This is a genomic window from Weissella paramesenteroides, from assembly GCF_051903945.1.
GTDB lineage: Bacteria > Bacillota > Bacilli > Lactobacillales > Lactobacillaceae > Weissella > Weissella paramesenteroides_A.
The window spans coordinates 1-41,992 of the sequence record NZ_CP192269.1 but is presented as its reverse complement, the minus strand read 5'-3'; the positions used below and the strand labels follow the sequence as shown (position 1 = coordinate 41,992).

The following is a 41,992-nucleotide window of genomic DNA, read 5'->3' as shown; positions in this document are numbered from 1 at the left end:
TATAATACCTCCTAATATGAAGATATTATACAAAAATATTGAAACAAAAAATGCCATAAACAGTCTAAAAGATGTCGTTTATACGACATGCCTTTTGACCCATTTATGACATTTTACGATGGCCCTTTACATCTGTAAGTGAGGGATTCAAGATTGGTTCTGGGAGTAATGATTTTGAAAAAAAGTTTCCAATTTCTTAACCTATAAATTTTAACTAGAGGGCATCAACTTAAAGACAGTAAGAGATTATATTAAATTTAACTTTCGTTATAATGTAATATGCATTAAAGCACGACATAACTTAACAGTTGTGTCGCCTTTTTTTGTGCCTTATAATTAAAGGTGTTAGAATGCGTCATAACTTACCGCCATAAATACATACCCTTTTTTACTGCAAAAGTATCAAATTTGCTATATAAATCAGATTGGAGACATAAGATGAAATACGGTTACGCCAGAGTAAGTACCACGGATCAAAAATTAGAAAATCAGATTGAGAGTTTAAAAAATTCAGGCGCTGAAATAATCTATCAAGAAAAGTTTACTGGTACAACGACTGAACGCCCTGAATTTAATAAATTGCTGAATGAACTAAAAGCAAATGATACATTGATTGTGACAAAATTAGATCGCTTCGCACGAAATACTAGAGAAGCCCTTGATATAATTCAAGACCTATTTAAACGTAACATCAAAGTTAATATTCTGAACATGGGACTAATTGATAACACGCCCACAGGGCAATTAATTTTTACTATTTTTAGTGCTTTTGCCCAATTTGAACGAGACATGATTGTGACACGAACCCAAGAGGGTAAAATATACGCTAAAACACATGACCCCTATTTTCATGAGGGACGCCCACAAACCTACACAGATGAACAAATACGTTTAGCTTATGAGTTGCGCCAACAAGGCATGACTTACAAAATGATTGCTAGAAAGACAGGCATTAGCGAACGTACACAACAAAGGCGATTCAAAGATATTTATCCCTTATAATTATACGTATAAATATAAATTATGCGTATTAATTGTAAACATCATTATGCTATGCTATTATACTTATAAGGGTAAATATTAAGCATACTTAATACGTATGAGGAGGATTAATAATGAAGATTATTACGTTTTCAGCCATAAAGGGTGGCGTTGGCAAAACAACACTTACCTTTAATTATGGTGAGTGGTTAGCTTCCCACAACAATAACGTCCTGTTTGTCGACTTAGATCATCAAAGTAATTTAACTCAAACCTATGGAATTTATGATAGTGCAGAAACTGTCGGAAATATCTTTTTAGGAAGAGGCAAAGTGAAAATACATGAAATCAAAGACAATATTAGTTTAATTGCCGGAGATATGCACTTAGATGATATTGAAAGAGATCTGGAAAATAAAACAAATAAAAATATGTTGCTATACATGTGGTTATCAGATAACTATGATCGTTTGAATTTAGAACGCTTTGATTATATTATTTTGGATAGTCACCCTGATTTTTCTACGGCAACCAAAAATGCAGTGATTATTAGTAACGCTATACTTAGCCCAATTACACCTAGTGAACATGGCTACAATGCAAAATTTAATTTAGAAGAACGCATAAACGAATTACAAAAAGAAGCAATAGATTATTCTAGTAGACAATCTTATGTAACTGCTAAGTTATTTTTTATTGCTAACATGATTAAACATAATACTAAATCTTCCCACGAACTGCTAGAAGCATTAAAAGATGACCCTAACGTCCTTGCAACAGTTCCAGAAAAAGAATTATTTAATCGTTCTACACTTGATAAAACGTCGTTATCAACAATGGCTCTAGATCATAAGACATATATTAATCAACGTGAATTTTTTGATAATATTGATAAAACATTCCAAGAAATTACTAACAGATTATAGACAATAGATATATTTATTAATCATATGTATACTTAGTACGTATGCATATTAAGTATAAAGGAGAATTGGATATGGCATTTAACCCAGAGAATAAACAGATAAAACAAGCTCTACAAAAAACAGAGCAATTTGAACCCAAAGATAAATTAGTAATTCCTGTATTTAATGATGCAGATGAAGATGAACGAACAAAAAATTATACATTTTCACTTCAACCAAGTGTCAGAAAGAGACTTGACGCTTTAGCAAAAGAACATAATTTTAAATCTGCTTCTAAGTTTCTTAATGAACTAATCAAAAACATGTGATAGAAAGGAGGCAGATAAAATGGACCAATTAAAGGATAGTATGAACAGTAACCCAGTAATAAATGAAACCCCTGCACCTAGAATTTCAAACTCTTACACTTTAAAACAAAACATTGCTAATAAACTAGCTAGACGTGCTAAAGAAAAAGAGCTAACAGCTTCTAGATATTTAGAACAACTATTAAAAAAAGAATTTAACTTGAACGGCTAAAAAGAAAGGAAGCCATGAGTGTTGCGGGTGTTCCCATTAAAGATGTTTAGTTGGAAGAGAGATAGGCACTATGTGATGACCCAAACTGGGGCCTCAATGTTGACAATGGAAAAGCAAATTAACAAAGTAGTGGCTGCCGAAGATCCCTTAGTTACTAGCGATTTACACCAGGGAATAGGTGAGGTCAATTTAGGACGCGCATATTTTTTGAACCGCCAATGGTTGACTTACAGGAACTTTGGGAATACTCTTCACATAACCATGACCCTGCTAAACGTAAGTTGTATGACGCTTTGTGGGAGTACGTAATAGGTAAATACCAAAACGATATAATTAGCGAGCATTATTTTACTATCTAATTAAAACGGCTGAAACCCTTGATATGAGCGGAAGTGAAAATTATGAATATTAAACTCCTGATTAATTATTTACTAGCTGAAAAAGCCCATGAATATAATTTCAAAAGAAATTCCCAGCAATTATGTGATACAATGCCTCTTTATGTTGGCAATCATGGAGGCTTTATGTTATGGATGTATTTTGTTACAATTAATTAGTATCGAATGTATAGTATTAAGTAGATAAGGAGGTTACTATGACTAAAGATAGTACAAAAAAAGATAAGAGTGAAGAAGAATCTACTTCATTAAGCCCTCAGAAAGAAGTTAAGGGTAGGCCAGCACCAGCGGACTATAAAAAGGCAGAGTGATTTTTTTACTCGTTAACTAATACTAAAGGCTATTCAAGCGACTGAATTTTTCATAAATTTGGTTGCTTTTTGTTTATAATTTTACAAATAGGGACCTTCTTGAAAAGAAATTAAAATACGTAAACAAAATAGTTCAAAATTGTGAAATGAATATGCTATCCGTTTGATAGCTTTTATCTTATTGTTGGTCATTTCTACGGATCTGTTTGAGAATGTGTAAATAAAGCTATTTTAAATTTCTGATATGTGGTGTTTTAACATTTGGCGCGATTTTTTCATAGTTTCAGGTAATCGTTGGAAACGTGGATCTTGATAATCAGTTTTGGTAGTTTCCCATAATTGGTTGGAGTCCTAATAACGAGCAGTGTACAGCACATCTTGATAAAAATTGTAAGCAGATCGTAGTTCTAGAGACAAAGCCAATAGATAATCAATAACCTCTTGATCTGTTAGATAAGCATAACGATAACCACGACGCTTACGAAAATCAATGTAATTTAGTGCGGTTCCATCTTTCAAAATAAATTTCCAATAATTATCTAATTGCCTATAAGTCCGTGTTCCTGTAATATGAATCTTTCATTGTTTGAATACGAATTGTGTTCAATGAACGATAGACTTATGTCACGACATGAAATCGATCGGTAATGATTTGGCCATGTAGAAATAAATCATGAATCATCTGGCGATAAGGGATAAATAAATCCATAATAATCGTTTTAACAGCAGTTCAAATATGGTAAGAATACTGTTTAAAGTAGTAACACAGACTATTGCTATAACGAATTATGCATGATATCAAATACGCGGTATGACTTTAATTCCAATCAAAATCTCGATATACTTCCCCACGTTATAGGTCATTTCTAGAGGGATCTTGTGTGACAGACTAATTACAGCTGATCTGTTTTTTGTGCTTGCCATAAATTATATACAAGTATAACAAAAAGGTACCGAGGACTAATCTTACAGATTAGTCCTCGGTACCAAATATTGTAGAACATTTATTTAAAATATCTTGTTAAATAAAAAATTTATATATATTAATGTCTATCATAGTATTAATTCACAAAGTAGTTAAATCTGAGTGTCTTTATGAAGTATGATCTTTTAGATAGTATTATAATAAGATGATACTAAATAAATATAATTTTTTACAAAATTATTTATCTATGATAGTATCTACGCGTAGTTATTCTCAATTGTAGAAAGGAATCATTTTATGGATATTACAAAATTATGGCAGTCATTTCAAAATATGTTGCCTACTCTGATTAAAGGGCTAATATTAATACTAGTTGCATGGCTTTTGGCTATACTTATTAAGTATCTAATTACTAAGGGCTTCAAAAAAACTCATCTAGACCGATATTTTGTTAAATGGAATATTTTTACTAATATGGAACAGGCAGATGCTTTGATAACTGCACTTGGTAAGATATTCTATTATTTGGTTTGGCTACTTTTTTTGCCAGGAATTTTTACAACTTTTGGCTTGGATTCAATCGCATCGCCAATCACAGACATGATGAATTACATTTTAAGCTACTTACCTAATATTTTATTGGCAGCTGTCTTACTAACGATTGGGTTCCTCGTTGCCAAGCTTGTTAAGAACTTAGTCTACAATTTAGCAGCTACCCTAAAAGTTGATCATTACATTGATAAATTTGTTGGTACGTCGCCTAACAAAGATACGAAAGACTCAATTGCCAATGTTTTGGCGATGGTCTGCTACTTACTTGTCTTGATTCCAATTGCGATCGTTGCTTTAGAAGCGCTTAAGATCTCAACGATCACAAAGCCACTTGTTACCGTTTTGAATAGTATCTTAGCTGCTATTCCAGACATTTTGGTTGCTGTAATCTTACTGGCAGTCGGTATCGTGATTGCAAAGGTTGCTGGTAATCTTGTTACGAGTTTGTTGGCCAATACTGGTATCGATAAAATGGCGGCAGAAGCCTACCCTAAAGAAAAAGCTCCAACAACTGCTCTTTCCAAAATTTTAGGTCAGGTTGTTGCAGCCATTGTAGGCCTCTTCTTCGTTGTTGAAGCTTTACACGCCCTTAAGCTCGAAGTGCTAGACACGGTAGGAAAGGCAATCATTAGCTACTTACCGAACTTATTATTTGCTGTGATAATTCTAGGGCTTGGTTTCTTTGGTGGTCAGTTTGTCGGGAAAGTCCTTACGAACGCTACTAAAAATAAATGGCTCGGTATGATTACCCAAGTAGTCTTTGGAATTTTCGCCGTCTTTATGGCCTTAGACCAACTAGACTTTGCCAATAGTATCGTTAACACCGCATTCCTGTTTATCGTCGGTGGCCTTGCAGTGGCCTTCGCCCTCGCCTTTGGTTTGGGCGGGCGAGATTTTGCTCATAACCAATTAGAAAAATTGGACCATAAATTAAGTGATCAAACAAATGAGAATGACAATGGGAATAAATAATTCTTGGCAACTAGCTATACAGGTACTCATTTACTAAAGATAATTAGCCAAAGACGATACTGACTGCCAATACGAGGCTGTTAGTATCGTTTTTAATTTACTTAAAATTAGTTCTAAGTGGGTTTTGCCGTCTTATATTTAAACCCCGATAGCAGCCACTATACCAAATTTCAGCTCTCTGTTAGTGATTGGACTAACTCAGGGTATAAACTCATAGTGGTCATGATTGTGGAAACTCACCTCATACCTACCTTAGCTCTGGGTAAAATAGTAGCCTGGCTGACCTATTTAAAGACGTTGCTTAGCAGCTGGCCAAATGACGTTGTCGGCTTGCCAAGTATCGATAACTCCTAAGGAAAATAACAGGAAGCGTTATATTTTCACGCCACTATAGGCATGTTAGTATGTGCATAATCGTTAAGGAAATTATTTCTAAAAGCATAAGTTAACCTAAGGAGGTTCACTGTATGGCTAAAGATAGAGATGACTAGAAAATGACGAGAGAATAAGCGGGGCAAAAGGGCGGTGAAAAAACTGCTGACACCCACGACAAAGATTTCTACAAGAAGATTGGTAGAAAAGGTGGTAAAGCTATAATATATAGGGTTACTATACCGTCACATTACATTCTTACCGCTTTCCTTAACGAGGTAAATAATAAAAGTAAAGAGACTATCAGGTTGATAGCCTCTTTTTTCTTAAATGCAACTTAGGTGATTTTTACCTGTGCCGCAATCCAAAAATTAACAAATTTCTGAGGAGGTAGTTAACATGCCACATGAACATGGGCCTAAGAGCCAAGGACCAAAAAGGGTTATTTGCAAAAAGATGAAGACGCTTATTTAAGCGAACAACCGAAATTGGAAGCATATGGTTATGCGCCAGGCCAGTCATTGAAGGACAAAGTCGCTGTAATTACTGGTGGTGACAGTGGTATTGGTGCCGCCACGGCTATCTTATTCGCCAAAGAAGGAGCACAAGTTGTGCTCGTGTATTATGAATCTGACGCCGATGCTGATAGAACAGCGAAGAGAATTAGTGAAGTTGGTAAAGAGCCATTGGCTTTTGCCACTGATATTGGTAGTGAAGATGCAGTGGTTGAACTAGCGGATAAAATCACAGAAAAATTCCCCAAGGTTGATATCCTGGTCAATAATGCAGGAGAGCAACATGTACATGAACACTTGTAGGATATTACTGCTGCTGAGTTTACAAGAACATTTCAAACAAATGTTTTGGGAATGTTTATGCTAACTAAGCATTATTCATGTTACTTAGCCAACATGATGCGATCATTAATACAGCTTCGATTACTGCATATGCAGGTGCACCAACTTTGATCGACTATTCAGCTAGCAAGGGAGCCATTGTATCATTCACACGTTCTCTGTCACAAAATAAAGATATGTTAGAAAAGGGTATACCCTATGCATAATTTAAGAAGAAAAAAACTATCATTTTTGTTTACATTTAAATCGGTCATAAGTCTAATAAAGATAGCTTTTATTAGGTAAATTTTAGTTATTAAAAATAACAAAACCAATAATCCTTATTCTGAACTAAAACCCAAATAAAAACGAGGATCACAGAAATTAATCTGTCATCCTCGCTTTCCGTAAACAAAGCCCAAAGTAAGCTGTTTGCTAAGTTAGGCTTGCTCAATCACGATTTGATCATCCTTCAAATCAGCCTTCAAGTTTTTGATATCTAAGTGGTCAAGGTAGAAATCCGTTACCTTATCACGAATTTGTTGTTCAATCACCCTTCTTAATGGACGAGCTCCCATTGCTTCGTCATATCCTTGTTCCATCAACCAATCCTTAGCTGCATCGGTTACTTTCAAAGTCAAATCCTTTTTCGCTAGTGTTTTTTGAACATCGGAAATCATTAAATCAACAATCTGACTTAAATCTTGCTTAGTTAGATGTGAGAATTCAACGATTCCATTGAACCGGTTTAGGAATTCTGGACGGAAGAATGGAGCCAACTTATCCATTAAAGTTTGGTCTCTGTCTGCATCGCCAGTTAACTTTTCATTACCAAATCCAGCATTGGATGTAGCAATAATAATGGTATTCTTGAAGTTAATTACATTACCCTGTCCATCCGTCAAACGACCGTCATCCATTACCTGAAGCAAAAGCGTCAATACTTGTGGATCTGCTTTTTCAATTTCATCTAGTAATACAATTGAATAAGGATTTCGACGTACTCGTTCCGTTAAGGTATTAGAGTTATCATCATAGCCTACATAACCAGCTGATGTACCAATTAATTTTGAAACAGCAGTCCGATCTGAATACTCACTCATATCCAATCGAATGATTGCATCCTTATCACCAAACATGTCTAATGCTAATTGTTTAGCTAATTCAGTTTTACCAACCCCGGTTGGACCAACAAATAGGAAACTACCGATAGGCTGTTCACCTTCTGAGAAGCCAGCTCGATTCCGACGAATAGCTCTAGCAACCATTGCTACCGCTTCATCTTGACCGATAACTTTACTCTTTAAGCGACTATCCAAATCTTTTAACCGTTCAATATCATTAGCACCCATATCTGAGACTGGAATTCCCGTTAACCGTTCTACTGATTGAGCAACATCATCAACGGTAGCCACTACTTCTTCCTTTTTACCTACATTATCAATTTGCTTATTAGCAGCCTCGATTTGTTGCTTCAAATCCGCGGCCCGCTTAAAGTCTTCTTTTTCCACCGCTTGATCTTTTTCTTTTTGCAATTGATTGAGCTTTTCCTTTAAAGCTGTTTCATCATTTTCAGGCTGATGTGCTGCCAAATGAGCCGCTGTCATATCAATCAAATCAATTGCTTTATCTGGTAGCGTTCTTTGTGGAATATATTGGATGGAGTAATCCACCGCTGCCTTCAAAACATCATCTGGCAATTTTACATGATGATGTTCTTCATACAAGTTTTTGATACCCTTCAGAATTTTAAGAGTGTCTTCAGCATTAGGTTCATTGACTACAACATCATTGAATCGACGAGCCAAAGCTGCATTTTTCAAAATTGTATTGCGATATTCATCTTGGGTAGTGGCACCAATAACGGTTAGTTCGCCGCGAGACAATGCTGGCTTAATAATATCAGCTAAGCCTTTACCACCGTCTTCACCACCTGTTGAACCAGTACCAATTATCTGGTGGATTTCATCAAAGAATAGAATAATATTGCCAACAGCCTTAACTTCCTTGACTAAGTCTTTGATGTTCTCTTCAAAAGAACCGCGATACTGAGTTCCAGCTTCTAAGGAGGACAAGTCAATAGAGTAAATTTCTTTGTCCCGAATTGCTTCTGGAACTTTACCATTTACAATCGCTTGCGCCAGTCCCTCAACTATGGCTGTTTTACCAACCCCCGCATCGCCAACTAAAATTGGATTGTTTTTGGTTCGACGGCTTAAAATTTCCGCTGTTTCTTGAATTTCATTTTCACGTCCAATAACTGAATCTAGCAATCCATCACGTGCTTGTTCTGTTAAGTTGGTTCCTAGTTTTTCTAAAATACCACCCTTTTTAAGAGCTTGTTGTCCATCTTTAGATACTTCAATTGTTTTTGCTTGTTCTGGTAATTTACCAGTTGCTCGATATTGAGTAAACTCGTCTGGAGTTAACGATTGACCATTAACCAAGTAGCGAGCAGAATCTGAGTTAGGATTCCCCATACGTTTAAATACTTGGTTAAAAATATCATCCATATCATTATTGAAAAAAGGATCATTTCCGTAGGAATTTGCCATATTACAATGCCTCCATAAAAACTTATATGTGTAACTTAGTGACCATAATACCCTTTCGAACTACGGCTAATTGTATCACGACTTTTATGTATCACTAAGTAAAATGCTTATCAGTATATTAAACGAGATAATTTGAAATACCATTACAATAAAACCTTTCAGGACAAATTGCCGTTAATTAGTATATCAAAATATAATATGTAACTACATAATATATTTTTTGCGATCAATCTAGCTTAGATTGCCCTGTTCGGGCAGAACTTTCCATGAAATGGTCTGCTGGAAGAGCTCCTGCTTAGAGCATGCGTCAAGTGCGAAATTTGTCTTGATGAAATCATGCTTATTATGCAAAATAATTCGGCAGACAGCCCCCGTCGGGTAGACGCCATTTGCGGATTTATTCCGCAAATGGCATACGCAAACTCATGGAAAAATGACTAGCATATTGAGGCGTACCCAAAAAGTTAAAGTAAAATATTTTAGCTGATTAAGCGGCCATTTGTCGGTATTCTACCGGTGAGTGGCCGTTTAATTTTACTTGAATTCGTGTGTTGTTGTAATACAGTATCCAATTGTTAATTGCGTCAATCAACTCTTTTGCCGATGAATAATTGTTCAATGGGCCAATTTCGACCTTCAATTTATTAAAGAAACTTTCCATAACCGCATTGTCTAGAGCGGTCGCGCGACGCGACATGCTTTGGATGATGCGGTTTTTCTTCAGCGTCTTACGCCATGATCTGTGCCGATATTGCCAACCTTGATCAGTGTGAATGGTTGTTCGATAAGAAAGTTCTGGCATTCGCTCTACGAGCTGATTAAGCGGTTGTAGGGTAAATTCGAGATTCGGACGGGTGCTAATTGAATGTGTAAGAATCTCGTTGTTGTACATATCTAGGATTGGTTCTAAATATACTTTTTCTCCAGTGGCCGGAACTTTAAACTCCGTGACGTCACTAGATAGTTTTTGTAATGGTCGATCAGTCTTGAAACGACGGTGAATCTTGTTCTTCACTCGTTTCCCTTCAGGACCCTTAGATGAATCATACTTACGCGATTGCTTGTTATACCCAACGCCTTTTAACCCCATCTCATGCATGTGTCGTTGGATCTTCTTGTGATTTACCTTTGCGAACTCAGGTTGCTTTCGCAACTCTAAATAAACTCGACGCACACCATAGTGATTATCCGCTTCCCAAATCGTCCTGATAGCCACGCGAAGTGGCTCATCGGGGTCTTCCTTTTTAAACTTTCGTTTCCAGTAGTGTACTGTACTTTCTGCAATCGGAAGAACCTTTAGAATATCTACTAGTTTAAATTGCGCCTCGAGTCGGCAAGCTACTTCTGAGATTTGTCGGTTCGTTGCTGAATCGAGGCTAATAATTTTAACGCTTCATTTTCAATCTTCAATCGAAGAACTTCGTCTTCGAGTTGAGCGAGTTGATTTTCTTGATCCGTCAACGGTTTATCTGACTTAGGCTTCTTGTTAGGCATTTTAGGTTTTCGTCCTTTTTGTATAGACAATAACCCATTTGGCCCAAGTTTGGAATATATCTCTTTCCACTTTACTATTTGAGCGGTGCCTACATAGCCAAATTTAGCTGCAACTTCAGTATTCGAAGCGTTATTTCTGATTGCCCACGAAGCTAATTCAACTCGAAATTTTCCAGTTGGTTTTGGAGGATTAAATAACACGTCAGATCCGTGTGTTTTATACGCCTCTAACAGCATCTTGAAACTCGTATAGTGTATGCCATAACGTTTAGCAACTTCTTGTTTACTTTTGTTCCCTGAAAAATATTCCAGGATTGCCTCAAGTTTTGTTTGTTTTGATATCTTAGTCATAAAGAAAAACCCCGAAAGTTACTTTAACTTTCGGGGTACGCCTCATATAGCTAGTCATTTTTCCATGAGTTTGCGTAGCTAGGGGGTCAAGGGGCGAGCGCTAGCGTCCCCTTTGCAAGCACCAAATCAGTCACTTAAGTGGCTAGCATGTGGGTTGCTTGCCAAACCCCACGAATTGATTTATTATGTGAGTAGAAACCCTAAGGGTTTCACGAGCTTAATCAATCAATTCACTTGCCTGAAAGGCAAAACAAAGGGGGGTGGGGTTTGTGAGCGAACAACACAATATGGCTAGCTCTCTATCCGATAAACAACCCAATCGGAAAGACAGTCGGCAAATCAATTTTAGAGTGAGCGAGCAGGACTATTTAAAGCTTTCGCAATCTGCAAAAACTTTAAATATGTCCGTGCCTGCTTTTGTCAAAAAGAAGGCACAAGGGGCACGGATCGTTGCCCCTAAGATTGGCGCAAAAGAAGCCCAAGAATTGACCCGTCAATTAGCAAAAATCGGGGGCAATCTTAATCAATTAACCAAACATGCCAATCAAGGGGGCAATGTCCCTGCCCAAGCATTGCAGGAACTGCAAAGTGAGGTGGCACACATATGGCAACAACTCACATAAAACGGTCTGCCAGCGCGTCACGCCTTGTCAATTACGCTGAAAAACGGGCAGTTTTAAAAGACGGACTAAACCTTGATGTTGACTACGCAAAAAGTCAATTTAAACAAGTCCGTGAAGTGTATGGTAATCAAGGCAAAACACAAGCGTATGCTAGTCGTATCTCGTTTAGTCCCAAAGAATTTGACCCGACAAACGAAAACGACCAACAAAAAGCGCTCGATATTGCCAAAGAAGTGTATCAACAAACCTACCCTAATCAACAAGTGGCACTATATGAGCATGCTAATACGGACGCCTTACATATTCACGCTGTCATTGGGGCAATCGACTTGGAAACCGGCAAGAAAATGCACGGAAATTGGCAAGAATATCGTGAAAAGCTCGTTCATAACACCGATGAAATCGTACAAAAACATGGACTAGAAGTAACGCACCCTGATCCTGAACGCTATGAAAAACGTTCTATGGCAGAAATTAAAATGCATGATCGTGGGCAACCCACATGGAAAGACCAAATCAGGCAGGCTGTTGATAGCACGATGTCTAATCAACTTATTTCCGATTTTCAAGCGTTTAAAGACGATTTAAAACAAAAAGCAATAGATGTATGGGAACGAGGTAAAGACCTTACCTATCAGCTAACTGGGACGAATTATAAAGCTCGTGGCAATAAACTTGGCACAGCTTACGAAAAGGAGGCAATTTACAATGAGTTGGAAAGACGTACCAGAGACCCAAGATGCAACCAAACAGATACCAGAAACCCAGATACAAACAGATTTAACAGCGCTCAATCAGACCCTGAAAGAAATCAGGAACTATCAGGGCACACAAATTCAACTACAAAGCAAACAACAAATCGAACTGACCGAACAGCTGACACAAATCGACCAAGCCAGCCAAAAGGTCAATCAAGCCTTTCAAGAGACCTTGAACAATTTAGAGAACAGCAAAGAAACCAGCAGAGAACGATTAGTCGCTCTGCTCAAAGACGCTCAAAATCAGTTCAACGAACAAACAAAGACGGTCAATCGCAAAACAATCGACGAATTGCAACAGATAAACAGTCTGCAAAAGAGCAACAACGCCACGTTGAAAGCCCTAAACGACAGCCTAAACCAGACCGTTCAAAGGACTATGGACCAAGTCGCTAATCGGTTATCGACTGAAATTAATCAAACTCATAAAAAAATGAGCTGGTTTGAAATAAAAAATTATTTGTATGCTATTGTACCAACAGGATTGCTCTCAGGGTTCGTATTTTGGTTTCTTACATATTTTTTCGCATAACTAATATTTTTTTATGTATACTGACCTGTTTTTTAACAGCACCCAACTCTCTCAATGCCTCACAACAAAACGACTAATTCAAATCCTATCGTTATAACCAGCTCGCAAAGCTCTCTCTCGACATTTCACCAACAATCCCCTAAGTGGGGCAATTGGTGAGCTTCATTATGTGCATCTCATAACGACTGACTTTCGTCACAGTAGATTACGCGCAAGCTATCCCTTACAACCCATTCGGTTGTGTTTTGACGTTGTTTATATATTGTTAACATATGAAGATATTGACAACTAAAAAACGTCTCTAATGATGGTTTAGAGACGTTTTTTCATATAGGTAACTGTTTAACCCTTTACACAATCCGGGGACTACCGACTTCGATTCATTACTGAACCAGCTTCTCCGCAGGCTTTATGTCTTCATCACGGCGCAACCCGTGACCGAATCCTAATTAGCTATCCAAACGTGGACTAATTAGCATTTCCTCTCCATTTCTTTGTTTACACTGTCCATGGAGCGCACAGCAAGGACCTTCACTTAACGTCCTAGTGTCCACCTAGGCTTCTTTTTAGCTGCGTGAGTTATACGCTTGTTTGATATCGGTTAACACTACTCCCCGGCAAAAGAAAAAGGCTTTGTGGTTCTCTCATCAAGATCCACAAAGTCCGTTGTTATCGTCTTTGCCAGGAATTTTCCTGTCTTTTTTTCTAACCATATCTTGTCTAAAAACTTTACACCGCTACCAGATATGTTATACTTAAAAGTAAATCTTGATGTGGTTGTGCACATCAAGTCATACCAAGTGGGACGCCAATCCCGACAAGGTACTTCTTATAAAAAGCAATCTCCAAGAACACCAATTCTTGGGGCTTTTTTTTTGCATTTGTATTTAATTGATGCTTTCAGTTTACCACAGCAAACCCTTTCATGAAACAGGTAATTCATATCTACATAATTAAAAAATCATAGAAAGTCATCTAAGTTGTGTTTAATTATTTGCAGTGCGTGGTAAAAATTTCTGAAAAGATACCTCATTAAATGCTATATACAACACATAGCGAATAGAGAGTCATATGGGTGAAACGGTAACTGACTAACTCTTTTCTACTTGTATTTTCATATTACTTGTTTTTCTTGTATGTATATTTTATTGGCGTAGTCAAATATGGTAATTTTTTTATTTTAGTTATTGCCCCTTGGTTAATTTAGTTGTACCAGTCGGTAAGTTCTTTTAATAGCTAGAATGTACATTCTAAGCAACTTTAAATTTTTGTTTATATCAATATATATTTAAAATTACCTATGACGATGTAATAGGCAGTTTTAAACTTACTGGATCTTCAATAAAGGTCCTCCGATAAAATGCGCTGAGCTTGTTTATCAATCATAGTGATATGAATAAACTCTTTTGAAATAATTTTTTAAAGGTGAAGAAGGCATAGCCTATTATAAGTTTATCTTATATATTTTAATCTTTTGTTCTTTTGCGTGGTTATAAATCCAGTAATGACAAGGGTTTATAACCTAATAGGTCTACAAAAAACTATGCATAGGTCTACAAAAAACTATGCATAGGTCTACAAAAAACTATGTATAGGTCTACAAAAAAACTTTAAATGTAGTTACTTCGGTGTACAATAAAAGCATAAAGAAAATCCTGGCTAAAAGTTTTTCTTTATGCTTCTAATAACACGCACAAAGGAGCGTATTTGTATGGCTATTATAACAGAATTGAATTCAAGGAAAGAACAGACAGCGCCTGATTTGGCGAAACGTAAAGTGGTCGAACATAATAGTTTAATCACGTCCATTGCCAAAATGGATAAGACGCCACTCAAAATGTTTGAGCTAGCTGTGTCTTTAATTGATACGGATCATCCACCCAAAGATCAAACAGTGTATTTATCGAAACGGGAGTTGTTTGCGTTTTTTAAAGTTGATGACAACAACAAACATAGTCGATTTAAAGAAGCTGTTGAAAAAATGCAAAAGCAAGCCTTTTTTCAGATTAAAAAAGAACAAGACAAAGGTTTTGATTTTGAGAGTATTGTACCGATTCCTTATGTTAAATGGGCTGATTATCATGATGAAGTCACTATCGAGTTCAGTGACCGAATTATGCCATATTTAATTAATCTGAAAAATAATTTTACGCAACATGCTTTGTCAGACCTTGCGGAATTAAATAGCAAATATGCTATTATTTTATATCGATGGTTATCGATGAATTACAATCAGTATGAGCATTATCACGTTAAAGGTGGACGCCGAGAGGCACAAGTTGAAGGTTATCGTAATCCCATAATAAGGATGCATGAGTTACGAGAAATGACTGATACTGTTAATGAATATAAAAAATTTGCAAACTTTGAAACTAGGGTATTGAAAGAACCTTTAGCAGAAATTACAGATCGTACTAGCTTTAATGTAGCGTACGATAAGGTAAAAAAAGGACGGAGTATTGACAGTATTATCTTTCATATCACGAAAAAACAGGCGGCAGACGATACTAGTTACAAACAAGATGACCCAGCCTATATTGACGGTAAGATGAGGCAAGAAGAGAATGAAGAAAAGCTTGTTTATCAAGCTATGAAAAGTCAATATACAAAGTTATTGATGGAACATTTTTTATTGTCATATCTTGATTTAACGGACACGGATATTTTGGCAGGGCTACAAAAAAATGTTTATCCATTATATGATGAGTTAAAAAAGTTACGTGGTTTAAATGGTGTGAAAGAACACTTGGCCTATATCAGAGACAAGCAAGATGACTATTCGAAAAAGAATATTGCTAAGTATCTTAAAAAATCGATTGAACAGTATCTACCAATCGTTAAAAGGCAGGATATAGATCATGAGTGAAAATTTAAAAACAATCCGAGAACTTGCTGATGAGTTGGGAGTATCTAAAAAGAAAATACATTACCAAGTGTCTAAATTAGATAGCAATTTGATACGAAGATTGGACGGCACTATATATCTTGGTAAATCTGCAATATCAAAGATAAAATCAAATATGGGTTACTCCGAAATGTCTATTTCAGATACTTTAGATATCCAAAATAGACACGTATTAGATAGTGGATTAGACACTGAAAAAAATAAACTAATTAATGAAAAGTCTGAACAAATTAGTTATTTGAAAGAGCAACTGAATAAAAGAGATGGTCAGTTAGCTATCAAAGATGAACAGATAAAAAGTCTAGTTGAAATTCAGAATCAGACACAAAACTTACTAGATCAACAACAACGATTAGCATTACAGGATAAAAAACTGCTAGAAGAATACAAGTCAGAAATACAAAGCCTCAAAGCATTAACAACAGAAGATAATAAAGCTCATGCAGAAGAACAGTCTGAAGATGCTAATATTAGTGTAAAAGATAAATCAAAGCGCTGGTGGCGTTTTGGAAAGTAGAAAACATTTTTAGAGAAAGACTGCTGGGATAATATGAAGAATTTTGATAATGTGAATGAACGAGTAATAGACGATTTGAGGCGAGAAATTAAGTCTCATAGCAAAATAAAAATCGCAGTTGCATCTTTTTCAATCTATGCGTATGAGGCACTTAAAACCGAATTAGAAAAAACAGATGCTGTTCAATTTTTGTTTACGAGTGATTTATTTAGGGAATAATGTCAATACTTTGGAGTGGTTTTTAGATAGCCCCGCGAGGGGCCGGAGCTACCCCGAAAGTTTAATCAAAAAGAATAAACGAGGTCCAGGCAATCATCGCCCGGACCTCGTTTGTTTTCTATAATTTATTTTCGGATTCAATCATGTGAGAATCATAGTTATCAATTTTCCACTGTAAATAATCACGGGCATCAACAATTTCTTTTACCTTTTCGTTAAGCGTATTAATTGCTTCGCCTAGAATGTCTTTACGGGCTGGAATGGTAGTCGGGTTGTCTTCGAACACGGCGCTGATGTCAAGATTATGGACAGGCTTTTTTGGCACCGAGAGGTACCGCACTCCGAAAATTTTTCAAAACCCGGATTTCAGCTTAAAACGGCGTGATTTCTGGGTGTTTTTGTAGGTGGAACAGGGCCGAGCCCTACCGGTGAGAGAAAACAGGTGGTATAGATTGTGAACCAGCCGGATTTCACAAGTTGTATCGTGCAACAAATAAGCCTTCACAAGGCAAATTTTTGAAATTCACAAGTGACGGCTTATAAACGGCGTCGTACCGGCTAGTGCCGATAACCGGCATTATGTTAAGCAGCAAGTGGTATAGCTGCCGGACGGGTCTTCGTAGATATTCTGGTGGTGTTCCACCAGTAGTCATAGCGGTGCGCTCCTGCAATAATCGCATTGATTGACCAACTTAAGCGACGTGGGTTGAAGAATTCTGATTTGAAAAATGAGTGATAGTTTTCGATGATTGTGTTGTACTCGGGATGCCCCGGTGAGCTGAATGAGTGCATGAGGCCATAAAATGAGACGGTATCTTCGTATTCTTCACTGATGAAGTGGGAACCGTTATCTGAGTGCAAAATGATTGATGTTTCGGCGTTGAGAATCGATTTAGGAATTTGACGCATAGCTGTTTGAAGTGCTCGTTTAGTTAAATCAGATGTCATATCATAGCCAACGACGGCACCAATGACATCACCGGTAAACCAGTCTAGAACGCTGGCTTTATAGAGTTTCTGCTTATCTGGCATCACCAGGTAAGTTACATCGGTTGTGAGAACTTGGTATGGTCGTTCAATGATAATGTCTTTAACCAGATTGTCGCGTTCAACAACTGGACGGCCGCGATTTCCTTTATAAGACTGAGTGATAACAGACTTATATTCAATCTTCTGCATCAAGCGATGAACACGGTGTTCATCGGTATGTATGTCATATTGATCGGCCAATTCCTGCACCATACGCTTAATTCCGTAGGAATTATTGAACTCGTGCGCGTCAACGATTTCTTGAATTTTCTCGATTATCAGAGCGTCTTGTAAATCGTGTTCTGTGGGCGATTTTGGAGCTTTGTGCGAATAAAAAGTGCTTGAGGGCACATTCATGACCGCAAGCAACTTGGTTTGAGAATATTTCGCATTTTCAGACATATCGACGACGGCGCGCTCCGCTAAACTCATCGTCGGTTGGATTTTTTTATCTGTTCACGTGAGTATTTGTCCATTAAAGTGACTGCTTCACGCAAAATTTGGTTATCTTGTTCGAGTTCGGCGATTCTCGCTTCAAGTTCAGAGACTGTTTTCTTGGTAAATTTTTTCGCCATTGTCATTCACCGCAGGTGAATACTCACGGACCCAGCGCCGAACGGCGCTTATTGAGATTTTATTTTCACGTGAAATTTGGCTTAATGTTTGTTTTTCATCCCAATGTAGGGCAGCGATAGCTGCCTTCTGTTCAGGGGAATAATAATTTCGTGTAGTCATAATAAAAAGACGCTCCTGCTGGTTTCATTTTACAGGAAATGGTTCTAAAAACCACTCCATGAAACTAGCATAAGCACCTAGCTTAATTTTTTTAAAATTAGAAGGGATCGTTTGTTTGACGTACGCAAAAATAAAAGCGGAGTAAAAAATGAGGCGTACCCAAAAAGTTAAAGTAAAATATTTTAGCTGATTAAGCGGCCATTTGTCGGTATTCTACCGGTGAGTGGCCGTTTAATTTTACTTGAATTCGTGTGTTGTTGTAATACAGTATCCAATTGTTAATTGCGTCAATCAACTCTTTTGCCGATGAATAATTGTTCAATGGGCCAATTTCGACCTTCAATTTATTAAAGAAACTTTCCATAACCGCATTGTCTAGAGCGGTCGCGCGACGCGACATGCTTTGGATGATGCGGTTTTTCTTCAGCGTCTTACGCCATGATCTGTGCCGATATTGCCAACCTTGATCAGTGTGAATGGTTGTTCGATAAGAAAGTTCTGGCATTCGCTCTACGAGCTGATTAAGCGGTTGTAGGGTAAATTCGAGATTCGGACGGGTGCTAATTGAATGTGTAAGAATCTCGTTGTTGTACATATCTAGGATTGGTTCTAAATATACTTTTTCTCCAGTGGCCGGAACTTTAAACTCCGTGACGTCACTAGATAGTTTTTGTAATGGTCGATCAGTCTTGAAACGACGGTGAATCTTGTTCTTCACTCGTTTCCCTTCAGGACCCTTAGATGAATCATACTTACGCGATTGCTTGTTATACCCAACGCCTTTTAACCCCATCTCATGCATGTGTCGTTGGATCTTCTTGTGATTTACCTTTGCGAACTCAGGTTGCTTTCGCAACTCTAAATAAACTCGACGCACACCATAGTGATTATCCGCTTCCCAAATCGTCCTGATAGCCACGCGAAGTGGCTCATCGGGGTCTTCCTTTTTAAACTTTCGTTTCCAGTAGTGTACTGTACTTTCTGCAATCGGAAGAACCTTTAGAATATCTACTAGTTTAAATTGCGCCTCGAGTCGGCAAGCTACTTCTGAGATTTGTCGGTTCGTTGCTGAATCGAGGCTAATAATTTTAACGCTTCATTTTCAATCTTCAATCGAAGAACTTCGTCTTCGAGTTGAGCGAGTTGATTTTCTTGATCCGTCAACGGTTTATCTGACTTAGGCTTCTTGTTAGGCATTTTAGGTTTTCGTCCTTTTTGTATAGACAATAACCCATTTGGCCCAAGTTTGGAATATATCTCTTTCCACTTTACTATTTGAGCGGTGCCTACATAGCCAAATTTAGCTGCAACTTCAGTATTCGAAGCGTTATTTCTGATTGCCCACGAAGCTAATTCAACTCGAAATTTTCCAGTTGGTTTTGGAGGATTAAATAACACGTCAGATCCGTGTGTTTTATACGCCTCTAACAGCATCTTGAAACTCGTATAGTGTATGCCATAACGTTTAGCAACTTCTTGTTTACTTTTGTTCCCTGAAAAATATTCCAGGATTGCCTCAAGTTTTGTTTGTTTTGATATCTTAGTCATAAAGAAAAACCCCGAAAGTTACTTTAACTTTCGGGGTACGCCTCAAAAACAGACATTTTTTTTACACAAACCATGGAATGAACTGACTACTTTCCGCTATTTTACAAATAAGGAAGCCTACGGCTTATTTCGATGCTAGTTATTTTCACAAAAAATGGTACAACGTAATTTATTCTAAAAGAAACTTATTTTAAAAGAATAACAGATGGCGGTTTTTCATTATCTTGAATATGAACAAGCTTATTCTGGGAAAGTCCGAATGCTGGACTATTGAATAGAAACCAGTTAAGGCAGTGGTGTATAGGTTCTTTTTGGACGCTTAAAAAATGAACTGTTTTATATGGAGTATTCTGGAAGGATATTAGTATAGACCCAGTGATCAGTATTTTTGACACTGAGTTGTTTAAATAGTACGTTTTTATTAGTAGAAATAAAACAAATAGGAGATAAAATAATGAAACAAGTACCAGAAACAAAAATCAAACTAACGGATGTAAAGGAGTTGATTAATAAAGGGTATAACCTTTTAGGTGAGCTTCGTGAAGAAGCAGATGCTCCAGTAGCAAAAGCAGAATTTCTGACAGAAGAAATTACAACCGTTTATGGAGAAGAAGCAGCGCGTAAATTTTATAATCCTGAAAACTTCAAGCGGGAAGGGTCTATGCCAAAAGTAGTATTGAAAACTTTATTTGGTGAAGACGGCGTACAGACGATAGATGGAAAGAAACACCATCAACGTAAAAATTATTTCATGGATTTGATGACTCCAGAACGTATAGAAGACTATAGAGCTATTCTAGATCAAAATCTTGCAACCGAACTCGATCAGCAACATGGCACTTTTGAGTTATTCGACCTTTCTAAAAGAGTTCTCTTTAACTCTATTTGTGAATGGGCTGGAATTAATCTAGCACAGTATGATCCGAAAGAAATCGATAAGCTTGCTAGTAATCAAATATCCATGATTAGCGGAGCCATCACTTCTCCAACGGACCACTTGAAAGGAGTAAAAGACCGTAACGAATCAGAGGGATGGGCTCAATCATTAATTAAAGAAGCTCGCAAAAATCCTGTACCAGGCAAAGAAAATCTTGCCCTCTATACATTCGCGCAAGCAGAAGACCTAGAAGGAGAGTTATTACCAGTAGAGGTTGCAGCAGTTGAATTGCTAAACATCATTCGTCCTACTGTAGCACTGACGGTTTGGATGGCCTTAATGGGGCATGCGCTTTTCAGTAAAACGAACTTGTATGACCAATTAAAAGAAGACTTTGATACCCTACAAGATTCCTTTATTCAAGAAATGCGTCGCTACTATCCATTCTTTCCTATGTTACCAGCAATCGCTCTTCGTGATGTAGAAATTGATGGTTACGAAATACCAAAAGATAGCTGGGTTGTCTTAGATATTTATGGTACAAACCATGACGCTCGTACGATTGATCATCCAGAAAAATTTGATATCAAAAGATATATTGGAAAAACAAAAGAAATTTCTTATGAAGAAGAATACGAAATGATTGCGCAAGGTGGAGGAGAATTTAGAAATATGCACCGTTGTGCAGGAGAATGGATTACTCTTCACAGTATGCGTGTCTTTTCTGACCAATTAGTAAATAAATATAACTTTAGTATTCCCGAACAAGACTGGACCGTTCCAATGAACCAATTTCCTACGTATCCAAATAGTAAAGCATTGTTGTTTAAAGAATGATTTAAAAATAAAAGTTTGGTAGAGAGCTCCCAATAAAATGGTACCCATGTCAAGGACACAATAAAACAAGAGATTAAGCTGCTTGAAGATGCCTCCTATATTGAATAGGGGTCATCTTTTTTAAATTCCATTGATAACGGTAATTGTTAGAGTAACGTAAGCGCCTAATAGAAAGGTCCCTAGAAAATGAAAAAGGACACCTCTTTTTGGGTCTATTTTTACAAAATCGCCCCTCGAAAAAGTTAATAAAATAACTACTCAATTTCGGCGGGTTGATGACTTCCCTTTCATCTCTAGTGAGCCACTTTCATAATGTGCCCAACAAGAATAAATTTCGACTATTTTGCTTTCATTATCAATTTTATAAACCACCCTGTGCTGACCATTAATTCGACGTGAATAATATCCAGCAGCTGGTGGTGTCAACTTCTCAAACGATTGAATCGCTAAATAAGGATCCGTTTGTAACACGGTAACGATATCTTCAAAAGATGAACGTAACGGACTTTTTAGTACCTTTTTCAAATCACTCTTTGCTGATTTCTTTATCTTGATACGCCACTCACTCATTATCTATCTCGGCAATCATATTCTCTAAATCAACTGACTCATCATTTTCTCGACTAAAAGCAATCGGCATTTGACCATTCATAAACAATGACAATGTCTCTTGCAAAGCATCATAATCTTTCTTACCAATTAATACCGCACTCTTACTAGTCTCGGCACCCGAAATAAATACAGGTGCTGAGTCACGATTAGTTTCTTTGATCAACGAAAATAGATTATCTCTTGCTTTAGTTGGTGTGATAATATCCATAACAATCGCCTCTTTTCTTAGCTTTCTCTTACTATAAGTATAACGTACGTTATCACGTACGTCAAAAATGAGTTTCTCATGGTTCAACAAATTGTCCTCCCCATTAAAGACACGAACGTCCTCAAAGACGTCCAAAATACCCTATTAGATAGTTTTAAGGCTGGCTGCCGTAATTACACAATCTTTCAAGTCGGCAAAGCAACCCTACTGCGTGTGAGTGATGTCATGCGCCTCAAGCAACAAGACGTTTTTAATCCGGATGGTACGGTGAAACAGACGGCTTTTATTCACGATAAAAAGACCGGTAAAGCCAATACGCTTTATTTAAAACCCCTTCAACATGACTTAAATCAATACCAAAAGTGGTTAACCCAACAAAATCTAACGACCGTCTGGTTATTTCCCTCAACCCAACATCCTGATCAACATATCACTGAAAAACAATTCTATAAGATCATGCATAAAGTGGGTACTTTATTAAATATCAATTACTTAGGGACCCATACCATGCGTAAAACCGGTGCTTACCGTGTCTATGTTCAATCAAATTACAATATTGGTTTAGTCATGCACCTGTTAAACCATAGTAGTGAAGCTATGACCTTAGCTTATCTGGGTCTCGATCAAGCAAGCACTGAAGCCATATTAGATAATATCGACTTTGGCTAATAGACAAAGTAATTAGCCTAATTGAAAGGAATCTCACTATGAACATAGATTTTACGCATGATTATCATGAACTATTTGATGATTGGCACGCGAATAAAACCAAAGCCTTCTTTACACAAAAAATGGCGGCTTATGCCCAAAATGAAAAAGCACACCTCCCCGTTTTATTGTCACGAAATGATTTAAAACAACGTTGGCAAATGAACTCAAGGCAAAGCGTGCATCAAGCCGTCACTAAACCTGATTTTCCCAAACCAGTTTATACATTTAACCACGGAAAAGTAACCTTATATCTTGAAACTGATATTCAAATTTTTGAAATCAATCATCCTTGGTTAATCACCCCCGGCAATCGACTAGCATATAGCCACTGGATTCTTAGCAACGTGATTGATCATTAACCCTTATTTTAATTAAGTTGGCGCAGCCTTCTCAGACAAAAATACCAAACAATTCAAAGTGAATTGTTTAGCCCTTGACGAACGTCAAGGGTGTAAGTGCACATTGACCTCGTTTTACTCGGTCTGCTGATAACCATAAAATTAATTTCTGCTGTTGTTGAATTGACTGTATTTTTAATTCAATTTATGTTTGCACCTAACTAAGATTGTTATGTTTTAAATAATTAAAAAGTGTTGCAGATTACGCTGTTTTAAGCCAAAATTTTTTAATTGCTTTGTGCAGAGAATCTTTATAAGATTGGTAACAATTTTCGAATAACGGTGTTGTAAGATCTGTGAATCTAAACTTGAAGTCATTATTTTGATGTTAGGAGTAATTAAGATGGACGAAAAGAAAGTATTAAAACCAATTGATGAAATGCTTGCTGATCCTTGGCAAGTTGATATTCAAGAATTGTTTGAAGCTTTTGTCAATGAATCTGGCGAGATCAAAAGGAATCTGTACGATTCCTTATACACTTATATTTTGCAAAAAAGACAAGAAAATATTATTAATTGTCCTAGCTTCGTTATTTAGCTCTTTAAAAGCCTTCTGATGGCTTTTAATTTTTGCTTTGGTATAAATGTATATGAATGGTCTTAAAATCGCTAGAAACGAATTTTTTAAAAGCCTTTCTAATAGCGAATCAGCTGTCGGGTCTGGTTTATCTCGCCACACATCGTAATAGCGGTAGGCAGTGTGCCATTCCGGGAAATCGTGCGGTAATTCACGCCATTGACACCCTGTAGTAAGCGAGTAAAGGATGGCATTGAATACGTCATAAAGATCATAACGACGCGGTCTTGTATGCTTGCGGAGGTTTTCTAAATCAGGTTGTATTAACGTAAATTGCGCTCGAGAAATATTGCTTGGATAATCTGGCATGACAAACTCCTCAGTCGGTTTTTCACAATTCTACCAGATTCAGTAGATACTAGACAGGTTCTAAGAGGCATTTCACCATACTAACAAGAAAACCAAAAATTCCCAGATCATTAATTTAACATATCGTATCAAACCACGCCTGGAATATTATCTAGGCGGTTTTTTAATGTCATGGTATTTTCTGGCAGAAAGGTTGCATTATTGTGACTACAGTTGTAAACTAATAAGTGTTAAGAGGCTACAAACGTAGACTTAGAATTCAATTAATGGAGGAAGCCAATTGAAGGATGCAAAGAATGTAACCATCACCGATTCTGAATGGATGGTTATGAGAGCAATTTGGACAATAGGACATGCGACTAGTCGTGAACTAATCGATGCTATGAACGAATTAGAAGGCTGGTCAGCTTCAACAACCAAAACGCTACTTCACAGGTTGATTCAAAAACAGGCGGTTGCGCAGCATGGCGGCAGTCGACCATTCACGTATAAGCCGGTTGTTGGCGAGAAGGAATCAATGGCGGCAGCGGCAGATGATTTGTTTGACCATATGTGTGCGATGCGGGCTGGTTCAACAATTGCCGGCGTTATTCAGTCAAGGGAACTCTCACGGGCGGATATTGCGAACTTACAGGCGATTCTAGCTGAAAAGGCCAAAACAGCGCCCGAGGAAGTTCAGTGTAACTGCTTGCCAGGTGATCAAACGTGTTAAGACTGTGGTGTTCTGTTTACTTTTAGGATTGCTGCACAAAAATACAGAATCTGGGATTTCTGATGGCGGAAACTTATGAATTTTTGTCGTAATCCTCATTCATATAGTGGCATGGTGCTCCGCAAAGCAGAAGCCTAAATATAAGAACCTGGTGGAAAAATCCCGAGCCCGGGGATTTCCACACAAGGAACTTATATTCCGGCTTCTAACCGCTTTGCTACGCACACTTATTTTTAGGGGGTCGATAATCATGGCAAATAAAGAGGACCATATGAACATGAAAAACATGGGTGCTAAGAATATGGAAAATAATGAATCAAATATGAGTCATATGGATCATGATGACATGAAAATGGATCACGATATGGCCGAAATGGATCATGGTCAAATGAAAATGGATCACAGCCAAATGAACATGAATCACGAAACTATGAATATGAGTGGGATGAATCACGGTGATATGGATATGGCTGGGACCGACATGATGATGCACGGTGACTCAATGATGCATATGGGGAATTTGAAAGTTAAATTTTGGGTCTCCGTTGTCTTAGCTATTCCAGTTTTACTGTTAGCACCAATCATGGGGTTAAACGTTTCCATCCTTAGTTTCAGTTCACCGCTAATTGTTGGCATTATCGTCGTTTTGTTTGATACAGCACTTTACTTTTATGGCGGAATGCCATTTTTAAAGGGGGCTAAAGCGGAAATTCAGGATAAATCTCCTGAAATGATGACGCTAGTAACCCTTGGAATTTCCGTTTCATATTTCTACAGTTTGTACGCATTTATTGCCAACAACTTCTTGAACCCGGCAAATCATGTAATGGATTTTTCGTTCGAACTTGCAACCCTGATTTTAATTATGCTTCTAGGACACTGGATTGAAATGAATGCATTGATGGGGGCTGGGAATGCCTTACAAAAGATGGCGGCCCTGTTGCCTAAGACGGCCCATCTAGTTACAGATAATGGTGAAACAAAAGAAGTGCCAGTATCTGATTTAAAAGTTGGTCAAGCTTTCCAAGTGCGTTCAGGTGAGAGTATTCCAGCCGATGGTGTTATTACGGCTGGGGAGTCGACCGTGAATGAAGCACTGGTAACCGGTGAATCTGCTGCCGTTACCAAGAACGTTGGCGATAAGGTCATTGGTGGTGCAACCAACAATAACGGGACGCTAACGGTTAAAATTAGTGGTACTGGTGACTCCGGCTATCTTTCTCAAGTAATGAAAATGGTTCAAAATGCCCAGCAAGCTAAATCTAAAGCAGAAGATAAAGCTGATTTAGTTGCCAAGTATCTATTTTACGCGGCATTTGGTGTTGGAATTATTGCTTTCTTTGCCTGGTTACCCCAGGGATTGGCGACTGCAATGACGATCATGGTGACCGTCTTCGTGATTGCTTGCCCGCATGCATTAGGATTAGCGATTCCATTAGTGGTTTCTCGTTCTACTACGATTGGCGCTCAAAATGGGCTATTAGTTCGAAATCGCCAAGCCATTGAAGCAAGTCAACATGTTAGCCACGTTCTCTTGGATAAAACTGGTACGTTAACAAAAGGTAAATTTACGGTGAATGCATTGATTCCAAGTGATGGGATTGACGAAACAACGTTATTAAGCCGACTGGCCGCCCTTGAAAATAATTCGACTCATCCGCTGGCCCAAGCAATCATTACTGAAGCCCAAGCGAAGAACATTGAAGTTGTTGCAGCTGAAAAGTCTCAAAATATTCCGGGCGTTGGTATTTCCGGTAATGTTGATGGCACTGACTATACGATTGTTAATGGTAACTATTTAACGAAGCAAGGGATCAGGTTTGACGAGGCCGCTGCTGATAAATGGGCTGCTAAGGGTAATTCCGTCAGCTTCCTATTGCAGGGCACCCAAGTTCAAGGAATGGTTGCTGAAGGCGACACCATCAAAGCAGGTGCTAAGGAATTAATTAGTGGTCTTCAGAGGCGAGGAATTACCCCCGTAATGCTCACTGGCGATAATCCAAAAGCCGCGGAACACGTTGCTAACTTACTAGGATTGACGGAATTCCATGCAGGCCTATTACCAGATGATAAGCAAAAGATTATAGCTGATTATCAAGCAAAGGGCAATCACGTCATCATGGTTGGTGACGGCGTAAATGACGCACCAAGTCTTGCCGCGGCCGATATTGGAATTGCAATTGGCGCCGGAACCGATGTTGCCATTGATTCCGCTGATGTTGTGTTGGTTAAATCAGAACCCAGCGATATTTTACATTTTCTTGATTTGGCTAAAATCACAAATCGGAAAATGGTTCAAAATCTCTGGTGGGGAGCAGGCTACAATATTGTCGCAATTCCACTCGCTGCCGGTGTGTTGTCATTTATTGGAATCATTCTAGACCCAGCCGTTGGTGCTGCGGTCATGGCGATGTCGACAATTATCGTGGCAATTAATGCGATGGGATTGACTGGTGAAAAGATTAAAAACGTATAATTAAGTGATGACAAAAAGAGGAGAAAGATCAGCTGGTAGTCTGGTCTTTCTCCTCTTTATGATCATCATGTTAATTACTTATCTGGTTGCTCAGTTAATTTCGCCAATTTTTGATGCAGCCTAATGTCATATTGCCTGGTAATCGGCATTAACACCGCGACCACCCCGCAAATGGCAGCACCGATTCCTGCAATCACAAATAGGCGTTCAATGCCAATCACATCAGCTAGGGGACCGGCAAAAATTAAGCCAATTGGTCCAGCTAGATTAAACAAAGAATTCAAAACGCCTAGAATCCGCCCTAACTCTTCTGCTGGATAACTTTGTTGAATCATTGCCATTAAAAGCATTGTAAAAAATGGGGGTCGCAATTCCTTCAATGATGTTTAAAGCTGCGAACCATAAAAATCCGGTTTGGTTACCTGGAAAAATGCCGCTAATACCGGTTGGAATGCCAACCAGGAAAAATGCGATGATTACGGGCTTCATCCGGTCCTGCCACTTACCAAAGAGGCCAATGATAGTGCCGCCGATTAGCATGCCAGTGGAATAAATGGCTTCAATTAAGCCAGCCTGACTAACGGTTCCCTGAAAGTATTTCATGGTCATGAGTGGATACATGCTGGCAGCAGGCATGTAGGTTAGTGTGAAGACGGCGCCGATCAACGTAATGTACCACAAGCCCTTGTTGTTCGTAAGTTGTTTGATCCCCAAGCGGGTGTTGTGGAGCACATGCACTGGCTGATCAATTTTTTCATTGTTAGGAATTTGAACCCACGTTAAAATACAAATCCCAATGATGGCCCCAAGTACGTCTAACAGAATCAAGTACTCGATGGGGGTAAACGCAAATAAAAACGCGCCCAGTGCTGGGGCAATAATCATATTCACGGATTGCACCATTCCCAGTTGGCCGTTCATACGGGTAATTTCTTTGTCTGGCACCATTGTGGGCATTACCGATTGAATCGTTGGTATCTGGAAGGTTCGCGCACAAGACCGCATCAGTAATGAAATAAAAATGATCCAAAGTGGAAATACATGAAAGACCGTTCCGGATACGGAAAGAATAATAGCGAAACAGGCAGCAAAAACGTCCGGGAAAATGAGGCGTACCCCGAAAGTTAAAGTAACTTTCGGGGTTTTTCTTTATGACTAAGATATCAAAACAAACAAAACTTGAGGCAATCCTGGAATATTTTTCAGGGAACAAAAGTAAACAAGAAGTTGCTAAACGTTATGGCATACACTATACGAGTTTCAAGATGCTGTTAGAGGCGTATAAAACACACGGATCTGACGTGTTATTTAATCCTCCAAAACCAACTGGAAAATTTCGAGTTGAATTAGCTTCGTGGGCAATCAGAAATAACGCTTCGAATACTGAAGTTGCAGCTAAATTTGGCTATGTAGGCACCGCTCAAATAGTAAAGTGGAAAGAGATATATTCCAAACTTGGGCCAAATGGGTTATTGTCTATACAAAAAGGACGAAAACCTAAAATGCCTAACAAGAAGCCTAAGTCAGATAAACCGTTGACGGATCAAGAAAATCAACTCGCTCAACTCGAAGACGAAGTTCTTCGATTGAAGATTGAAAATGAAGCGTTAAAATTATTAGCCTCGATTCAGCAACGAACCGACAAATCTCAGAAGTAGCTTGCCGACTCGAGGCGCAATTTAAACTAGTAGATATTCTAAAGGTTCTTCCGATTGCAGAAAGTACAGTACACTACTGGAAACGAAAGTTTAAAAAGGAAGACCCCGATGAGCCACTTCGCGTGGCTATCAGGACGATTTGGGAAGCGGATAATCACTATGGTGTGCGTCGAGTTTATTTAGAGTTGCGAAAGCAACCTGAGTTCGCAAAGGTAAATCACAAGAAGATCCAACGACACATGCATGAGATGGGGTTAAAAGGCGTTGGGTATAACAAGCAATCGCGTAAGTATGATTCATCTAAGGGTCCTGAAGGGAAACGAGTGAAGAACAAGATTCACCGTCGTTTCAAGACTGATCGACCATTACAAAAACTATCTAGTGACGTCACGGAGTTTAAAGTTCCGGCCACTGGAGAAAAAGTATATTTAGAACCAATCCTAGATATGTACAACAACGAGATTCTTACACATTCAATTAGCACCCGTCCGAATCTCGAATTTACCCTACAACCGCTTAATCAGCTCGTAGAGCGAATGCCAGAACTTTCTTATCGAACAACCATTCACACTGATCAAGGTTGGCAATATCGGCACAGATCATGGCGTAAGACGCTGAAGAAAAACCGCATCATCCAAAGCATGTCGCGTCGCGCGACCGCTCTAGACAATGCGGTTATGGAAAGTTTCTTTAATAAATTGAAGGTCGAAATTGGCCCATTGAACAATTATTCATCGGCAAAAGAGTTGATTGACGCAATTAACAATTGGATACTGTATTACAACAACACACGAATTCAAGTAAAATTAAACGGCCACTCACCGGTAGAATACCGACAAATGGCCGCTTAATCAGCTAAAATATTTTACTTTAACTTTTTGGGTACGCCTCAAAATTAGGAGGCCTTTTTGTTCCACCGATCAACCATAGGACCAACAAACGGACTAAGAATCACCATTGGCAGCATTCCTAAAATAGTAGCAATGCTCAATACCATTGCTGAACCGGTTTTCTTGGTCAAATACCAAATAGTGGCGGCCTTCTTGATTATCAAATAATTTTTCACCACTTCTATAAGCGGCGCTGGCAATGGCACTGCATCCTTTACCAGCACTATTATATAATCGCCCCTGTGAAAACCTATTAAAACAGCATAATAACCCTTTAATATTGCTATATTTTCCGTAATTATATAAGCAGACCGTTATATATGACTTATGTTTCAACAAATCGACCTACAAATCAAAGACTCCGCCATCTTTCAAAGTCATGCCGATTATTTATGGGGTTTGCAGCAACTAAAGTGAAACAATCATTTTAGTTGCTATTTTTTGAAAGCGCTTTTTATTAGTGTTATGATCAACCTATTAAATCATTAATAGGAGGAGACAACATGTCTATAAAAAATGTAACTGTTGCAGGTGGTGGTATTTTAGGTGGGCAAATTGCCTTTCAAAGTCAGTTCATGGGATTCAATGTTACGGTTTATGATGTCAATGATTCTGCTCTAAAACACTCTGAACAATTAATGACATCATATCCTGATATTTATAAAAATTTCTATGAAGATGGTCAAAAAGCGGATGAAGTTATTGAAAACATCCGCTTTAGTTCTAATCTAGCTGATGCTGTTCAGGACGCAGATCTAGTAATTGAGGCCATTCCAGAAAATGTCAACATTAAGAAGGATTTTTATAAGCAACTTTCGAGAGTTGCTCCCCAAAAAGCAATATTTGTTTCAAATTCTTCTACGCTCGTTCCATCTCAATTTGTTGACAGTGTTGATCGTCCAGAAAAATTTTTAGCCCTACATTTTGCTAACCAAATATGGGTCAACAATAATGCTGAAATTATGGGACATGCGGGAACTGATGAGAAGTATATTGACGAACTTGTGAAATTTGCGAGAGATATCCGAATGGTCCCTTTTAAATTAAACAAGGAACAACATGGTTATATTCTAAATTCACTCTTAGTTCCATTTCTAGATGCGGGACAAAAACTATGGGCAAATGGTGTTTCCGATCCTCATACAATTGATAAAGCCTGGATGTTAGCAACGAAGGCCCCAATGGGACCGTTTGCAATATTAGATGTTGTTGGTTTACAGACACCCTATAATTTAGCTTTATCAAGGTCAGACACAGATGAAGAACAAGCCAAAATTGCTCGTTTGATAAAAGAAATGATCGATGAGGGACATACGGGATTGGCAGCAGGAAAGGGATTCTATGAATATCCTAACCCTGAATACCAACAAGAGTCATTTTTAAAATAAGAATGACATTAGCGTTTTTTTAAATAGCGTATATCAACATAAAGCGTAGTAAAAGGAGACCATTATGCGATATTCTAACGGAAATTATGAAGCTTTTGCACGTCCAAGAAAGCCCAAAAATGTGGATCAAAAATCAGCGTATATTATTGGAGGAGGGCTGGCCGGATTGGCGACCGCTGTTTTCTTGGTGCGCGATGGACAAATGTCCGGGGAAAAAATTCATATATATGAGGAATTGCCTACTCCGGGTGGATCGTTAGATGGAGAAAAGCGTGCCAATATCGGCTTTGTGACACGTGGTGGTCGAGAAATGGAAAATCATTTTGAAACTATGTGGGACATGTATCGATCAATTCCTTCTTTAGAAATTGAAGACGCCTCTTACTTAGATGAATTTTATTGGCTAGATAAAGATGATCCAAATTCATCTAATACTCGCCTAATTTATAATCGTGGACAGCGCGTACCAACTGATGGCCTGTATACTTTGGATGAAAAATCTAAAGAATTAATAGATTTAGTTTTAACTCCTGAGTCAAAATTGGGTAAGACGACTATTGAGGAATTCTTCTCAAATGAGTTCTTTGAAAGTAACTTTTGGATGTACTGGGCAACTATGTTTGCTTTTGAAAAGTGGCACTCTGCAGTTGAGATGCGTCGATACACGATGCGATTTATTCATCATATTGATGGATTACCTGATTTTAGTGCCCTGAAGTTCAATAAGTACAATCAATATGACTCTATGGTTCTACCCATTATAAAGTATTTAGAGTCATACAATGTCGAATTCATCTATGATACACAAGTTAATAATGTTGTGGTAGATTTCGAAAATGACGAAAAAATTGCCAAAAAACTCGTGATCCAGGATGGTGATGATGTTAGCCTATCACGTGATGATCTTGTATTCGTTACAAATGGTTCTATTACAGAAAGTTCAACATACGGAAGCCATGATAAACCCGCTCCTATATCAAAAGAGTTGGGTGGTAGTTGGTCACTATGGAAGAATCTGGCAGAACAATCTAGTGATTTCGGTCATCCAGAAGTATTCTATGATAACCTACCTGAAAAAAGTTGGTTCGTATCAGCGACAGCCACTATAAAATCACCAGAAATTGAACCTTACATTGAACGTCTCACCAATCGTGATTTACATGATCACAAAATTAATACTGGTGGAATCATTACCATAACCGATTCGAACTGGTTGATGAGTTTTGCTATTCATAGGCAGCCACATTTCAAAGAACAAAAGGAAAATGAAACAACTGTATGGATATATGGACTATATTCAGATACCAAAGGAAATTTTGTTGATAAGACCATTGTAGAAAGTTCTGGGGAAGAAATTACGCAAGAACTCCTTTATCACCTTGGGGTCCCTGAGTCCAAAATCAAACAATTGTCTAACCAAAACAATATAAATACCGTTCCAGTATTTATGCCATTTATTACATCATACTTTATGCCCCGCGTTGCGGGTGATAGGCCAGATATTGTTCCTAAAGGGTCTGTTAATTTAGCCTTTATTGGTAATTTCGCAGAGTCGCCTAGTAATGACACCGTATTTACTACCGAATATTCCATTAGGACAGCCATGGAATCTGTCTATACTTTGCTTGAAGTTGAACGAGCTGTTCCTGAAGTTTATGGATCCATTTATGATATTCGAGAACTACTTAAAGCCATCTACTATATGGGAGATAAAAAAACCATTGATGAGGCTAATTTAGGAATCCCTAAATTAGCTAAAGTAGCTCTAAAAAATAAGATAAAGGGAACGTTTATCGAAGAGCTACTTACCGAGAGTAAATTACTATAAAACATGATGGCTGTTAAAACTTTCTGAATTATCAAAAACTGTTGCAAATTATTATAATGCGACATATTTCGATATGTAATAAGCTTTTCATTTTTGAAAAAGACTTGATGATTATATTTCATCAAGTCTTTTTTATAGCTACGTATTTTTTAAGAAGTAACCTGATTACGGGAAAATGTATATGGGAAGTCCGGACTGCTTTATTTCTAAATCATAATCCGAGATAATCAAATGTATGAATTTTTATTATGAATGCTAAGATATGATTAAATCAAATAATAATGGGAACCAGAAAGGTAAAAATATTATGGTGCAACAAATTGTCCTACCCATCAAAGATTCCAATATTAGGAACCAAAATACCAATTGATTTGGCATCTTTCGTCATGAGATTTTTAGCATTAAAATTTGGCACATATTTTAATTTTTTTGTAACTCTAATACTTTTTTCTTGTCTTTTCGCTAAATTTCTCCCCCTTTCCATTCAGTATTAACGATACTGTAGTGATTGAAACGCCGGCTTCATTTGCAAGGTCTTTTATAGTTGTTTTACTACCCATTAATTATAATCTCCAAATTCTTATAGGTTTATTTATATATTCCTCGTTTTATGGGTAGTTATATATATATTTCCCTTAATGCTCTACATAAATCAAAGATATATTATTAGAGTCATAATAACATCTATTAATAGTTTATAGCATATATTTTATTCTTTCAATTGCAAAAAATAATTTGTACTCTTGTCCACTAATTGATGTTTTAAATAATATAAAAATAAATACGAAAATCATTTATTATATATAAATCGTTTTAAATAATTCATTTCTAGTTCTCTACTCTAATTACTTCCTGTAATATATATCTACACCGTTCCCACCATTATACTTCGGAATCATTTTGAATTCTTGAGTAGAACTACATAATCCAAATTTTATTGCTATTTTCTGAATTTTGTTGAACTGATTGAAAAAATTATATATTAATTCATAGTCTTATAAAGCTGTAAATTTTATTTTCAACAAAAAAACCTTAAAAGTTAATGAAAGAAATTTATATCATTTCTTCCACTCCCCTTTAAGGAATTATAGCTAACAAAGGCTGACAAACCTTCATTTGGTTATTAATAATTTTTACTTTTCTGTCAAAATATAACGATGAATTAATGCTCCAATAATTGAGCCAACAAATGGTGCTGTTAGATATACCCAGATATCTTGCATAGCTAAACCACCTGCAAAGATTGCTGGGAACAATGAACGAACAGGATTCATTGATGCACCAGTTAAGTTACCAGCGACGAAAACTAACAATGCAATTGTCAAACCAACAGCAATTGGTGCCTGTAAGTTGTAAGTCTTAGTCTTAGAATCATTCAATACCAAGATGACAACTAATAATACCGTTGTCAAAATAACCTCAATGAAGAAAGCCATTCCAGCTGAAATATTAGGAAATACTGTTGCGTTCAAATGATTCTTAGCAACTTCTGTTGACCACTTCAAGCCAGCTCCATTAAGATAGGCCTGATAAGTAAACTTCAAAATGAAACCACCAATTAATCCACCAACTAGTTGTGAAACAACATATATAATCGCTTCAGTCCCTTTCATTTCCTTATTTAAAAAGTTCATGAATGTTACAGCTGGATTGAAGTGTCCACCGGATAGTGGGCCAAAAGCATAAACTAGTACAGCTAGCAAAACTCCCCATCCAATAGATGGTCCCAATAGGTCATTATAACCACCACCCATTACTACTAAAGCTGGTCCAAAGAAGACCAACAAGGCACTTCCAAAAACTTCCCCAAAGATTTTCTTTTTCATTTCACTTTCCCCTAAATAGCATCATTAACCATGCTCAAAAATGCAGCTGGTTCTAGCGATGCGCGACCAATTAACAAACCATCAATATCTTCTAAACCTAAAATCTCTTTTGCATTCTCTGGGGTTGCTGAACCACCATATTGAATGCGAATCTTATCAGCTACTTCCTGTGTAAACAAAATTGCCAATGATTTACGAATTACTTTTGCAGCATGCTCAATAATTTCGGCTGAAGGTGCTTCACTAGCACCAATTGCCCAGGCTGGTTCATATGCAATGACAATCTTCTCCGCCTTTGCCTTATCGACACCAGCCAAACCAACGGCAATTTCTGTCAAAGGTGCCATATCTTCGTCATCAGGATTATAGTGGGTTGCATCCTCAGCAATTGCGACAATTGGAACCAAACCATTACGAAGCGTTGCTGTTACCTTTAACCCAACAGATCCATTGGTTTCTTTAAACATCTTACGACGCTCATAGTGACCCACAATTGACCCTGAAACATCAATATCAGCCAACGCAGCTGGTGATGTTTCACCGGTATAAGAACCCTCATCAGCCCAATGTACATTTTCAGCAAATACACTTACTGGAATGTCTAGTTCCTTACTACGCTTAACCATTTCGTGCAAGTAAATATCTTGTGCTGCAATACCAACTTCTACCTTTTTAGGATCAGGTAGTTGTCCTTGAATTTCTTGTAGGAAATCGTAAACTTCAGCTACCTTTTTGTTTGTTTTCCAATTTCCTATAACTAAAGGAACTCTCTTTGACATTACTTTGCCTCCCCTTTTAGCGCCTTTAATTGCGCTTCATCACGTAAACGCACATACTCTTCTGTCATTGCTTGTTTTGTCTCATCAGACCATTCAAGAATCTTAGCCATCTCATCAATAACTGGTGTTTCAAGACGTTCTAAGTCCTCTGACTTAAACAACAAATAATTTGTACGACGCAAGAAGTAATCAATTGGACGCAAGACAAATTCTTTATCAATTGCATAATGCAACATGCTAGTTTCAGCTACTGACAATTTAGGTGCTGAAACACCTGTTTTGATATATTCAATTATTTCAGGCGTGTTAGATCCATATAGGTTAGCAATTTCTTTAGCTTTAACTTCGTTAACTTCATACTTCTCTAACTCTTCTGCATATTTCTCAATCTCAGCATCAACATCATTTGGATTAAAGTGACCACCAGATACTGGATACTTTGTTGAATCAATAGGCGTAACCTTAGTAGCAAATTTATCAGCAAAAATGTCTACTAATTTTTCTAATGTTTCAGAAGCCATCAAACGATAATCCGTCAATTTACCGCCTGATACGTTGACAATACCGTTTTCTGCCTTAATTTGGAAACCACGTGAGACACTTGAAGCACTCTTATCACCGCTACTTGTTAAGTCACTTAATTGTTCATCAACTTCTTGACGATCAATTTCGTTATTAAAGTATTGATCAAGCTTAGTATTTAATTCATGCAAACTCTCATCAGATGCTGTTTTCTTAGTTGTATTACCGTTGTAATCACCTGCACCACCAATTAATGGTCGTAATCCAGCCCAACTAGATTGCACATCGTCAATCGTGATATGTGCATTTGGAAAATGACTATTAATAGTTGCTAAAAGATAATCGACATCAGCTTGTTCAACCTTAGGATGCAAATAATCACCTGAATAATCTGTATCTGTTGTTCCAAAATATGTCTTATTAGCACGTGGAATAACGAAAATCATACGACCATCATGGAATCCAGAATCAAAGTAAACAGTGTTTGATACTGGCAAACGATCTTGATTAATAACTAAATGCACACCCTTAGTAGGACGAATTGTATCCTTAGTTGTCTCATCAGCAATTTTGGTAATTGAATCATGCCATGGACCAGCTGCATTAATGACAACCTTACCCTTAATATCAAATACTTCTTTGGTAAAAGTATCTTCAACACTAACCTTCTTACCATCACCATCAGCTGTGACCGCTGTCGCCTTCAAATGACTAACAGCGACCGCTCCATCACTAACGGCTTGTTTAATGTTTTCAATTGTTAAACGTGCATCATTGTTTTGGTAATCTAAATAAATTGCCAAACCAACCAATCCTTGATGGTCCAACATTGGTAGATAATCATGTGATTCTTCAGCCGTTAACAGGCGATGAACATATGGACTATCTGCAGGCACTTCGGCCAACTTATCATAAATCTCCATGGCAATTTCAGCACTCATTGGTGTAAAAGTTGCTTCAGCATCATCATAGAGTGGCATTAACATGTGTGATGGACGTGGAATATGCGGTGCAACTTGTTGTACTCGTGCACGTTCACTTACGGTATCAGCCACAACATCTACGTCAAAGGTCTTTAAGTAACGGATACCACCATGGACTAGCTTTGTTGAACGACTACTTGTTCCTTCAGCAAAGTCTTGCATGTCAATAATGGCTGTCCGCAAGCCAGAAGCTGCTGTTTGAAGCGCAATACCGGCCCCAGTGATTCCAGCACCAATAATAACAACATCAAAATCATTTTCTTTTAAGTTTTCAATTGCTGCTATACGCTGACTACTCTTAAATCGCATTATTTAGTCCCCCGCTTCTTTGGCTTGAAGACACGTGTTGCTTCAACAGCCAATTGCCATCCTTCATATAATTCATCTGCATGTTCTTCTGACATTTCTGGCTTAAACTCAGTGGCTTGTTGTGTCATTGTCTTCAACTCATCAACATCCTTCCAGAATCCAACAGCTAGACCGGCTAAATAAGCTGATCCAAGAGCTGTCGTTTCAACGTTAGCTGGACGTGATACTTCTGTGTTTAACAAATCTGATTGGAATTGCATCAAGTAGTTATTCAAAGATGCCCCACCATCGACGTGTAACTTAGCAATATCCAAGCCAGTATCTTGACGCATTGCATCAACAACATCACGGCTTTGGTAAGCTAGTGATTGCAACGTGGCTTTAACGAAATCTTCACGAGTTGTTCCACGAGTCAATCCGAATACTGCTCCACGTGCTTCCGAATCCCAGTATGGCGCACCCAATCCAGTAAAGCCGGGTACAACATAAACTTCGTCTTCGTCGATAGAGGCATTAGCCATATCTTCACTTTCTGGACTTTGCTTAATAACACGCATACCATCACGTAACCATTGCAAGGCTGATCCAGCAACGAAAACAGAGCCTTCAAGAGCGTACGTCACCTTACCATCAATTCCATAAGCAATCGTTGTCAACAAACCATTATCTGAAATTTTAGCTTCATCACCAGTATTCATGACAACGAAAGCTCCAGTTCCATAGGTATTCTTAACATCACCCTTGTTAAGGGCTAATTGACCAAACAAAGATGCTTGTTGGTCTCCAGCAATACCTGCAATTGGTACCTCAGCACCGAAGAAGTGAACAGGGATAGCTGTTCCATAAATTTCTGATGATTGGTGAACTTCTGGCAACATCTTTGCCGGAATATTCAATAGATCCAAAAGCTCTTGGTCCCACTTTAAATTCTTAATATCAAACATCATGGTACGAGAAGCATTTGTGTAATCTGTAATGTGAACTTGACCACCCGTCAACTTCCATACCAACCATGTATCAATTGTTCCGAATAGTAACTCACCATTTTCAGCACGGCGTTGTGCCCCGCTAACTTGATCTAGAATGAAACGAATTTTAGTAGCTGAGAAGTAAGCATCGGGAATCAATCCAGTCTTTTGTTGAATCATGTCTTGATATCCATCTGCAATTAACTTTTCAGCAATTGGTGCCGTTTGACGTGATTGCCAGACTACAGCATTATAAATTGGTAATCCTGTTTGTTTGTCCCAGACAATCGTTGTCTCACGTTGATTAGTAATACCAACCCCTTCAATATCAGTAGGTTGAATTCCTGATTGAATCAAAGCCGTTGCGATAACAGCTTGAACAGCAATCCAAATTTCATTAGCATCTTGTTCAACCCAACCTGGTTGTGGATAGAACATCGTGATTTCACGTTGCGCAGAAGCAATTACCTTCCCATGCTTATCATAAATCACGGCACGTGTGCTAGTTGTTCCCTCATCAATTGATAATACATACTTTGGCATAATAATATTCCTCCATTGAATAACCTACAACTCTTATTAACTATTCATACTGTATTCAAAAACATTTAAAATGTAAGCGCTTTCTTTCAACACATAAAGCTTACAACGGATTAAAAAAATTCGCAATGTTTAATTTTCCTTCAAATAAGCTTATTAAAAAATTCACAAAAAAGTCTTATTTGTATTGGTCAACCTTTAATTTTAATAGTGCAATTATTCAAAACTTGTCCTATCGCGTACCGAGAAACATTAATGACACTAGCCTGTGAAATTAATTTACATTTTATCTTGGCTGTATTTTCATCAAATGCAATTATTTAACAAATCCGAATAAAGTTTTTTTAAAAAAACTTTTTTTTCACAAGCTCTTTTTCTTACAAAACAAGATAGATATTTTCAAAATTTGATACATAAAATTTGAATCACTAACTATTTTTATAAAATCAATTGTCAAGGGCCATGTAATTATGTCATAAAAAGGCCATCAAAAATGTTGTTTTTTGGCCATGAAACTAAGTATCTTTTCGAGTTTGATTTCGAAAATAATCCATCATTCTGTATGATTTTCCACTAATTTGAATTCTAACTGAATGATGAACTAATCTGTCTAAAATGGCGTTAGCCTGTGCATCAGAAATAAATTCCGCCCAGCGACTTAATGGTAGATTAGTTGTTACAATTGTAGAAGATTTTTCATACCGTTCGTTAATAACTTGGAAGAAAAAATTAGCTGATGCGTCATCCATTGGCATAAATCCAATTTCATCTAAGATTAATAACGGCACTTTACGAAATTTCTTTAGAGCAGCACCTAAGGTGCCACGCTTTTCTGCTGTCTTAAGGTGCTGAATCATTCGTTGTGCTGTACTAAAAATAACATCCTGATCTTTCATAATAGCTTGTAATCCTAATGAAGTTGCAATGTGGGTTTTCCCAACACCAGGTGTTCCAATCAGAATTAAATTTTTACGTTCTTTCATAAAGCGTAGTGTATTTAGTTCCAGTATTTGTTGTTTATCTAAAGATGGTTGATAACTGAAGTCAAAATCTTCAAATGTTTTTAAATATGGAAAATGGGCACGTTTGATTCGTTGCTGACGTACATTTTGTTTTCTGGCTTGCAATTCAAACGTCGTTAATATCTGTAAAGCCTCGGTTAAAGAAACATTTTGAAGTTTTTCGGAGTCTAATAATGACGTTAAATTAGTGCGTATATTTGATAAACGGAGTTTAGTTAAGTTTTCTTGTAATACTTCATATTCTGTTGTCATATCAATCACCATTACTTTCATCTGAAGACATCATAAAATCATAGTAGTTCATTTGATTATGCATAAAGGACATGATTTCGTCGTCGCTTGCTTGCGCTTTTAAATCTGAATGTAAGATATCAACAACATCCTCAGTGTGATAACTAAAAGGTACAGGACTATCATTAGTTAAAAGTAGGTGCGTACTAATTAATTGCCCGTTATAATAGATGTGTCGTTCGGTTAATGTTGGACGAATTTCAACTTATAGACCGATATATTTACTTGGAACAGAGTACTTATTACTTTGATAGACAATCATTGATTCATGAGAAACTTTTCGATAATGCCGGTTATCGATGTACGTATGAATTAATTGTTTATTGAGAGGTATAAAGTGCTCTTTTTCTGTTATTAATCGATTGATTGGCAAATCATTAATGGCTTGAGATGTTTGATTGTTAATATTATCTGTGATTTCATTAATCGCAATTTCAAATTGGTCAGGTGTAGTAAATTCATAGTCATAAACTTTGAGATGCCGTTTTACAACACCTGCAAGACTTTCAACTTTTCCTTTAGTTTGTGGTCTGTATACTTGGTGTGTGATTGGCATAAAGCCAGCGTCGCTGGCAAATGATTCAAATCGTGGATTTAACATCTTCTGTTCAAACTGGCTTGTATGATTGACCACTTGGCGCATATTATCAAACCAGATTTCATAAGGAATACCTCCAATTATTTCAAAAGCATTGATTAATGAACGAAATAGAGTCGTTTGGTTTCTATCAGTTACTAGTTGAATATAGCTAAATCGTGAGTATCCCAAAACAAATAAAAAGACTGAGAATTTATGTGCTTCACCATCAGTCGTATGCAAAATAACATCTTCCTTCCAATCAACTTGTGCTGATAATCCAGGTGTTGTTTCTATACGAATAGTTGCCTTTTTAATCTTGAAACTTTTAAATTGACGTGCATATCTTTTTACCGTCGTATAACTGCCTGTATATCCCTTATGCCTAATAAAATGATAGGCTGCATGAGCGTTAACACCGTGATTAAATTTCTGTTCTAGTAGCTCCTTATATGGATCTAAAACAAAAGGCTTATTTTTTGGTTTACCAGAATCCGAGTTATCATTTTGCATTTCTAAAAAGGCTTTTTTAATTGTTCTTGGGTCGACGTTAAATGCTCGTCCAAGTTCTGCATAATTCGGCTTAATATGTTCCATAGCGAGTCTCCGTAAATAAGTTCTAATTTCGTGATGCAT

The 41,992-nt window shown here is 37.5% G+C and carries 42 protein-coding genes and 4 pseudogenes; 22 read left to right on the top strand and 24 right to left on the bottom strand.

The features are described 5' to 3' along the window. Nucleotides 1-438: 438 nt before the first annotated feature. The 4 genes from ACQ4QH_RS10450 to ACQ4QH_RS10435 all read left to right on the top strand — a co-directional run bounded on the left by ACQ4QH_RS10450 (nt 439) and on the right by ACQ4QH_RS10435 (nt 2,426). Nucleotides 439-1,002, top strand: coding sequence for a recombinase family protein (locus ACQ4QH_RS10450; protein WP_228180038.1), 564 nt, complete (start codon nt 439-441; stop codon nt 1,000-1,002). 113 nt (nt 1,003-1,115) lie between these two features. Then, nucleotides 1,116-1,907 (top strand): ParA family protein, encoded by a 792-nt coding sequence (locus tag ACQ4QH_RS10445; protein WP_042493534.1) that lies wholly within the window; start codon nt 1,116-1,118, stop codon nt 1,905-1,907. A 71-nt stretch (nt 1,908-1,978) separates the two neighbouring features. After that, nucleotides 1,979-2,215: a hypothetical protein gene (locus ACQ4QH_RS10440; RefSeq protein WP_042493535.1), complete on the top strand. Its 237-nt coding sequence runs from the start codon at nt 1,979-1,981 to the stop codon at nt 2,213-2,215. Between the two features lie 19 nt (nt 2,216-2,234). Further along, a complete protein-coding gene (locus ACQ4QH_RS10435) occupies nt 2,235-2,426 on the top strand; it encodes a hypothetical protein (RefSeq protein ID WP_042493536.1) in 192 nt (63 codons plus the stop codon). A 790-nt stretch (nt 2,427-3,216) separates the two neighbouring features. Here ACQ4QH_RS10435 and ACQ4QH_RS10430 read toward each other — a convergent pair. The 3 genes from ACQ4QH_RS10430 to ACQ4QH_RS10420 all read right to left on the bottom strand — a co-directional run bounded on the left by ACQ4QH_RS10430 (nt 3,217) and on the right by ACQ4QH_RS10420 (nt 3,850). Then, nucleotides 3,217-3,357 (bottom strand): transposase, encoded by a 141-nt coding sequence (locus ACQ4QH_RS10430; protein ID WP_353939045.1) that lies wholly within the window; start codon nt 3,355-3,357, stop codon nt 3,217-3,219. Between the two features lie 129 nt (nt 3,358-3,486). Then, complete coding sequence (locus ACQ4QH_RS10425) at nt 3,487-3,654, bottom strand: hypothetical protein (RefSeq protein ID WP_165207172.1); 168 nt, start codon at nt 3,652-3,654, stop codon at nt 3,487-3,489. Nucleotides 3,655-3,754: 100 nt separating this feature from the next. Next, the gene (locus ACQ4QH_RS10420) at nt 3,755-3,850 is read right to left on the bottom strand and encodes a transposase (RefSeq protein ID WP_439819542.1); all 96 of its coding nucleotides are present in this window, start codon (nt 3,848-3,850) and stop codon (nt 3,755-3,757) included. Nucleotides 3,851-4,357: 507 nt separating this feature from the next. Here ACQ4QH_RS10420 and ACQ4QH_RS10415 point away from each other — a divergent pair. From ACQ4QH_RS10415 to ACQ4QH_RS10400, 4 genes and pseudogenes are all read left to right on the top strand, one after another. Then, nucleotides 4,358-5,584: a mechanosensitive ion channel gene (locus ACQ4QH_RS10415; protein WP_404975720.1), complete on the top strand. Its 1,227-nt coding sequence runs from the start codon at nt 4,358-4,360 to the stop codon at nt 5,582-5,584. A gap of 545 nt (nt 5,585-6,129) precedes the next feature. After that, nucleotides 6,130-6,297, top strand: a pseudogene (locus ACQ4QH_RS10410) (KGG domain-containing protein); the annotation flags it as partial. Nucleotides 6,298-6,402: 105 nt separating this feature from the next. Next, on the top strand, nt 6,403-6,774 hold the full coding sequence (locus ACQ4QH_RS10405) for an SDR family NAD(P)-dependent oxidoreductase (RefSeq protein ID WP_439819531.1): 372 nt from the start codon (nt 6,403-6,405) through the stop codon (nt 6,772-6,774). Between the two features lie 77 nt (nt 6,775-6,851). Continuing rightward, a complete protein-coding gene (locus tag ACQ4QH_RS10400) occupies nt 6,852-7,019 on the top strand; it encodes an SDR family NAD(P)-dependent oxidoreductase (RefSeq protein WP_251939997.1) in 168 nt (55 codons plus the stop codon). Between the two features lie 213 nt (nt 7,020-7,232). On the opposite strand, the gene ACQ4QH_RS10395 is transcribed toward ACQ4QH_RS10400, so the two are convergent. From ACQ4QH_RS10395 to ACQ4QH_RS10385, 3 genes are all read right to left on the bottom strand, one after another. Then, on the bottom strand, nt 7,233-9,347 hold the full coding sequence (locus ACQ4QH_RS10395) for an ATP-dependent Clp protease ATP-binding subunit (RefSeq protein WP_439819530.1): 2,115 nt from the start codon (nt 9,345-9,347) through the stop codon (nt 7,233-7,235). Nucleotides 9,348-9,834: 487 nt separating this feature from the next. Next, entirely contained in the window at nt 9,835-10,650 is an 816-nt protein-coding gene (locus tag ACQ4QH_RS10390; protein WP_439819497.1) for an IS3 family transposase, read from the bottom strand. Nucleotides 10,651-10,685: 35 nt separating this feature from the next. After that, nucleotides 10,686-11,192 carry a helix-turn-helix domain-containing protein gene (locus tag ACQ4QH_RS10385; protein WP_439818706.1) on the bottom strand — a complete coding sequence of 169 codons (507 nt, stop codon included), beginning with the start codon at nt 11,190-11,192 and terminating at the stop codon, nt 10,686-10,688. Nucleotides 11,193-11,461: 269 nt separating this feature from the next. On the opposite strand from ACQ4QH_RS10385, the gene ACQ4QH_RS10380 reads away from it, so the two are divergent. From ACQ4QH_RS10380 to ACQ4QH_RS10365, 4 genes are all read left to right on the top strand, one after another. After that, entirely contained in the window at nt 11,462-11,815 is a 354-nt protein-coding gene (locus ACQ4QH_RS10380; protein WP_042493542.1) for a MobC family plasmid mobilization relaxosome protein, read from the top strand. After that, the gene (locus ACQ4QH_RS10375) at nt 11,797-12,969 is read left to right on the top strand and encodes a relaxase/mobilization nuclease domain-containing protein (RefSeq protein ID WP_439819529.1); all 1,173 of its coding nucleotides are present in this window, start codon (nt 11,797-11,799) and stop codon (nt 12,967-12,969) included. The genes ACQ4QH_RS10380 and ACQ4QH_RS10375 overlap by 19 nt, the downstream gene beginning before the upstream one ends. A 1,847-nt stretch (nt 12,970-14,816) precedes the next feature. Then, nucleotides 14,817-15,971: a RepB family plasmid replication initiator protein gene (locus ACQ4QH_RS10370; RefSeq protein ID WP_439819528.1), complete on the top strand. Its 1,155-nt coding sequence runs from the start codon at nt 14,817-14,819 to the stop codon at nt 15,969-15,971. Next, nucleotides 15,964-16,527, top strand: a complete 564-nt coding sequence (locus ACQ4QH_RS10365; protein WP_439819527.1) for a DNA-binding protein — start codon at nt 15,964-15,966, stop codon at nt 16,525-16,527. The genes ACQ4QH_RS10370 and ACQ4QH_RS10365 overlap by 8 nt, the downstream gene beginning before the upstream one ends. A 337-nt stretch (nt 16,528-16,864) precedes the next feature. Here the strand turns inward: ACQ4QH_RS10365 and ACQ4QH_RS10360 are convergent, their stop codons facing one another. The 5 genes from ACQ4QH_RS10360 to ACQ4QH_RS10340 form a co-directional block, all read right to left on the bottom strand. Beyond that, nucleotides 16,865-17,032, bottom strand: a complete 168-nt coding sequence (locus ACQ4QH_RS10360) for a MerR family transcriptional regulator (RefSeq protein ID WP_439819526.1) — start codon at nt 17,030-17,032, stop codon at nt 16,865-16,867. A 296-nt stretch (nt 17,033-17,328) separates the two neighbouring features. Then, nucleotides 17,329-18,207, bottom strand: coding sequence for an IS3 family transposase (locus ACQ4QH_RS10355; RefSeq protein WP_439819525.1), 879 nt, complete (start codon nt 18,205-18,207; stop codon nt 17,329-17,331). Nucleotides 18,208-18,315: 108 nt separating this feature from the next. Then, a complete protein-coding gene (locus ACQ4QH_RS10350; RefSeq protein WP_439819524.1) occupies nt 18,316-18,510 on the bottom strand; it encodes a transposase in 195 nt (64 codons plus the stop codon). 190 nt (nt 18,511-18,700) lie between these two features. Next, entirely contained in the window at nt 18,701-19,516 is an 816-nt protein-coding gene (locus tag ACQ4QH_RS10345) for an IS3 family transposase (RefSeq protein WP_439819497.1), read from the bottom strand. A gap of 35 nt (nt 19,517-19,551) precedes the next feature. After that, nucleotides 19,552-20,058, bottom strand: a complete 507-nt coding sequence (locus ACQ4QH_RS10340) for a helix-turn-helix domain-containing protein (protein WP_439818706.1) — start codon at nt 20,056-20,058, stop codon at nt 19,552-19,554. 454 nt (nt 20,059-20,512) lie between these two features. On the opposite strand from ACQ4QH_RS10340, the gene ACQ4QH_RS10335 reads away from it, so the two are divergent. Continuing rightward, complete coding sequence (locus ACQ4QH_RS10335) at nt 20,513-21,772, top strand: cytochrome P450 (RefSeq protein ID WP_439819541.1); 1,260 nt, start codon at nt 20,513-20,515, stop codon at nt 21,770-21,772. 73 nt (nt 21,773-21,845) lie between these two features. Here the strand turns inward: ACQ4QH_RS10335 and ACQ4QH_RS10330 are convergent, their stop codons facing one another. Genes ACQ4QH_RS10330 through ACQ4QH_RS10320 form a run of 3 tightly spaced genes read right to left on the bottom strand, consistent with a single transcriptional unit; the run spans nt 21,846 to nt 22,592 of the window. Next, nucleotides 21,846-22,034 carry an IS3 family transposase gene (locus ACQ4QH_RS10330; RefSeq protein ID WP_439819540.1) on the bottom strand — a complete coding sequence of 63 codons (189 nt, stop codon included), beginning with the start codon at nt 22,032-22,034 and terminating at the stop codon, nt 21,846-21,848. Next, nucleotides 22,031-22,342 carry a Txe/YoeB family addiction module toxin gene (locus ACQ4QH_RS10325; RefSeq protein WP_197729938.1) on the bottom strand — a complete coding sequence of 104 codons (312 nt, stop codon included), beginning with the start codon at nt 22,340-22,342 and terminating at the stop codon, nt 22,031-22,033. The genes ACQ4QH_RS10330 and ACQ4QH_RS10325 overlap by 4 nt, the downstream gene beginning before the upstream one ends. Further along, nucleotides 22,335-22,592, bottom strand: coding sequence for a type II toxin-antitoxin system Phd/YefM family antitoxin (locus ACQ4QH_RS10320; protein ID WP_040760346.1), 258 nt, complete (start codon nt 22,590-22,592; stop codon nt 22,335-22,337). Before ACQ4QH_RS10320 ends, ACQ4QH_RS10325 begins: the two co-directional genes overlap by 8 nt. A 78-nt stretch (nt 22,593-22,670) precedes the next feature. Between ACQ4QH_RS10320 and ACQ4QH_RS10315 the strand changes: the two genes are divergently transcribed. The 3 genes from ACQ4QH_RS10315 (at nt 22,671) to ACQ4QH_RS10305 (ending at nt 24,239) form a co-directional block, all read left to right on the top strand. Further along, a complete protein-coding gene (locus tag ACQ4QH_RS10315; RefSeq protein ID WP_165207285.1) occupies nt 22,671-23,261 on the top strand; it encodes a site-specific integrase in 591 nt (196 codons plus the stop codon). A 38-nt stretch (nt 23,262-23,299) separates the two neighbouring features. Further along, nucleotides 23,300-23,662 (top strand): hypothetical protein, encoded by a 363-nt coding sequence (locus ACQ4QH_RS10310; protein WP_165207287.1) that lies wholly within the window; start codon nt 23,300-23,302, stop codon nt 23,660-23,662. A 364-nt stretch (nt 23,663-24,026) separates the two neighbouring features. Beyond that, complete coding sequence (locus ACQ4QH_RS10305; RefSeq protein WP_404975743.1) at nt 24,027-24,239, top strand: hypothetical protein; 213 nt, start codon at nt 24,027-24,029, stop codon at nt 24,237-24,239. A gap of 84 nt (nt 24,240-24,323) precedes the next feature. Here ACQ4QH_RS10305 and ACQ4QH_RS10300 read toward each other — a convergent pair. Further along, nucleotides 24,324-24,587 (bottom strand): annotated as a pseudogene (locus ACQ4QH_RS10300) (transposase); the annotation flags it as partial. Nucleotides 24,588-24,867: 280 nt separating this feature from the next. Here ACQ4QH_RS10300 and ACQ4QH_RS10295 point away from each other — a divergent pair. After that, entirely contained in the window at nt 24,868-25,299 is a 432-nt protein-coding gene (locus ACQ4QH_RS10295; RefSeq protein ID WP_002827245.1) for a CopY/TcrY family copper transport repressor, read from the top strand. 250 nt (nt 25,300-25,549) lie between these two features. Beyond that, nucleotides 25,550-27,775 carry a heavy metal translocating P-type ATPase gene (locus ACQ4QH_RS10290; RefSeq protein WP_439819539.1) on the top strand — a complete coding sequence of 742 codons (2,226 nt, stop codon included), beginning with the start codon at nt 25,550-25,552 and terminating at the stop codon, nt 27,773-27,775. Nucleotides 27,776-27,849: 74 nt separating this feature from the next. Here ACQ4QH_RS10290 and ACQ4QH_RS10285 read toward each other — a convergent pair. Beyond that, a pseudogene (locus tag ACQ4QH_RS10285) lies at nt 27,850-28,885 on the bottom strand (MFS transporter); the annotation flags it as partial. A gap of 41 nt (nt 28,886-28,926) precedes the next feature. On the opposite strand from ACQ4QH_RS10285, the gene ACQ4QH_RS10280 reads away from it, so the two are divergent. Next, the gene (locus ACQ4QH_RS10280) at nt 28,927-29,433 is read left to right on the top strand and encodes a helix-turn-helix domain-containing protein (RefSeq protein WP_439818706.1); all 507 of its coding nucleotides are present in this window, start codon (nt 28,927-28,929) and stop codon (nt 29,431-29,433) included. Then, nucleotides 29,388-30,284, top strand: coding sequence for an IS3 family transposase (locus ACQ4QH_RS10275; RefSeq protein ID WP_439819491.1), 897 nt, complete (start codon nt 29,388-29,390; stop codon nt 30,282-30,284). Before ACQ4QH_RS10280 ends, ACQ4QH_RS10275 begins: the two co-directional genes overlap by 46 nt. A 50-nt stretch (nt 30,285-30,334) precedes the next feature. On the opposite strand, the pseudogene ACQ4QH_RS10270 reads toward ACQ4QH_RS10275, so the two are convergent. Further along, a pseudogene (locus tag ACQ4QH_RS10270) lies at nt 30,335-30,529 on the bottom strand (MFS transporter); the annotation flags it as partial. 297 nt (nt 30,530-30,826) lie between these two features. Between ACQ4QH_RS10270 and ACQ4QH_RS10265 the strand changes: the two are divergent. Further along, a complete protein-coding gene (locus ACQ4QH_RS10265; protein WP_002827674.1) occupies nt 30,827-31,711 on the top strand; it encodes a 3-hydroxyacyl-CoA dehydrogenase in 885 nt (294 codons plus the stop codon). 64 nt (nt 31,712-31,775) lie between these two features. Next, a complete protein-coding gene (locus tag ACQ4QH_RS10260; RefSeq protein WP_395461855.1) occupies nt 31,776-33,539 on the top strand; it encodes an oleate hydratase in 1,764 nt (587 codons plus the stop codon). A 437-nt stretch (nt 33,540-33,976) separates the two neighbouring features. Here ACQ4QH_RS10260 and ACQ4QH_RS10255 read toward each other — a convergent pair whose 3' ends face one another. The 7 genes from ACQ4QH_RS10255 to istA all read right to left on the bottom strand — a co-directional run bounded on the left by ACQ4QH_RS10255 (nt 33,977) and on the right by istA (nt 41,992). Then, nucleotides 33,977-34,099, bottom strand: a complete 123-nt coding sequence (locus ACQ4QH_RS10255) for a LacI family DNA-binding transcriptional regulator (RefSeq protein WP_439819538.1) — start codon at nt 34,097-34,099, stop codon at nt 33,977-33,979. A 573-nt stretch (nt 34,100-34,672) separates the two neighbouring features. Then, nucleotides 34,673-35,365, bottom strand: coding sequence for an MIP/aquaporin family protein (locus ACQ4QH_RS10250; protein WP_439819537.1), 693 nt, complete (start codon nt 35,363-35,365; stop codon nt 34,673-34,675). An 11-nt stretch (nt 35,366-35,376) separates the two neighbouring features. Then, complete coding sequence (gene tpiA / locus ACQ4QH_RS10245; RefSeq protein ID WP_439819536.1) at nt 35,377-36,144, bottom strand: triose-phosphate isomerase; 768 nt, start codon at nt 36,142-36,144, stop codon at nt 35,377-35,379. Then, nucleotides 36,144-37,958, bottom strand: a complete 1,815-nt coding sequence (locus ACQ4QH_RS10240) for an FAD-dependent oxidoreductase (RefSeq protein WP_439819535.1) — start codon at nt 37,956-37,958, stop codon at nt 36,144-36,146. The genes tpiA and ACQ4QH_RS10240 overlap by 1 nt, the downstream gene beginning before the upstream one ends. Next, nucleotides 37,958-39,469: a glycerol kinase GlpK gene (gene glpK / locus ACQ4QH_RS10235; protein ID WP_439819534.1), complete on the bottom strand. Its 1,512-nt coding sequence runs from the start codon at nt 39,467-39,469 to the stop codon at nt 37,958-37,960. The genes ACQ4QH_RS10240 and glpK overlap by 1 nt, the downstream gene beginning before the upstream one ends. A gap of 512 nt (nt 39,470-39,981) precedes the next feature. Next, entirely contained in the window at nt 39,982-40,740 is a 759-nt protein-coding gene (istB, locus tag ACQ4QH_RS10230) for an IS21-like element helper ATPase IstB (RefSeq protein WP_439819533.1), read from the bottom strand. A 244-nt stretch (nt 40,741-40,984) separates the two neighbouring features. Beyond that, nucleotides 40,985-41,992 carry an IS21 family transposase gene (istA, locus tag ACQ4QH_RS10225; protein WP_439819532.1) on the bottom strand — a complete coding sequence of 336 codons (1,008 nt, stop codon included), beginning with the start codon at nt 41,990-41,992 and terminating at the stop codon, nt 40,985-40,987.

Excerpts from the sequence above, each read along its gene's own strand:
- ACQ4QH_RS10450 (WP_228180038.1), top strand. The coding sequence starts at position 439 with ATGAAATACGGTTACGCCAGAGTAAGTACCACGGATCAAAAATTAGAA.
- ACQ4QH_RS10445 (WP_042493534.1), top strand. The coding sequence starts at position 1,116 with ATGAAGATTATTACGTTTTCAGCCATAAAGGGTGGCGTTGGCAAAACA.
- ACQ4QH_RS10440 (WP_042493535.1), top strand. The coding sequence starts at position 1,979 with ATGGCATTTAACCCAGAGAATAAACAGATAAAACAAGCTCTACAAAAA.
- ACQ4QH_RS10435 (WP_042493536.1), top strand. The coding sequence starts at position 2,235 with ATGGACCAATTAAAGGATAGTATGAACAGTAACCCAGTAATAAATGAA.
- ACQ4QH_RS10415 (WP_404975720.1), top strand. The coding sequence starts at position 4,358 with ATGGATATTACAAAATTATGGCAGTCATTTCAAAATATGTTGCCTACT.
- ACQ4QH_RS10400 (WP_251939997.1), top strand. The coding sequence starts at position 6,852 with ATGTTACTTAGCCAACATGATGCGATCATTAATACAGCTTCGATTACT.
- ACQ4QH_RS10395 (WP_439819530.1), bottom strand. The coding sequence starts at position 9,347 with ATGGCAAATTCCTACGGAAATGATCCTTTTTTCAATAATGATATGGAT.
- ACQ4QH_RS10385 (WP_439818706.1), bottom strand. The coding sequence starts at position 11,192 with ATGACTAAGATATCAAAACAAACAAAACTTGAGGCAATCCTGGAATAT.
- ACQ4QH_RS10375 (WP_439819529.1), top strand. The coding sequence starts at position 11,797 with ATGGCAACAACTCACATAAAACGGTCTGCCAGCGCGTCACGCCTTGTC.
- ACQ4QH_RS10370 (WP_439819528.1), top strand. The coding sequence starts at position 14,817 with ATGGCTATTATAACAGAATTGAATTCAAGGAAAGAACAGACAGCGCCT.
- ACQ4QH_RS10365 (WP_439819527.1), top strand. The coding sequence starts at position 15,964 with ATGAGTGAAAATTTAAAAACAATCCGAGAACTTGCTGATGAGTTGGGA.
- ACQ4QH_RS10355 (WP_439819525.1), bottom strand. The coding sequence starts at position 18,207 with ATGAGTTTAGCGGAGCGCGCCGTCGTCGATATGTCTGAAAATGCGAAA.
- ACQ4QH_RS10350 (WP_439819524.1), bottom strand. The coding sequence starts at position 18,510 with ATGACTACACGAAATTATTATTCCCCTGAACAGAAGGCAGCTATCGCT.
- ACQ4QH_RS10340 (WP_439818706.1), bottom strand. The coding sequence starts at position 20,058 with ATGACTAAGATATCAAAACAAACAAAACTTGAGGCAATCCTGGAATAT.
- ACQ4QH_RS10335 (WP_439819541.1), top strand. The coding sequence starts at position 20,513 with ATGAAACAAGTACCAGAAACAAAAATCAAACTAACGGATGTAAAGGAG.
- ACQ4QH_RS10325 (WP_197729938.1), bottom strand. The coding sequence starts at position 22,342 with ATGAGTGAGTGGCGTATCAAGATAAAGAAATCAGCAAAGAGTGATTTG.
- ACQ4QH_RS10320 (WP_040760346.1), bottom strand. The coding sequence starts at position 22,592 with ATGGATATTATCACACCAACTAAAGCAAGAGATAATCTATTTTCGTTG.
- ACQ4QH_RS10315 (WP_165207285.1), top strand. The coding sequence starts at position 22,671 with ATGGTTCAACAAATTGTCCTCCCCATTAAAGACACGAACGTCCTCAAA.
- ACQ4QH_RS10310 (WP_165207287.1), top strand. The coding sequence starts at position 23,300 with ATGAACATAGATTTTACGCATGATTATCATGAACTATTTGATGATTGG.
- ACQ4QH_RS10305 (WP_404975743.1), top strand. The coding sequence starts at position 24,027 with ATGTTAGGAGTAATTAAGATGGACGAAAAGAAAGTATTAAAACCAATT.
- ACQ4QH_RS10290 (WP_439819539.1), top strand. The coding sequence starts at position 25,550 with ATGGCAAATAAAGAGGACCATATGAACATGAAAAACATGGGTGCTAAG.
- ACQ4QH_RS10280 (WP_439818706.1), top strand. The coding sequence starts at position 28,927 with ATGACTAAGATATCAAAACAAACAAAACTTGAGGCAATCCTGGAATAT.
- ACQ4QH_RS10265 (WP_002827674.1), top strand. The coding sequence starts at position 30,827 with ATGTCTATAAAAAATGTAACTGTTGCAGGTGGTGGTATTTTAGGTGGG.
- ACQ4QH_RS10260 (WP_395461855.1), top strand. The coding sequence starts at position 31,776 with ATGCGATATTCTAACGGAAATTATGAAGCTTTTGCACGTCCAAGAAAG.
- ACQ4QH_RS10255 (WP_439819538.1), bottom strand. The coding sequence starts at position 34,099 with ATGGGTAGTAAAACAACTATAAAAGACCTTGCAAATGAAGCCGGCGTT.
- ACQ4QH_RS10250 (WP_439819537.1), bottom strand. The coding sequence starts at position 35,365 with ATGAAAAAGAAAATCTTTGGGGAAGTTTTTGGAAGTGCCTTGTTGGTC.
- tpiA (WP_439819536.1), bottom strand. The coding sequence starts at position 36,144 with ATGTCAAAGAGAGTTCCTTTAGTTATAGGAAATTGGAAAACAAACAAA.
- ACQ4QH_RS10240 (WP_439819535.1), bottom strand. The coding sequence starts at position 37,958 with ATGCGATTTAAGAGTAGTCAGCGTATAGCAGCAATTGAAAACTTAAAA.
- glpK (WP_439819534.1), bottom strand. The coding sequence starts at position 39,469 with ATGCCAAAGTATGTATTATCAATTGATGAGGGAACAACTAGCACACGT.
- istB (WP_439819533.1), bottom strand. The coding sequence starts at position 40,740 with ATGACAACAGAATATGAAGTATTACAAGAAAACTTAACTAAACTCCGT.
- istA (WP_439819532.1), bottom strand. The coding sequence starts at position 41,992 with ATGCATCACGAAATTAGAACTTATTTACGGAGACTCGCTATGGAACAT.